Consider the following 57,671-nt stretch of genomic DNA (forward strand, 5'->3'; position numbering starts at 1 on the left):
CTGTGCAGCCTTATTGAATGTTGAGCGCTGTGCTGAAAGGCTTCGAATGACGACGACAAAGAAAACCGGCGAACGACTAATCAAGAAATATCCGAATCGCCGGCTATATGACACTGAGACCAGCACTTACATCACGCTGACTGACGTCAAGCAACTCGTGCTCGAGCAGGAGAATTTCCGCGTCGTCGATGCCAAGTCGACCGAAGACCTCACGCGCAGCATCCTGCTCCAGATCATTCTCGAGGAAGAGAGCGGTGGCGTGCCGATGTTCTCGAGCTCGATGCTTTCGCAGATCATCCGCTTCTATGGTCATGCGATGCAGGGGATGATGGGCACCTACCTCGAGAAGAATATCCAGGCGTTTATCGATATTCAGAACAAGCTGACCGAGCAGTCGCAGGGTTTGTACGACACCGCGGGTCATGGCGACATGTGGTCGCAGTTTATGAACATGCAGGCGCCGATGATGCAGGGGATGATGACCAGTTACATCGAGCAGTCGAAGAACATGTTCGTGCAGATGCAGGACCAGATGCAGACGCAGGCCAAGTCGATGTTCACCAACTTCCCGTTCCCGGGCGCCCCGGGTGCCCCGGGCGTTGCGCCGCGCGGCACGACGGCTCCTGCCGAACCTCCTCCGCCCGACGTGGAAGAAGGTGAGGACGAGGAAAAAGAAGGCGGCAAGGGAAAGTAAAAGCGAAGCGAAGGTGAAGGGCAGGCTGCAGTCCGAAGCGAGGCAAAAGTATAAAAAAAATCGCAGCTTCGGCAGGGCGCATCGCTCGATGTGCCTGTCGCGCGGCACTCGGCGTGGCGTCCGACACGAGACTTCCTGGCTTACCCGGAACGGCGCGGTTCGGTCTGTCAGCCGACTACTTTGAAAGGACGACACTTTGTCGTCCTTTCTTCATTTTGCAGACCCGAATGTGCTCACCGAGCAACACCATTCTGGGATAAGCCCTCCCGAATCACGGTAAGGAACGATCAACGACGGTGCCAGAGCACGTTCTGCACCGGGTTGACACGCGCCAGTCATCGAACCCATATGCCGTGCGTCGCGCAACCGGCGTGAAATGGTTTTCTTACGTTTTCATTTCACGAGGAAATCAGGACTTACCCGGATCCATCCGGTCCAGGGTGGCCTCCTACGATTCGCTTCGCGGGAGGCGTCGAGCGTCCGGTGGGTTGCACGGGGCAGGCGCGAGATGCCATCCGGCTGGCGATTTGACACCTCCCGCAGTGCGCAGCGCTATTGATTTTCGATTTGACCCGGACCGTTTTCGGCCGGGCGGATCCGATGGCGCCAGGGGTCGACGGACATGCCGCGAAACATGAGGCACGTCCGCAAGCGCACGGGCTAGTTCGACCATGCGATTCGACAAACACAAAAAACTGGGAGGTTGTTCCATGAAGAAGTCGTTTCTGGCGTTCGCCGCCGGCTGCGTTGCGGCCGGCTCCGCGTCGGCGCAGAACAGCGTCACGCTCTACGGGGTGCTCGACGAGGGCGTGACCTATGTCAACAACGTGGTGGGCTCCGATCACCAAGGTCATTCACTCGTGGCCTTGCAAAGCGGGGTGCTCCAGGGCAGCCGCTGGGGCCTCAAGGGCGCTGAAGATCTTGGCGGCGGACTCAAGGCCATCTTTCAACTCGAAAGCGGCTTCAACATCAACAACGGGAGCAGCGGCCAGGGTGGCCGGCTGTTCGGGCGCCAGTCCTTCGTCGGTCTCTCGAGCGACCATTGGGGAACGCTGACACTCGGCCGTCAGTACGATTCGGTCGTGGACTATGTCCAGCCGGTCACCATGAACGGCAACTGGGGCGCGATGTTCTCGCATGCGGGCGACATCGACAACAGCGACAACGGCTTTCGCATCAACAATGCGGTCAAGTACGCGAGCCCGAACCTGTCGGGTCTGGAATTCGGCGGCCTGTACGCATTGGGCGGCGAATCCGGCAACAGCACCCTTTCGCTGGGCGCGAGCTATGCACGCGGTCCGCTGTACCTGGGCGCCGGCTATCTCTATGCGAAGAATCCCGTGCAGCAGTTCGACGACGGCAACTGGACGGACTTCGGCAACGATCCGTTCTTCGGTCTGCTTGGTGAGCCTTCGGACATGCAGGTCATCGGTGGCGGCGGCACGTACGCATTCGGTCCCGCCTTGCTCGGTGCCAACTACACGAATTCGCGCTACCGCGATTCGATTGGTGGCGCGACCGCGCGCTTCGACAACTATGAACTCTGGGGCCAGTACCAGCTGACGCCCGCCGCGGTGCTCGTCGCCGGCTATACGTTCACTCGTGTGCATCAGGACGCGGTGTATGGCGATAGCGTGCCCAAGTACGGCCAGATCAACCTGATGGCCGACTATGCGCTATCCAAGCGGACCGATGTCTATGTCCAGGGGATCTGGCAGCGTGCCTACAGCTCGGATCCGTCGACCGGTCAGCCTATGCCCGCATCGATCTACACGGGTTCCCCGGGTAATATATCGTCGACCAACAACCAGGTCTCGGCTCGCTTGGGGATTCGCACGAAATTCTGATGCCGGTACCGGGCCGCGGCCCGGTTCCGGTTCAGCTCAGAGTTGGACTCAGTTCCGCTTCAGCTTCGGCTCTTGCGGAGCTGTTCTTCGAATGCGAGGTCGAGCTTGCTTGCCTTGCTGGGCTTGGGTGGGCCCAAGCCGTCGACGAACGCGACAAAAGCGTCGAGCGGCAACGGTCCACAAAGCTTGGCCGGGCTCCTGGCGCCAGGCTGTCCGGCGATCTGCTGCGCACCGGTATCGACATTCGCCGCACCGACACGGGTGTCGGCACGTGTATCGGCACCCTTGTCGGCACCGCGGTCGATCAGATAGAACAACCCCCCTGACAGGCTGACGGCCGCGTAGCCAGGGTTGCCGCTGCGGGTCTTGAGGCGCTCGACGGCGTAGGTGGCACGGGTGGAACGCATCAGGGTTCGGTCCTTGAATCGGCATCGCGTGCAAAAAATTCGCGTGGGCTCTTGCCGAACGCGCGGCGAAACATCGCCGTGAACGCGCTCTGGCTGGTATAGCCGAGCTCGTGGGCGACTTGTGATAGTGACATACCTTCGCTGAGAAGCGGTATCGCATGCGCGAGCACCGCCTGCTGACGCCATTCTGAAAAACTGCTGCCGAGTTCGCTGCGAAACAGGCGCGAGATGGTGCGCACGCTCGCGCCGACATCGAGTGCAAGCTGTTCGAGCGAATCGCCAGCTGCCGGGTTTGCGATGATCGCCGCACAAAGTGCGCGCAGGCGCTTGTCGGTGGGCAACGGCACGCCAAGGGGCAAGGGCTTGGATCGCAGGAGTTCGTCGATGATCAATTGGCCCAGGCACTGTTCGCGTTGCGTCGGCAGCGCCGCGTCGTCGTCGATCGCCACGATCAACTCGCGCAGCAAGGGCGACACTTCGAGTACCCGGCACGCATCGAGCGCCGCGGGCGCAACCGACTCGTGGACGTAGAGCGTACGCAGATAGGCGGGCTCGACGATCTGGGCATCGTGGACCACATTGGCGGGAATCCAGATCGCCCGTGAAGGTGGGACGATCCATGTCGTGTCGTCGACTGCAATTCGGATGGTGCCGCGCGAAGTGTAGGCGACTTGTGCCCAAGGGTGGAGATGAAGGCCGAAGCGCACGCGCGTGTCGACCGAACGGCTGCGCACCCGCACCGGATGCGCGGCAGTTGGCGCATAGCGGGGCGGGATGTCGAACAGGGGGGCGAAGGAGGCGTCGCTCATGCTCGCACTTTATCGGCTGCGGCCGAGAATGCCAATCAGGCTGGCCGAATCGGGCCGCCAGCCCGGACGGGCAAGGTCAAGACCTCGGGCTCCCGGGCGCCGGACGCCTGCGACAGCTCGCGTAGACGACAGGATTTCAATCGGCTTACACGACAATTGTGACGTGTCATGTCGGTCAAAAAAGCGCGTTGCGGCGAGACGACGGATGTAGTGAAACTAAAATAATTGCTGCAATGCACTAGACAGGAAAGGGAAAACCCTTATAATTGTGGATAAGGGAAAACCCCTACTTACTGGAGCAGCCAAATGCAAATTTTCGTCATCTACCAAACGATCGTTTCGTACATCAAGTCGGTCCGTGATTCGTTCGAATCGCCGCATCTGCCGATGGACTCGGACTACTCGTACGAAGCCCGTCAGCGCGAAGCAGAACGTCGCCGCAGCTCGCAAGCGATTCGTATCCTGGGTCTGTAATGTACGGTTGTACACGATGAAGGGCAGTGTTGCGGAATGCCGCGCTGTCCTTATCGTGAGCAGTAAAGGAGTGATAGGAGATTGCCTTCCAGGCTCGGCCATTCCGGGCATCCGGTAATTTCCGAGATCGGGATGTTTCCGAATGCGCCAGCGAAAGTTCCGCTCACGTGCTACGGACATACCTGGTTGCAGTCCCCCGCCCAGCACCTATGCTGCAAGCAGACGCGTCGTTTTCGCGGAGCTTCAGTCAAGGGGGGCGACATGTTTCGGCATATCCTGATTCCGACCGACGGCTCGGCGCTGTCTCAAATGGCAATCGATGGCGGCATCGAACTTGCGCGTGCACTGTCCGCGCATGTGACCGCTTATGCGTGCCTGCCACCTTATCCCTATACCCCGTTCTCCGAAGTCGTTATCGAGCCGCCTGCTGAATATCAGCAACGTGCCGAGCAGGAAGCTCGCGACCATCTGCACACCGTGGAAGACGCGTGCGCGGCCGCGGGTGTGCCTTGCACCGCGATTGTCTCCGTTCATCCCGCGCCTTATCAGGGCATTATCGAGACTGCCGAGAAATATGGGTGTGACTTGATCTTCATGGCCTCTCACGGTCGCCGGGGTCTTGGCAGCCTGCTGATCGGCAGCGAGACGCAAAGGGTGCTCACGCACACGCAGATTCCCGTGATCGTCTACCGGGAGGCGCGGGCTATCGCAAGCCGCAAGCTCAAGCGGCTCAAGGCGGAGACCTGACGAGAAGAACAAGCACAAGCACAAGCACAAGCATAAGCATGAGCGAAGGAAGCCATGCCCGGGATAACGGGCATGGCTTCCTTCGTATCAAGTCGGCCTTTTTGTCAGCCGGCCTTGGTCGCGCGAGCCTCGATGAGAGGGTCGTCCATCAAGCCGCTTTCTCGATCTTCTTGTCGAAGAACTGTTCGTCCTCGGTCGACCCGTGCAGTGCCGTGGTCGATGCGTCTCGTTCGACTACCTGCGTGACGGCATCGAAATACCCCGTACCGACCTCGCGCTGGTGCTTGACCGCGGTAAAGCCCTTTTCGGCCGCGTCGAACTCGGCCTGCTGGAGTTCGACGAACGCGCTCATCTGCTGACGCGCATAGCCGTGTGCGAGATTGAACATCGAGTAGTTCAGGCTATGAAAGCCGGCGAGCGTGATGAACTGGAACTTGTAGCCCATCGCTCCGAGTTCGTTCTGGAATTTCGCGATGGTTGCGTCGTCGAGGTTCTTCTTCCAGTTGAACGACGGCGAGCAGTTGTACGCGAGCATCTTGCCCGGGAACTCGCGATGGATCGCCTCGGCAAACTTCTTCGCGTATTCGAGATCGGGCTTGCCGGTTTCACACCAGATGAGGTCAGCGTAGGGGGCATAGCCCAAGCCCCGCGAGATGGCTTGCTGGATTCCGGGGCGCGTCCGGTAGAAGCCTTCGATGGTGCGTTCCCCCGTCAGGAACGGTTTGTCGTTGTCGTCGACATCCGAAGTGATTAGGTCGGCCGCTTCCGCATCGGTTCGTGCGACGAGCAGTGTCGGCGTGCCCGATACATCGGCGGCAAGCCGCGCCGCGACGAGCTTGGCCACCTGTTCGCGGGTCGGCACCAGCACCTTGCCGCCCATATGGCCGCATTTCTTGACCGACGCCAGCTGGTCTTCGAAGTGCACGCCCGCGGCACCCGCTTCGATCATCGCCTTCATCAACTCGAATGCATTGAGCACGCCGCCGAAACCGGCTTCGGCATCGGCGACGATCGGCGCGAAATAGTCCAGGTAGCCTTCGTCGCCGGGGTTTTTGCCTTCCTGCCACTGGATCTGGTCGGCACGCGTGAACGTGTTGTTGATCTTTTTGACGACGAGCGGCACCGAGTTCGCGGGATACAGTGACTGATCCGGATACATTTCGCCCGCGAGATTCGCGTCTCCCGCGACCTGCCAGCCGGACAGGTAGACGGCCTTCAGGCCCGCCTTGACCTGCTGCATGGCCTGGTTGCCGGTCAGCGCGCCGAGCGCATTGACGAAGGGCTCTTCGTTGAGGAGCGCCCAGAGCTTTTCGGCGCCGCGTTTCGCGAGCGTATGGTCGACCTGCACCGAACCGCGCAGGCGAACCACGTCTTCAGCACTGTAGCCTCGCTTGATTCCTTTCCAGCGTGCATCGTCGGTCCATTGACGTTGTAATTGCTGAGCTTCCTGTTGACGAGTCATCTCTCTTCTCCTTGGTGGTTTCAGCTTGCATTGGCCGGTTGTCGCAATCTGCAGGTCGCGAACTCTTGTATAAGAGTCTAGGGGCGTCAGGAGAAATGAATAGATGCTTTCTTTAAGGATGATTAAATAAAATAATTTATATTTATCAAAGAGGTATACACATTATTTCATAATGTGGCGTGACCTTCTTCATCGCGCAACCCCTCACGTTGTGCCACGCAGCAGAGGTTTTGCGGGCCGGGATCTCTTTCCGCATTACGAAACATTCAAGATCGGATTAAAGCGCTGGAAAGTCGTGTGCGCGGAGAGAAACTGTGTGCGCCGCTGTGGCAGATGACGGAGTCTGGACGGAGCCTCTTGCGCACAGTATCCTGATGATTCCGACCACAGGACTGCCCTATGCGTTTATTGCTCGCGCTCATTCTTCCCTGGCTTCAATTTTTCACGATCGGCCGCCCGATCTCGGGGATCGTTTGCCTGATCCTTCAACTGACCGTGATCGGCTGGATTCCCGCCGCGATCTGGTCGGTCTATGCGCTGAGCGAATATTCGACCGACAGAAAGATCGAGCGCGCGCTTGGACCGCGCCGATAGCATCGCCAGCGTAGGTCGCAGCACAAAAAAATGGCGCCCCTCAATGAGGGGCGCCATTTTCATATTCATCGCCCGGAGCGGGAGTCCGAATCAGCGTTCGGATGTCTCGAACCGGGCTAAGCCTTCACACAGGGTGCTGGCTTAACTGTGACGCGAGAAACCGCCACGGCCACCGTTACCGGTGCCGCCGCCACCAGAACGGCGCGGGCCGCCGGCCGAACTACGCGGCTTGCCGAAACCCGAACCGTTACGATTGCCTGCCGGACGGCCGCCCGGACGTGCGCCGCCATTGGTCGGCGGTGCGCGGCGCGGTTCGAAACCGGCCACGACATTCACAGGCAGGGGCTGGCGCGTGAAGCGCTCGATGCGCTTGACGGCCTGGAATTCGGCATGATGGACCAGGCTCACCGCGGTACCCGTGCGGCCGGCGCGGCCGGTACGGCCGATACGGTGAACGTAGTCTTCGGCGAACTTCGGCAGATCGTAGTTGAACACGTGCGTGATGCCCGGCACGTCGATGCCGCGCGCAGCCACGTCGGTGGCGACGAGCACGCGGACCTTGCGTTCACGCAGTGCACGCAGCGTGCGGTTGCGCGCGCCCTGGGGCAGGTCACCATGCAGCGCGGCCGAGGCAAAACCGGCATCGGACAGACGGCCGGCGAGTTGGTCGGCTTCGCTCTTGGTCGCCGTGAACACGATGGCTTGATCGAGTTCGCGATCGGACAGCAGATGCTCGAGCAGGCGATCCTTGTGTGCACGGTCGTCGACCCAATGAATCGATTGCGTGATGTTTGCCGGTGCGCCGATCGTACGCGTGATTTCGATACGTTCGGGATTGCGTAGCAGACGTTCGGTCAGCGAACCAATCTTGCCGTCGAGCGTGGCCGAGAACAGCATCGTCTGACGTTCGGGCGGGGTCAGAGCGACGATCGATTCGATATCGTCGACAAAGCCCATGTCGAGCATGCGGTCCGCCTCGTCGAGCACGAGGATCTGCAGTTGCGACAGATCGATCTTGCCGCGTTCGAGGTGGTCGAGCAGACGACCCGGCGTCGCAACGAGGATTTCAGGATTCTTCGACAGCAGTTCGAGCTGCTGACGATAGGGCACGCCGCCGAGAATGCTGACGCAGCGCAGGCGGCGCAGATGCTTGCCGTAGGTCGCGGCAGCCGTGGTGACCTGCAGCGCGAGTTCGCGCGTCGGAGTCAGCACGAGCATGTTCGGGCGAGCCGGCTGAGGTGCCGGGCGGCGCGGACGGCCGTCGGCGGTGGTGCCGGCATTCGCTGCGGGAGCACCATTCGTGCGCTTGCCGCCGTCGCGCTGGAATGCGGCAAAACGTTCGATCGCGGGCAGCATGAACGCGGCGGTCTTGCCGGAGCCGGTCGGGCTCGAGACCAGCAGGTCACGGCCAGCCAGTCCGGCGGGAATCGCACGAGCCTGGACGCCGGTCGGTGCCGTGTAGCCGGTCGCGGTCAGCGCCGAGACGATTTCGGCCGACAGGCCAAGATCGGCAAAGGTCGGGCCCGACGGGGCCGCGGCGGCGACAATGATCTCAGCGCCGGCGTTTTCAGCTTTGCCAAGAGCCAGTGCGGCAACAGCGTCGAGCGGGGATTGATTCGAATTCATTCAAGCAGCTTCCAAGGTAGATCAGCGGCTAGCGCAAAAAGGGCGTCGGCGCCAATCAATACCCCGCTCGCTGGATCTGACGAACAGATCGCAAGCAAACGAGCACGCCCGCGACACGGCAGGACAGCGGCCGGGCGGAGACGATCTAGAAGCTGTAACGGATGCAAAACGGCGCGGAAACCCGCTAATACCGTTGCCAGCGCAAACGTCCGTCAGGACGATTCGGTTTGCACATCAGGTGCAGACCACGCCGGAGCAGGAAGGGACAGTTTCTAAGGATTGGAGCAAAACGCGATGTCGCGGGCAACACGGGTAGAAACCCTGTGTCGAACGCAGGGCGCATTGTAGCTTGGTTTGCTGCGACGCGCCACGGTGGCCCATGGTTTTTTTAACGAGATATGACACTTCGCTTTTTATTCGGCGCCTGCCTTCAGTGATTCGACGAGTTCCACATATTGGGCTTTTGCTGTGTCCGCAGGCGTGCCCTTGAGCGCGGCCCAGGCCTCGTGTTTGTAGCGGCCGACCCGATCGAACGCACCAGGCCTCTCGTCACTCGCATCGCCTTGGGTGGCCTGCTTGAACAGGGCGTACAGACGTAGCAGCGTCAGGTTGCCCGGGCGACTGCCCAGAAGGGTGACGTCGTGTTGCGCTTGTTCGAACTGTTGGTGCAGATCGCTCATTGCAGAGATCCGGGAAAGATGAGGAAGACGGCGCCTGAACACGGTGGCCGTAGACGGCAAGGGTGCCTTGCAACGCTTGCGCTGATAGTATCAAGACGACCGGCGGGCAGGCTGGAGCGGACCCTCCAAATGCGCCGCGACCGGTGCCGCCCGGTAATGTGCGTTCGCGCATTACAATACCCGCCATGAACCGGACTGCCTTGCTCGCTCTCGACACCTCGACTGAATTCTGCTCTGTGGCGCTTGGCGTCGCGCAGGAGGACGCGGTCGCGTTTTCCGCTCTACATGTCCGGCACGAGAAGACAGGCTCCGTCTCCAGTTCGCGGCTGCTGCCCGCCGTATTGGAGGTGCTGGCTGAAGCGGGGCTGCGCCTCGATGCGTGCAGTGCGATTGCATTCGGCGCGGGTCCGGGCTCGTTCACGGGCTTGCGAACCGCGACGGGGGCCGCCCAGGGCCTCGCGTTCGGCGGCGGCCTGCCGGTCGTGCCGGTCAGTACGCTGATGGCCTGTGCCGAAGCAGCCCGCGGCGCGGACGCCGGCGCGGACCGGGTCCTTGTCGCGATGGATGCGCGGATGGATGAAGCCTACTGGGCGCTCTACGAATGGTCGGCATGGGTGGGAGAGTGGGCCGTGATCAGCGCACCGGCGCTCGCGCGGCCCGAGGCGATCGCGGTGCCGGCGCAGCCGTTCACGCTGGCCGGCAACGCCCACGCGGCGTTCGGCGAACGTCTGCACGCCGCGGCTTGTGCACGCGTGATCGATGCACAGGCGCTGCCGCATGCCGGACCGGTCGCCGCGCTCGGGCTGCGTGCCTGGCGGCGTGGCGAGGCGGTTGCGCCGGCGCTCGCCGCGCCCGACTATATTCGTGACAAAGTTGCGCAGACCACCGCCGAACGTGAGGCGGCCCGAGCGGAGCCGACGTGAGCGCCGACCTGAGCTATCGATACATCTCGCGGATGTCCCCGGCCGACCTTGCCGAAGTCACGGCGGTCGAGTCGGTGGCCTATGATTTTCCATGGACGCGTGGCAATTTTGAAGATGCGCTGCGCAACGGCTATATCGGCTTGTGCATGCGCGATGTTCGCGGCGAGCTCATCGGCTATTGCGTGCTGATGCCGGTGGTCGACGAAATGCATCTGCTCAATCTCTGCGTCGCTCCGGCGGCGCAGGGCAAGGGTGCCGGCCTTGCGTTGCTGGTCGAGGCCGTCCGGGTCACGCGTAATGAAAAACTGTTCAGCGTGCTGCTCGAAGTGCGTCCGTCGAACCAGCGTGCCGTCAATCTCTACGAACGTTTCGGCTTCGACGCGATCGGACGCCGCCGCAATTACTACCCAGCCGCCCAACGCAAGCGCGAAGATGCGATCGTGATGCGGCTGACCCTTTCGCAGGAGGCGAGCGATGTCGCAGCATGATCCCTTGCTCGCCGAGCTCGGCCTTGCTCCGCTGTGGGTGCGTCGCGAGCGCGCGGTGAGTCCGGTCGCAGCCGCTCCGGCCGACGTGTCCCGGGACGCAGGATCTCAGGTAGCGGCGGCGGTGGCGCAGCCATCAAAGGGGAGCGTCGTCGAGGTCCGCCGCGACAGGCCGTCCGAGGCCGAGTCGTCCGACGTCGAACCGTTTGCCATGCAGTCGGACGCTACGCAGTTGGACGTCAAGCCGTCCGATGTCATACGATCCGGCGCCACGCCGTCCGATCTCATGCGACCCGGCGCTATGCCGTCCGACGCCATGCCATCCGACGCGATCCCCTTCGATGCATTCGACGTGCCGGACGACTTCGCCGGCTATGAATCGGCGGCATTCGAGCGCGTCGACTTCGTTGCGCCGACCGATTTCGACCTACCGACCCAACCATCCGTTGCGACGCTCGATTTCAGCGCGCTGCGCGAGCGCGTGGCCTCATGTACCGCATGCGGGCTCTGCGAAAAACGCACGCAGACGGTATTCGGCGTCGGTGACGAGCAGGCCGACTGGATGATCATTGGCGAAGCGCCGGGCGAGAATGAAGACCGCCTCGGCGAACCCTTCGTCGGACAGGCCGGCAAGCTGCTCGACAATATGCTGCGCGCCGTCATGCTGAACCGGACGCAGAACGTCTACATCGCCAATGTGATCAAGTGCCGGCCGCCCGGCAACCGGAACCCGCAACCCGACGAAATCGCGCGTTGCGAGCCGTATCTGAAGCGGCAGGTGGCCCTGGTCCGCCCGAAGCTGATCCTTGCGCTCGGCCGGTTTGCCGCGCAGGCCCTGCTCAAGAGCGACGCGTCGATTTCCTCCCTGCGCGGCCGCGTTCATCAGTACGAGGGTGTACCGGTGATCGTGAGCTATCACCCTGCCTACCTTCTGCGCAGCCTGCCCGAAAAGAGCAAGGCCTGGGCCGACCTTTGTCTCGCCCAGGCGACCTTCCTCAAAGCGGCGAGTTGAACCGCGCCGCGGCGTTCGCGGCGGCGATGGCGACGCTGCGCGATGCGGCCGTACGGGATCTTGCATGGCTGCTGCTTGCCCCGCGGCTGCTATCGGAATCCTCGTTCGGTTCGCTGCTCGCGAACGGCCCTGTCGAGGACGATCTGCTCGACTGGCTCTACACGCTCGATGCCGACCCGGCACCCTTGCGTCTCTCACTTGCCGGGCTGCGGACCCAGCGTGTCGGCCACTATGCCGAAAGGCTCGTGCACTTCGTCCTGAGTCATTCACCGCACTTCAGGCTGATCGCGGCGAACCTGCCTCTGCGATTGCAGAAGCAGACGGTCGGCGAATGCGACTTCCTGCTCGAGAATCTCGAGGGTCATCGGCTCCATTGGGAACTCGCGGTCAAATGCTATCTGTACGTCGAGCCGACACACGCCAGTGCGAAGCATGACGATCCGCTTGCGAGCTTCGTCGGTCCGGCGCTGGGGGACCGGCTCGACATCAAGCTGCGCCGCATGCTCGAACACCAGTTGCCTTTGTCGGGACGGGTCGACTATACGGCTTTGCTGCCGCCGGGCCCCTGGCGTGCGCAGATGTGGGTCAGCGGCTGGCTGTTCGATCGTTTCGATCAATGGCATGCGGGAAGGGCATTGAACATCGATCCCAGGCTCGCGCCGGACTTGCTCAGCGGATTCTGGGTGCCGAGGCGTGCATGGTCCGACGTCAGCGCGGCGCTCGGCGCGGATGGATGGACGCGCTTACCGCGGCTGCGCTGGATCGCACCGCTTGCCGAACCCGATCAGAGCTTCTGCGACGTCGAAACGATGAGCAGGCGAATCGAAACCGCGTTCGCGCAGTCGCCTGTCGTCGACGCCGAGCGTCAGAAGGCGCGCGATGATCCGTTTGCGATTGCCGCGTGGAAGAAGGAAGCGGACGGCCGCTGGCATGAGATCGCGCGCGGCTTCATCGTTGCCGATGACTGGGAAGAGCGCGCCATCGCGTTTGCCGCTTACCACCACCGGTGAAAGTGATGGACCGGTCCGATTCCCGAGCCGACGCTGAGCCGGTCGGCATTTTCGAGGGCGCCACTTAGATAGGCCTTGGCCTCGGTGACCGCCTCGACGAGACTGCCTGCACGCGGCAGGAGCGCCGCGATCGCCGCTGACAAGGTGCAGCCGGTTCCGTGCGTATGGCGCGTCGCGATGCGCCGCCCCGTGATCCGCTGCCGCCCGCTCTCGTCGAACAGCCAGTCCGGACTTTCGTCACCGCTCAAATGGCCGCCTTTGAGCAGCACGGCTAGCGTGCCTAGCGCGCGCAGGGCTTCGGCCTGGCGTTGCATGCCGTCTTCGTCGGCCGCCTCGGCTTCGCCAAGCAGCGCGGCGGCCTCGGGCAGGTTCGGCGTGATCAGGGTCGCGAGCGGCAAGAGCTCGTCGCGCAACGCGCTGATCGCGTCGGGCAGCAGCAATGCGTGGCCACTCTTGGAGATCATGACGGTGTCGAGCACGATGTGCGCCGGCCGGTAGCGCCGCAGGGCCGCAGCCACCGCGCGGACGATATCCGCATTCGCAAGCATCCCGAGCTTGACCGCGTCGATGCGCAGGTCGCCGAACACCGCATCGAGCTGCGCGGTGATGAATTCGGCGGGCGGCGCATGGACGGCCGTGACGCCGTGGGTGTTTTGCGCGGTCAGCGCGGTGATCGCCGACGCGCCGAAGACGCCGAGCGCGGAGAAGGTTTTGAGATCGGCCTGGATGCCGGCACCGCCGCCGGAATCGGAGCCGGCAATCGTGAGGACATTCGGAATCGTAGCGGTGGTAATCATTCGGATCGGTGAGGCCAGTGCGGATGGTCTATCGAAACTCGTCGCCAAGCAGCGACAGAGGGTCGCCCATGCGCTGGTTGCGGCGATGCAGCCGCATGATCAGCGTCATCGAGAGCACCACGAACAGGCTGAACAGCACGATCACATAGGTCACGGGAACATTGAGCCAGACCAGCACCGCGTAGAGGCACAACATCACGAGGATCGACAGGTTTTCGTTGAAATTCTGCACCGCGATCGAATGGCCCGCCGAGAGCAGCAGATGGCCGCGGTGCTGGAGCAGGGCGTTCATCGGCACGACAAAGAAGCCTGAGAGGGCACCGATGAAGGTCAGGAACACATAGGCGATCAGCATATAGATCGGGATGCGCAGATGGCCGAAGTGAATGACCCAGTCCGGCGGAAACAGATCGCGTGTGTAGAAGGCCATCAGCATGACCGACCCACCCATCACGACGCCCGCGGGCAGCACGGTCAGAGAACGCTTCAGCGGCACCTTCGCGGCGGCGACCATCGCACCGATCGCCACGCCGATCGCGACAAAGGCCTGCAGCACGGTGCCCTCGGAAAGGGTCAGTCCGAGCGAGCTTTCGGCCCATTTGAGTACGATGAACTGAAGTGTCGCGCCCGCACCCCAAAGCAGCGTCGTCACGGCGAGGGAGATCTGGCCGAGGCGGTCGCGCCAGAGCGCGTTGAAGCAGTCGGCAAAATCGGAGATCAGTCGCAGCGGGCCATGCTGCTGGCGCGGGTAGCGCGCACCGGTATCGGGAATGCCGAGGTTGAACAGGGCCGCCGTCACATAGATCAGGGTGATCACGAGTACCGACGCGTGCGCGGCCGTGACACCCGCCGGCAAATAGGGCAGAAGGAGGCGCTGCGCGACGTGGGGACTGATGAGCGCACCGCCGAGCACAGTGCCGAGAATAATCGAGCCGACGGTCGTGCCCTCGATCCAGCTGTTCGCCGCGACGAGGCGCTCGGGCGGCAGCAATTCGGTCAGTATCCCGTATTTGGCCGGCGAGTAGGCTGCCGCGCCGAATCCGACGATGGCGTACGCGATCAGGGGGTGTGCACCCGCGAACATGGTGATGCAGCCGATGACCTTGATCGTGTTCGTCAGGAACATGACGCGCCCTTTGGGGCGCGAGTCCGCGAACGCGCCGACGAAGGCGGCGAGCACGACGTACGACAGGACGAAAAACAGTTTGAGCAACGGCGTCATCCACTGCGGAGACTGTAAGTCAGTCAGTAGCGCAATCGCAGCGATGAGCAACGCATTGTCGGCGAGCGAGGAGAAAAACTGCGCCGCCATAATGGTGTAAAAGCCTTTTTTCATCCTGATGCGTGTGCGTTCCCCGGGGCCGGCGCTGCATCGCCGCCGGCAAGCGGCATATCCTGTCTGGAAGGGTTGTGTGCCCGGCTTTATAACATGAAAATAGAGAAGTTCCGACTAGCGTAAGTCTTTATCCATAAGCCGTTCATGCCGCGTCCAATCTCAGCCACTGTTCATACCGCCGCGCTGGCGAATAATCTTGCTGTCGTGCGCCGCGCCGCGCCGCGCTCGAAAGTCTGGGCCATCGTCAAGGCCAATGCCTATGGGCATGGACTTGCGCGCGCCTTTCCCGGTCTGCGGGCGACCGACGGCTTCGGTCTGCTCGACCTCGACGAGGCCGTGCGATTGCGCGAACTGGGCTGGGCCGGGCCGATCCTCTTACTTGAGGGTTTCTTCAAACCGGTCGATCTCGAAATTGTCGACCGGTATAGCCTGAGCGTCACCGTCCACTGCGACGACCAGTTGCGCATGATCGAAACCGCGCGCCTCTCGCGTCCGCTGAACGTTCAGCTGAAAATGAACACGGGCATGAACCGGCTCGGTTACACACCCGAACGGTACCGTACGGCATGGGAACGTGCACGGCATACGCCCGCGATCGGACAGATCGTCCTGATGACGCACTTCTCGGATGCGGACGGCGCGCGCGGCGTCCAACATCAGCTCGCGGCGTTCGAGCGCGGTGCGGACGGCATCGCCGGCGCGCGCACCCTTGCGAACTCGGCCGCGACGCTCTGGCACCCCGCGACTCACTTTGACTGGGTACGGCCGGGCGTGATGCTGTACGGCGGTTCGCCGTCGGGCGTCGCCGCGGATATCGCCACGAGCGGTCTCGAGCCCTCGATGACGCTTGCCAGCGAAATCATTGGGGTCCAGAACCTCGCGGCAGGCGATACTGTCGGTTACGGCTCGCGATTCACGGCCGAGCGGCCGGTCAGACTTGGCATCGTTGCCTGCGGCTATGCCGACGGCTATCCGCGCCATGCACCGACGGGTACGCCGATCGCGGTCAACGGAATTCGCACACGGACTGTCGGACGCGTATCGATGGACATGATCGCGGTCGACCTGAGCACGGTCCCCGATGCGGGTGTCGGCGCAGACGTCGAGCTTTGGGGTCCCAACGTTTCGATTGACGAAGTCGCCCAGGCGAGCGATACGATCGGTTATGAACTGATGTGCGCGGTCGCGCCGCGCGTACCGATCCGCGCGGACTGACGCGAATTGATCTAAAAGGCCGAAGAAGTCGATGGTTAAAAGCAAGACGGTCTATGTCTGCAGCGCCTGTGGCGCGCAGTCGTCCAAATGGCAGGGGCAGTGCACGGCCTGCAATGCATGGAACACGCTGGTCGAGACGGTCGCCGATGCGCCGGGAAACGGCCATCGCTTCCAGTCGCTTGCGCAGCGGTCTCCCGTACGCAAGCTCGCGCATATCGACGCGGCCGATGTGCCGCGCTTCACGACGGGCATCGGTGAGTTCGATCGCGTATTGGGCGGCGGGCTCGTGCAGGGTGGCGTCGTGCTGATCGGGGGTGACCCCGGGATCGGCAAATCGACGCTGCTGCTCCAGTCGCTCGCGGCGATGGCGCGCGAGCGCAAGGCGCTCTATGTGAGCGGCGAAGAATCGGGCGCGCAGATCGCCTTGCGTGCGCAACGGCTCGGCCTGACCGAGCCCGGTTCCGGGGCTTCCGAACTCGGCCTGCTCGCGGAGATCCAGCTCGAGCGGATCCAGGCGACGATCGATGCCGAGCGGCCGGAGATCGCGGTGATCGACTCGATCCAGACCATCTATTCGGATGCGCTGACCTCGGCGCCCGGCTCGGTCGCGCAGGTCCGCGAATGTGCGGCGCAACTGACGCGAGTTGCCAAGCAGCTCGGCGTGACGATCATCATGGTCGGCCATGTCACGAAGGAGGGCGCGCTGGCGGGTCCGCGCGTGCTCGAGCACATCGTGGATACCGTGTTGTACTTCGAGGGCGATACGCACTCGTCGTACCGCCTCGTACGCGCGATCAAGAACCGCTTTGGCGCGGTCAACGAGCTCGGCGTGTTTGCCATGACCGATAAGGGGCTGCGCGGGGTCGCCAATCCTTCGGCCTTGTTCCTTTCGCAGCATGAGCAACAGGTCGCGGGCTCATGCGTGCTCGTCACCCAGGAGGGCACTCGGCCACTGCTCGTCGAGGTACAGGCTCTGGTCGACACCGCGCAGGTGCCGAATCCGCGCCGTCTGGCCGTGGGGCTCGAGCAGAACCGGCTGGCAATGTTGCTGGCGGTGCTGCATCGGCATGCGGGAATCGGCTGCTTCGATCAGGACGTGTTCCTGAACGCGGTCGGTGGCGTCAAGATCGCGGAGCCCGCGGCCGACGTCGCGGTATTGCTCGCGATCCATTCTTCAATGCGCAACAAGCCGCTGCCCAAGGGCCTCGTCGTGTTCGGCGAGGTCGGCCTGGCCGGCGAGATTCGTCCATCGCCGCGCGGCCAGGATCGGCTCAAGGAAGCCGCCAAACTCGGCTTCAGCGTCGCGCTGATCCCGAAGGCGAACGCACCGAAGCAGCCGATCGACGGCCTTCAGGTCATCGCCGTCGACCGCATCGAGCAGGCCATCGACCGCATCAGAGGGTTGGAGTGACGCCTGAGCGTGCCGCCGCCTCCAGCTCCTCCAGTGCTTCCTGCGCCTCGAGCCAGTCCGACTCGACCTGGGCGAGCTTGACCGCCACCTCACCCTGCCTGCGCAGCGCCTCGGTCAGGGCGCTTTTCTTCGCTGGCTCGTAGCTCGCGGGGTCAGCGATCAGGATGTCGAGCTTCGCTTTCTCGGTGTTGAGCTTTTCGAGTTCGCCTTCGAGTTTGTTGATCTTGTTCTGCAGAGGCCGGCGCTGTTGCGCGAGCTTCTGGCGCGCTTCAGCTTCGACGCGCTTCTGCTCCTTGCGTTCCGATGGATTTTGCGCGCCCGCAGCCGTTGCCGCGGTCTGGGCGCGTTTCTCGGCGGCGTGCTGGAGCAGCCAGTCGCGATAGTCGTCGAGGTCGCCGTCAAAAGGCTGGAGCCGATGATTGGCGACGAGCAGGAATTGGTCCGTCGTCGCGCGCAGCAGATGCCGGTCATGCGACACGACGATCAGCGTGCCCTCGAATTGCGCAAGGGCCATGGTCAGGGCGTGACGCGTTTCGAGGTCGAGGTGGTTGGTCGGTTCATCGAGCAGCAGCAGGTTCGGCTTCTGCCAGATGATCAGCGCAAGCGCGAGGCGCGCCTTCTCGCCGCCCGAGAACGGCGCGATCGAGGAACTGGCCATGTCGCCGCGGAAGTTGAAGCCGCCGAGAAAGTCCCTGAGTTCCTGCTCCCGCGTATCGGGTGCAAGACGGGCCATATGGGCAAGCGGCGAGTCGTCGTGGCGCAGCGTCTCGACCTGATGCTGGGCGAAATATCCGATCTGCAGGCCCTTGCCCGGACGAACCGAGCCGGCTAGCGCCGGCAGCACGCCCGCAAGCGTCTTGATCAGCGTCGATTTGCCCTGGCCATTCGCGCCCAGCAGGCCGATGCGCTGGCCGTTCTGCACCGACAGCGTCACGCCGTCGACGATGACGATACCGCCCGAACCCGAACCCGAACCCGAACCCGAATCTGCGTCCACCCCGTCGACCCGATACCCGCAACGCACGTCTTCGAGCGTCAGCATCGGATTGGGTGCCGAGTCCGGCTCCCGGAACGAAAACGTGAATGGCGAGGAGATATGCGCAGGGGCGATCAGCTCCATGCGTTCGAGCGCCTTGACCCGGCTCTGTGCCTGACGCGCCTTGGTCGCCTGCGCCTTGAAGCGATCGACGAAGCTCTGCAGATGCGCGATGGTCCGCTGCTGCTTCTGAAATGCGCTCTGCTGAAGCGTCAGTTGTTGCGCACGCAGGATCTCGAACTGCGTGTAGTTGCCGCCATAGCGCTTGACCCGAAGGTTCTCGATATGAAGCGTCACATTGCAGATCGCATCGAGGAACTCGCGATCGTGCGAGATCACGACGAGCGTACCCGGGTAGCGCCGCAGCCAGTCTTCGAGCCAGACGATCGCGTCGAGGTCCAGGTGGTTGGTCGGTTCGTCGAGCAGCAGCAGATCGGACGGGCACATGAGCGCCTGCGCGAGGTTCAGCCGCATGCGCCAGCCGCCCGAAAACGAGGCGACGCTCGACCGTGTCTGCTCGAGCGTGAAACCCAGGCCGAGCAGCAGCGCTTCGGCGCGCGCGGGCGCCGTATAGCCGTCCGCATCGGCGAATGCCGCATGCGCTTCGCCTTCGGCATGCCCGTCGTGGGCCGCCGACGCCGCGGTGATGCGCGCCTCGGCCGAACGCAGGACCACGTCGCCGTCGAGCGTATAGTCAAGGGCAGTGCGCTCGACGGCGGGCGTTTCCTGCGCGACGTGGGCGATGCGCCAGGTCGGCGGGAACTGGAGGTCGCCCGCATCGGGATGCAGGTGATCGCGCAGCATCGCGAACAACGTGGACTTGCCGGCCCCGTTCGCGCCGACCAGGCCGGCTTTTTCACCGGGGTTCAGCGTGAACGTGGTGTTGTCGAACAGCGGCTTGGTACCACGTGCGAGAGAAACCTGATTGAAGCGAATCACGTCGTCGACCAGAATGCGAAAACCGCTATTGTAGTGTTCCGCATCACCCATTACCGATAAGGAATAGTCGATGGACACGATCTACTCGTTTTCCGCGCCCGCGCTCGATGGTTCGCTGGTCAGTTTCGAGCGTTATCGAGGCAAGGTCCTGCTGATCGTCAATACCGCGAGCGAATGCGGTTTCACACCTCAATACGAAGGGCTGCAGAATCTCCACGAAAAATATCGCGAGCGCGGGCTCGCGGTGCTCGGCTTTCCATGCAACCAGTTCGGCAAACAGGAGCCGGGCGATGCCGCGCAGATCGGTGCGTTCTGCGAGAAGAATTACGGCGTCTCGTTTCAGATGTTCGACAAGATCGATGTGAACGGCGATGATGCCCATCCGCTCTACAAGTACCTGAAGGACGAAGCCCCGGGCTTGCTCGGCCTCGAGGGGATCAAGTGGAACTTCACGAAATTCCTCGTCGATCGCAACGGCGAAGTGACACAGCGCTACGCGCCGCTGACCAAGCCGGACGCGATGGAACGGGATATTGAGCAGTTGCTGTCCTGAAGGCGTGCATGGCGGCCCACTGGCTGCCATGCGCAAGGAAGCCGGCAGGCCCGGCGCGCTTTTCGGCGAGGGGCGAATCGCGAGTGGCGCATCAAGTTGCGCGAGCTTCGCCGAAGCCTCCTGCCGAGCCTTCGCGCTCGCGCGGCCCGCTCGTCAGAGCACGGGCGAAAACAGCCTGGCCATCGTCATCAGCATGCGGTGCCACAAGGGCGCCCCGCTGTATTCAGTGCGATCGATTTCGCGTGAGTGAGCGAAGTCTTCCGCGAGCATTGCGGCAACTCTATTCGCAAATTCGTGGTCGACCGTCAGCACAATGATCTCGAAATTGAGGCGGAACGACCGGTTGTCGAGATTGGCCGTGCCGATCGATGCCGTGTGCTCGTCGATCAGCATGACCTTCTGATGCAGGAAGCCCGGCTCGTAGCGATAGATCCGGATGCCCGCGCAAATCGCGTCGTGCGCATAGAGCGTCGAAGCCGCGAAGACGACGAAGTGATCGCGGCGCGCCGGAATCATGATCCGCACGTCGACGCCGCGCATCACCGCAAGCCGCAAGGCGGCGAACACGGCCTCGTCCGGCACGAAATAAGGCGTCGTGATCCACACCCGGCGCCGGGCCGCGTTGATCGCCTCGACAAAGAACAGCGAGGCGGTTTCCTGGAGGTCCGCAGGGCCGGTCGCCAGGACCTGGCAACGCATCGTGTGGCCGGGCAGGGTCTCGTGCGGCCCCTCTTCTCCATCGCCGGGCACCTGCTGGAGCACCGGCGGAGGCAGGGGAGCGAGTTTCACCACGGCTTCGGCCTGATCCGTCTCCGGCGTGGCCTCGGCAGACGCGTCGTCGGCCGCCAGGGCGACGAGTTCCGCGACGCGCTCGTCGAGTTCCGTCGATCCGGCGATCAGCGATGCGGCCTTGAATTCGGGCAGGCGCTGCGTGACCCAGTACCAGTCTTCGAGAAACACGAACTGCACATGGGCCACAACGGGACCGCGCAGTTCGACATGCGTGTCGCGCCACGGCGAAAGCCGCTGTTTTTCCCCGAGATACTCGACACCGACATTGTGGCCGCCGAGAAAGGCGCGCCTGCCGTCGACCACCACGATCTTGCGGTGGTTACGGAAATTGAGCTGGAAACGATTGCTGAATTTGCGTGTGGCAAAGGCGTGGATCTCGACGTTGCCGGCACGCAGTGTATCGACATAGGCGCGCGGCAGATCGGTGGAGCCGATGCCGTCGTAGAGAAAATAGACCTTGACGCCCGCGGCCGCGCGCGCGAGCAGTTTGTCGCGCAAGGTACGGCCGAGATGATCGTCGCGCACGATGAAGAACTGGATGGCAATGTAGTGCTCCGCGTGATCGATCGCATCGAAGATCGCGTCGAACGTCGCAGTGCCATTGACGAGCAGGCGCAATTTATTGCCCGGCACGAACGGCATGTCGGCGAGGAAGCCCAGGGCGCGCACCGTGTTCGCGCCGAGCAGTTTCGCCGCATGGCCGCCGTCGCCCCCGCGGCCAGCAAGATACGCATCGCGTGTCGCCGTGCGCATGCGCTGGTTGCCGAGCCGGCGCGCATCGACATAGCCCGAGAAGCGGCTGCTGCCGAGAAACAGATAGGGGATCAAGGTGAAGTAGGGCATCGCGACCAGCGCGACGGCCCAAGCGACCGCGCCCTGCGAGGTGCGGGTGTTCGCGACGGCGTGAAACGCGGCCAGTACACCGAGCACATGGGCAAGCAGGATCAGCGAGCCGATGTGCAGGGCGTCTGGGGTTATCCAGGAGGCGATCATCGGGTCAGGCGTATATCGGACATGACGAGCCTCGGTGGCCTTGTCCCTCAGTCCGGCAGGTCGGCGGCGCGGATCAGGAAGACGGCGTCGTCGCCCGCGCTCGTGGTCAACCAGCTCAATTCGAGGCCGCCGAACGCCGCCTCGACATGTTCGCGCTCGTTGCCGATCTCGACGACCAGCACGCCCTCGGGCGTCAGCCAGCGTTTCGCGCCGGAGATGATGCGCTGGACGATGGTCATGCCATTGGGGCCGCCGGCCAGCGCGATCGACGGCTCATGCAAGTATTCGGGCGGCAGGGCGTCCATCGACGCCTGGTTCACATAGGGCGGGTTGCTCAGGATCACATCGTAGCGCCGTTCGGGCAGCGGCTCGTAAAGATCGCCTTCGAACAATGCAATTCGGTCGTCGAGCTGGTAGTCCGTGACGTTGCGCTGGGCGACTTCGAGCGCCGGATGCGAAATATCGACGGCATCGATATCCGCGTTTTCAAACGCGGCCGCGGCGAGAATCGCGAGGCAGCCCGAGCCGGTGCACAGTTCGAGCACGGCGCCCACCTGCTCGGGATCGTCGACCCAGGGCGTGAGCCGGTCCTGCAGCAACTCGCCGATCAACGAGCGCGGCACGATCACGCGTTCGTCGACATAGAAGCGAAAGCCGTGCATCCACGCTTCCTGCGTGAGATAAGCCGCGGGTACGCGGTCGGTGGCGCGGCGCTCGATGATCTGCATGACCGCGGCAATCTCGTCTTCGGCCAAGCGGGCGTCGAAAAAGGGCTCGAGCGTATCGAGCGGCAGATCCAGGGTGTGCAGGATCAGATAGGCCGCTTCATCGTACGCATTGGTCGTGCCGTGGCCGAATGAGATGCCGGCCTTGTTGAAGCGCGAGGTCGCGTAGCGGAGCAGGTCGCGCACAGTGGTGAATGGATGGGACGGATTCGGCATGGTCGGTTTCAGGCTCTGCGATCTGCATCGCGGGACAACGGTGAACGGAACTCAGGCGACCAACTTCTCGAGCACGCGGCGATAGACGTTCTTCAACGGCTCGACGAATGCCAGCTCGATATGTTCGTCGATCTTGTGAATAGTCGCATTCGGCGGACCGAACTCGATGACCTCGGGACAGATCTTCGCAATGAAACGGCCATCGGAGGTGCCCCCGGTCGTCGACAGTGCGGGCTCGATCCCGAGCTCGTCGTGGATTGCCCCACTCAGCGCCGCCGAAAGATCGCCGCGGGGCGTCAGGAAGGGCTCGCCGCCGAGCGTCCAGGCGATCGTGTAGTCGAGCCCGTGTGCATTGAGAATCGCATGCACGCGCTGCTTGAGATTCTCTTCGGTGCTGGCCGTCGAAAAACGGAAGTTGAAATCGATCGTCACCGTGCCCGGAATCACATTTGTCGCTCCGGTGCCCCCGTGGATGTTCGACATCTGCCAGCTGGTCGGCGGAAAATATTCGTTGCCCTGGTCCCATTCGACCCGCGCGAGATCCGAGAGCGCGGGTGCGGCCAGGTGGATCGGATTCTTCGCCAGATGCGGATAGGCGATATGCCCCTGCACGCCCTTGACGACCAGCTTGCCCGAGAGCGAGCCGCGGCGGCCGTTCTTGACCATGTCGCCGAGGGTGTCGACCGAGGTAGGCTCGCCGACCACGCAGTAGTCGAGCCGTTCGCCGCGCGCCTGCAGTGCCTCGACGACCTTGACCGTGCCGTCGGTCGCCGGGCCTTCTTCGTCGCTCGTGAGCAGCAGGGCGATCGAGCCTGCATGGTCCGGATGGGCGGCAATGAATTCCTCGCTCGCGACGACGAAACCGGCCACCGAAGTCTTCATATCCGCCGCGCCGCGGCCAAAGAGCTTGCCGTCGCGCTGTGTCGGCACGAACGGCGCCGACTGCCAGGCTTCGACGGGGCCGGTCGGCACCACGTCGGTGTGGCCCGCGAACACGAGCAGCTTGCCCTCGCGCGCGGCCCGGCCGCGCTTGACAGCCCACAGATTGGTGACATCGCTGGAGACGATCGTCTCACAGTCGAAGCCCGCGGCCTCGAGCCGGCGCACGATGATCGCCTGGCAATCGAGATCGTCGGGCGTCACCGATGCGCGGGCGATCAGTTCTTCGGTAAGAGCGAGCGTGCGGGTCATGGGATATCAGGGAGTCAAAACAGGGTCGCGTACTCGTCCGCGACAAAACCGACGGCCTTCACCTTGCCGTCGACGACCAGCACGGGACGCTTGATGACCGACGGCTTGTCGATCATCAGTGCGATCGCACCGGCCGGTTCGGCGGCCGCTGCCTTGAGCGCGTCAGGCAGCGCGCGCCAGGTCGTGCCGCGGCGATTGAGCAGCGTCTCGAGCGGTACTTGCCCGAGCCACGCACGCACGGTCGCCGCATCGATGCCGACTTTTTTGTAGTCGTGAAACGCGAACACGACACCGTGCGACTCGAGCCACACGCGAGCCTTCTTGACGGTGTCGCAGTTCGGGATGCCGTGCACGACGATCCGGTGCGCGCCCACGTTCAGTCGCCCCGCAGCAATTCGTTGAGACCGGTCTTCGAGCGCGTCTGCGCGTCGACCTTCTTGACGATGATCGCCGCGTACAGGCTGTAGCTGCCGTCCTTGCTCGGCAGGCTGCCCGCGACCACGACCGAGCCGGGCGGCACGCGGCCGTAGTGGACTTCGCCTGTTTCACGATCGTAGATCTTGGTGCTTTGTCCGAGGAAGACGCCCATCGAGATCACCGAGTTCTCGCCGACGATGACCCCTTCGACGACTTCCGAACGTGCGCCGATAAAGCAGTTGTCTTCGATGATCACGGGGTTGGCCTGCAGCGGCTCGAGCACGCCGCCGATGCCGACACCGCCCGAGAGGTGCACGTTCTTGCCGATCTGCGCGCAGGAACCCACTGTCGCCCAGGTATCGACCATCGTGCCTTCATCGACATAGGCGCCGATGTTCGTGAACGAGGGCATCAGCACGACGTTGCGGCCGATGAACGAGCCGCGCCGCGCGATCGCGGGGGGCACCACGCGGAAACCACCGGCCGCGAAGTCGGCCTCGGTGTACGAGGCGAACTTGCTCGGCACCTTGTCGTAGAACTGCGAATAGCCGCCGGCCGGCATCACGGCGTTGTCCTCGAGACGGAACGACAGCAGCACGGCCTTCTTGATCCACTGGTTGACGACCCAGTCGCCGTCCTTCTTCTCGGCGACGCGCAGCGTGCCCTTGTCGAGTTCGGCGAGCACGTGCTCCACCGCGTCGCGGATTTCCTGCGGGGCGTGCTTGGGCGCGAGCTCGGCGCGGTTTTCCCACGCGTTGTCAATGAGGGTTTGCAGTTGTTGGTGCGACATGGATAAGCCTGATTATGTTGGAAAGAGTGTTCAGCAGATTCGGTGTCCGGCCGCCAGGGGGCGCAGGCGCTCCCGAACACGGAGGGCGGGGCAGGATGCGCGCCCGCGCATCATGCGGCCCGCGTCTGGGCCAGCCCTTCGCAGAACGCGACGATGCGCTGCGCGCCCTCGACGCATTCGGCGACGCTCGCGACCAGTGCGATACGCACGAAGCCGCTGCCGGGGTTGGTGCCGTGGGCATCGCGAGCGAGATAGGAGCCCGGCAGCACCGTCACATTATATTCAGCGTACAAACGGCTCGCGAAGCCTTCATCGCCGAGCCCCGAACGCCTGACGTCGACCCACAGGTAGAACGCGGCGTCGGGCAGCCGCACATCGAGCACGCTCGCGAGCATCGGCGTGACCGTGCGGAATTTTTCCGCATACATCGTGCGGTTCTCGATCACATGGGCCTCGTCGCCCCAGGCGGCAATGCTCGCCGACTGGGTGACCGGGCTCAGTGCGCAGCCGTGGTAGGTCCGGTAGAGCAGGAAGCGTTTCATCAGGGCGGCGTCGCCGGCGACGAACCCCGAACGCATGCCTGGTACGTTCGAGCGCTTGGACAGGCTCGACAGCACGATCAGGCGCGTCCAGTCCCGACCGAGCCGGCGCGCCGCTTCGAGCGCGCCGAGCGGTGGCGCGCCTTCGTCGAAATAGATCTCCGAATAGCACTCGTCGGAGGCGATCACGAAGCCATGCCGATCCGACAGGGCAAAGAGTTCGCGCCAGTCGTCGAGCGTGAGCACCGCTCCGGTCGGATTGCCCGGCGAGCAGACATAGAGCAGTTGCGTGCGTGCCCAGACCTCGTCGGGCACGGCCGCATAGTCGCAGGCGAAATTGCGGGCGGGATCGCTGTTGGCGAACCAGGGCGTCGCGCCGGCGAGCAGCGCGGCGCCTTCATAGATCTGATAGAACGGATTCGGGCAGAGCACGACCGCGTCGGGCCTGCTGCCGTCGACGACGGTCTGTGCAAGCGCGAACAGGGCTTCGCGCGATCCGGCGACCGGCAGGATCTCGGTGACGGGATCGACTTCGACGTCGTAGCGTTTCCTGAGCCACGCGGCGATCGCCTTGCGCAGCGCTTCGCTGCCAGCCGTCGCCGGATAGGAGGCGAGTCCGTCGAGCGATGCGACGATCGCCTCCTTGATCAACGCGGGCGTCGGGTGCCGGGGTTCTCCGATGCCGAAGCTGATCGCCTTGTGCGCGGCGCTCGGCGTGACATGAGCAAATAGCGCGCGAAGTTTTTCGAACGGGTAGGGATGGAGCTTCTCGAGCAGCGGATTCACGGGCAGTGTCGGATCGGTGTCAGGATGTGTGCGGCGCCGCTTAGGTAACCAGGTTTCAATCACGTGCGCAGCGCATGTGTCGCCGCTTGTATGGCCACGTCTGTCGCCATACCCGCGAGCATGCGGATCAGCGCGCAAGTGGGCCAGCGATTATACCTGCGCGCGCCGCGCCAGTCGAAGCGGCAGCGCTTTGTGGCGCAGTGGCCGCGGGCCGCGCGCAACGCTCGCCCGGCTTTACCAAAACCACGGCCGATGCCGCGATGCCCGATGGTATGATTGCCACGCAGACTCGACTTAACCCCACCCCGATCCGGGGACGGTGGCTTGCCGCGTTCCGCGTTTTCTGGCACGCGCAGGCCAGTTCTTTTCACTTTTCAATCAGCGATTGCGCCGTGCGTCTCACCTCGATCAAACTCGCTGGCTTCAAATCATTTGTCGATCCGACGCAGTTTCAGGTCCCTGGCCAGCTGGTCGGCGTGGTGGGTCCGAATGGTTGCGGCAAATCGAACATCATCGACGCGGTGCGATGGGTGCTCGGCGAATCGCGAGCATCCGAACTGCGCGGCGAATCGATGCAGGACGTGATCTTCAACGGCTCGACCAACCGCAAGCCGGGCAGCCGCGCGAGCGTCGAACTGGTGTTCGACAACGGCGACGGCCGCGCGTCGGGCCAGTGGAGCACCTATGCCGAAATCGCCGTCAAGCGCGTGCTGACGCGCGACGGCACCTCGAGCTACTTCATCAACAATATGGCGGCACGACGCCGCGACATCCAGGACATCTTCCTGGGTACCGGCCTGGGTCCGCGCGCTTACGCGATCATCGGGCAAGGCATGATCTCGCGGATCATCGAGGCCAAGCCCGAAGACCTGCGCGTGTTCCTCGAAGAGGCCGCGGGCGTCTCGAAGTACAAGGAACGGCGCCGCGAGACCGAGAACCGCCTCAATGACACGCGCGAAAACCTTACGCGCGTCGAGGATATCGTCCGCGAACTCGGCAGCAATCTCGAGAAGCTCGAAGGGCAGGCGGTCGTCGCGCAGAAGTTCAAGGAACTGCAGGCCGACGGTGAAGAGAAACAGCGCCTGTTGTGGCTGCTGCGCCGTAACGACGCACTCGATGAGCAGGCACGCCAGCTGCGCGCGATCGAAACCGCGCAGATCGACCTCGAGGCGCAGACCGCGAAGTTGCGCGAGATCGAGGCGAGCCTCGAGACCCAGCGTGTCGCGCACTATGCGGCGTCCGATGCGATGCAGGGCGCGCAGGGCGGTCTGTATGAGGCGAACGCCGAAGTCAGCCGGCTCGAAGCCGAGATCAAGTTCATCATCGAATCGCGCAATCGTGCGCAGGCCCAGATCGCCGCCTTGACCGCCCAGCGCCAGCAATGGCACGGCCAGGCCGAAGTCGCACGCGGCGATCTCGAACAGGCCGAGGAAACGCTCGCGATTGCGCAAGAGAAGAACGCCGTCGCGCACGAGACCGCGCATGCGCAGGTCGATGCGCTACCCGCGCTCGAGGCTCGCTGGCGCGATGTCCAGTCCGATCTCAACGAGCAGCGCGCGGGCATCGCCGAGGCCGAGCAGGTCATCAAGCTCGAGGCCGCGCACCAGCGCAACGCCGACCAGCATCTGCAGCAGTTGCAGGTGCGCGAAGAAAGGCTGCGCACCGAGTCGAAGGGGCTCGATGCCCCCGACGATGCGCAACTCGAAGAGCTGCGCATGCAGCTTGCCGAGCACGAAGAGATCCTCAGCGATGCGCAGGCGCGCCTCGCCGATGCGCAGGAAGCCCTGCCGCGCCTCGATGCCGAGCGCCGCGCCGCGCACGAGCGTGTGCTGGCCGAGTCCGCGCGGATCCATCAGCTCGAGGCCCGCCTCGCTGCGCTCAAGGCCTTGCAGGAAAACGTGCAAACCGATGGCAAGATCCAGCCGTGGCTCGACAAGCACGAGCTCGCCGGTCTGCCGCGGCTTTGGAAGAAGCTTCATATCGAACCGGGCTGGGAAACCGCGCTCGAGGCGGTGTTGCGCGAGCGCCTCGCGGCACTCGAGATCTCGAATCTCGACTGGGTCAAGTCGTTCGCGATCGATGCGCCGCCGGCCAAGCTCGCCTTCTTCTCACCGCCGGCCGCCGGCCGGCCGCAGGCACAGCCAGCTGGGCTGCGCCCCTTGCTGCCGCTGCTGCGCATCGACGATCCAGGCCTGCGCGCCGTGCTGACCGAATGGCTCGGCGCGGTGTTCATTGCCGACGACCTTGCGCAGGCGCTCGCGAGCCGTCAGCAACTGCCCGACAACGGGATATTCGTCGTCAAGGCGGGGCACCAGGTCACGCGCGTTGGCGTGCAGCTTTACGCGGCCGACTCCGAGCAGGCGGGCATGCTTGCGCGCCAGCAGGAAATCGAGAACCTGACGCGTGAAGTCCGCGCACAAGCGTTGCTGGCCGAAGAAGCGAAGGGCACTGAGATTCGCGCCGAGGCCGCGCATTCGCACGCAAGCCAGGCACTGGCCGAATTGCGCGGCGCAGCCGAGCGCGCGACGCAGCGCGTGCATGCGCTGCAGCTGGACGTGCTGAAGCTGAACCAGGCGCATGAACGCTATATCGCGCGGAGCACGCAGATCGGCGAAGAGCTGTCCGAGATCACCGCACAGATCGACGACCAGCGCGCGCTGCGCGCCGAGTCCGAAGCGAATTTCGAACAGGCCGACAGCCGGCTTGCCGAATTGCAGGCACGCTTTGAAGACCAGCAGCTTGCGTTCGAATCGCTCGACGAGGAACTGTCGCAGGCCCGGCACCAGGCACGCGAACTCGAACGCGCGGCGCAGCAGGCGCAGTACGAGGAGCGCAATGTGCTGGCGCGAATCGAGGAACTGAAGCGCACGATCCAGGTGGCGCATGACCAGCGCGAGCGCCTCGAGGTCACGCTCGAGGACGCGCGTGCGGAACTCGAGTCGATCAACGAGCAGACGGCCCATACCGGCCTGCAGGACGCGCTCGAGCTTCGGGCGGCGCGCGAGGCCGCGCTGTCGGCCGCGCGGATCGAACTCGATACGCTGACGGCTCAGCTGCGCCAGTCGGATGAAGCTCGCCTGGGCGTCGAACGTTCGCTGCAGCCTTTGCGCGACCGGATCACCGAACTCCAGCTCAAGGAGCAGGCCGCGCGGCTCAACCGCGAGCAGTTCGACGAACAGCTTCAACTGGCGGAAGTCGACGAAGCCGCGCTTGCCACAAAGCTCACGCCCGATCTCAAGCCCGCCTACCTGCAGGGCGAAGTCACGCGGCTCAACAATGCGATCGCCGCACTCGGGCCTGTCAACATGGCCGCGCTCGACGAACTGACGGCCGCGCGTGAACGCAAGGCCTTCCTCGACGCGCAGACCGCCGATCTGACGAGCGCAATCAATACGCTCGAAGACGCGATCCACAAGATCGACGAGGAAACCCGCGAGCTGCTCCAGGGCACGTTCAATGAAGTGAACCATCATTTCGGCGAACTGTTCCCGAAGCTGTTCGGCGGCGGTCAGGCGAAGCTGATCATGACCGGCGACGAAGTGCTCGATGCGGGGGTGCAGGTCCTGGCACAGCCGCCGGGCAAGAAGAACACCACGATTCACCTGCTCTCGGGCGGCGAGAAGGCCTTGACCGCGACCGCGCTGGTGTTCGCGATGTTCCAGCTGAATCCCGCGCCGTTCTGCCTGCTCGACGAAGTCGACGCACCGCTCGACGATGCGAATACGGAGCGGTTCGCGAATCTCGTGCGTTCGATGTCGGACAAGACGCAGTTCCTGTTCATCTCGCACAACAAGATCGCGATGGAAATGGCGCAACAGTTGATCGGCGTGACGATGCAGGAACAGGGCGTCTCACGGATCGTCGCAGTGGATATGGAATCGGCCGCGGGCTTTGTCCAGCAGGCGGCCTGAATACAGACAAACCAGGCAGTAAGGCATCGCAGCGGTGCCTGTGCAACAGAAATGACGATGGAGTGTGCATGAACGAGCTGCAACTCGGATTGATCGGCGCGGGCGCCGTGATCGTGATCGGTGTAGTGCTCTACAACGCATGGCAAGGTGCGCGTGTGCGCCGCCGCATGCCGCGTTCGATGCCGATGCCGCCCGAGGTCGCCGACCCTGTGCGAGCGCCTGATGTATCCGATGAAAGTCCGTTTATCGAGCCGAACTACGGAAGCACGCCGCCGAAGATGCCGGCCGCGTCGAGTGTGGCGGCTTCGGGCGCACCGGGTGCCTATGGTGCACAGACCTACCGTGAGCCTGCCGCGGGGGCTGCGCCGATCGACGAACGCCGCGAGCCGACGCTCGGCGGCGGCGATACGTTCAGCGAGATGGACCCCGCGGCGGTGAGCGGCGCGGACATTCCGGGCGCCGCGGCGATGGCCGATCTCGCGCGCGAAGCGGATGAGGCGCATGAAGCCGAAGTGTCGGCCGGTGACGCGGGCTCCCCCGCTACGCGTGCAACAGGGCTCGGCCGGGGTGCGGCGGCAGGTGCGGATACGGGTCAGCTCAATTCGATGTCGGCGGGTGCGCCCGACAGCGACGCGAAGGCCGGGGTACCAGGCGGTTCCTCGCGAGACGGGACGGCCTCCTCGACGACGCCGGTTCAGCCGCCTGTTCAACCCGCTGTTCAACCCAATACGCAGACCATTTCGGCCGCCCCCCCCACCTGGGTCGATCATCGGATCGACTGTGTCGTGCTGCTGCGCGTACCCGCTCCCGTGACCGGGGACAAGATCTTGCCGCTCGCGCAGCGCATCCGCCGCGCGGGCAGCAAGCCGGTGTTCATCGAAGGCCTGCGCGAGAGCGACGGCGGTTGGGAAGCCCTCCAGCCGGGCGCCCGCTACAGCGACCTGCGCGCGGCGGTCCAGCTCGCGAACCGCTCGGGCGCGCTCAACGAACTGGAGTTCTCGGAGTTCGTCACGGGCGTGCAGGCGCTCGCCGACGGTTTGGACGCCGAACCGGAATTTCCGGACATGATGGAAACCGTCGCGATGGCGCGCGAGCTCGACGCGTTCGCCGCGCAATGCGATGCCCAGCTCTCGATCAACATCCTGTCGGACGGCGCACCCTGGTCGGCCAACTATGTTCAGGCGGTCGCCTCGCAGGACGGCCTGCTGTTGTCGCGCGACGGGACACGCTTCGTCAAGCTCGACGCCAAGCAGAATCCCGTCTTCATGCTGCAGTTCGGCGAGACGAACTTCCTGCGCGACGACCTGACCTTCAAGGGCGGCCAGATGATCACGCTGCTGCTCGATGTGCCGGTGGCCGACGAAGACATTCTGCCGTTCCGGCTGATGTGCGACTACGCCGCATCGCTGTCGCACCGGATCGGCGCGCGTGTCGTCGACGACCAGCGTCGGCCGCTGCCCGAAACGGCGCTGGCGGCGATCGAGAACCAGTTGCTGACGCTCTACGCCAAGCTCGAGCATGCGGGCATCACGGCGGGTTCGCCGGCGGCGCGCCGTCTCTTCAGCAGCTAGGCCACACCGATCGGTGTGACCCGGCTGGCCGCTGCCTGCTGGCGGATCGGCCCACTGCAAATAGCTGCCGACACGGTAGGATGCTTGTCACGCGCAGGCCCGCCGTGTCCGCGTTCGAACGTCCTATCCATTGACCGATGACCGATTCCCCACCGATCCCGCCGGCAGACCGGCCCGCCGAGCGCGTGTTGTGGCTGCGTGCCGAAATCGAGCGCAATAACTACGCGTATTACGTGCTCGATGCGCCGGAGCTTCCGGACGCCGAATTCGACAAGCTCTACCGCGAACTCGAAACGATCGAAGCCGCACACCCCGAACTCGTGACCCCGGATTCGCCGACCCAGCGCGTCGGCGGCCAGGCCGCGACGGGCTTCGAGCAGGTCGCCCATACCGTGCCGATGCTGTCGCTGAACAATGGATTTCGTGACGAGGACATCGTCGCGTTCGACAAGCGCTGTGCCGACGCGCTCGCGCACCCCGAACAGGCGGTCGAGTACGCGGCCGAACTCAAGTTCGACGGGCTCGCGATTTCGCTGCGGTATGTCGACGGCGTGTTCGTGCAGGCCGCGACGCGCGGCGACGGTTCGACTGGCGAGGACGTCACGGCGAACGTTCGGACGATCCGCTCGCTGCCGCTGAGGCTCAAGGGCAAGAACCTGCCCAGAGTGCTCGACGTGCGCGGCGAAGTGCTGATGTTCAAGCGCGATTTCGCGAAACTCAACGAACGCCAGCGCGAGGCGGGCCAGAAGGAGTTTGCGAACCCGCGCAATGCGGCTGCGGGCAGCCTGAGGCAGCTTGATTCGAAGATCACCGCGGCGCGGCCGCTCTCGTTCTTCGCCTATGGCATCGGCGTGCTCGAAGGCGTGCCGATGCCCGAGACACATAGCGGCTTGCTCGACCGGTACGGCGCGTTGGGTTTGCCAGTCTGCGCCGAGCGGGCGGTGGTCGGCGGCGCCGAAGGCCTGCTGGTGTTTTTCAAGTCGGTCGGCGAGAAGCGCGAAGGGCTACCGTACGATATCGACGGTGTGGTCTACAAGGTCAACCGGCGCGACGAGCAGGACAAGCTTGGCTTCGTTTCGCGTGCGCCCCGGTTTGCACTGGCCCATAAATTCCCGGCTCAGGAAGCGCTGACCCGCCTGCTTGCCATCGATGTCCAGGTCGGTCGCACCGGCGCGATCACGCCGGTTGCGCGGCTCGAACCCGTCTTCGTCGGCGGGGCGACCGTCACCAATGCGACGCTGCACAATGAAGACGAAGTCCGCCGCAAGGACATCAAGATTGGCGACACCGTGATCATCCGGCGCGCAGGCGATGTGATTCCGGAAGTCGTCAGCGCCTTGCTCGATCGCCGTCCCGACGATGCGCGCGATTTCGTGATGCCCTTGGTTTGTCCCGTGTGCGGCTCGGCAATCGAGCGTCTGCCCGACGAGGCGATCGCCCGCTGCACGGGCGGCCTGATCTGTCCTGCGCAGGTCAAGCAGGCGATCTGGCATTTCGCACAGCGGCGCGCGATCGATATCGACGGGCTCGGCGAGAAGATCATCGATCAGCTGGTCGACCAGAAGCTCGTGCGTACCGCCGCCGACCTGTTCAACCTGGGCTTCGCGACGCTGGCCGAGCTCGACCGTTTTGCCGAGAAGTCCGCCCAGAACCTGCTCGACTCGCTCGAGAGCGCGAAGAAGACGACCCTCGCGCGATTCATCTATGCCCTTGGTATCCGGCATGTCGGCGAGACGACCGCGAAGGATCTTGCGAAGTATTTCGGTTCACTCGATCCCGTGATGGACGCGACGACCGAGCAATTGCTCGAAGTACCCGACGTGGGGCCGGTGGTTGCCGAGGCGGTTCACAATTTTTTTGCTGAACCTCACAACCGCACGGTAATCGAACAGCTTCGAGCACCGGGCAAGCTGAGGTGGCCCGAGGGGCCGCCCGCGCCACGTGCGCCGGTCGGCGTGCTCGCGGGCAAGACGGTCGTGCTCACCGGAACCTTGCCGACGTTGTCGCGCGACGAGGCGAAGGAAATGCTCGAGGCGGCCGGTGCGAAAGTCGCGGGTTCCGTGTCCAAGAAGACAGACTATGTAGTGGCCGGCGAGGAAGCTGGCAGCAAGCTCGTGAAGGCCGAAGAACTCGGCATCGCGATACTCGATGAGGATGGCATGCGCAAGCTTCTGGAGGGGCACTCGACATGATTCGCGAGATTTTAAGAATGGGCGATCCGCGCTTGTTGCGCATTGCCGCCCCGGTCGAACATTTCGACACGCACGAGCTTCATGAACTCGTGGCCGACATGTTCGATACGATGCGCGCGGCGAATGGCGCGGGACTTGCAGCGCCGCAGATCGGCGTCGACTTGCAGGTGGTGATCTTCGGGTTCGGCCATAACGCCCGTTACCCGGATGCGCCGACCGTGCCCGAGACGGTGCTGATCAATCCGGTGATCTCACCGGTCTCGCAGGATATGGAAGAGGGCTGGGAAGGTTGCCTGTCGGTGCCCGGCATGCGCGGGGTGGTCAACCGGTATTCGATGTTGCGCTACGAGGGTTTCGACCAGTTCGGGCGGCCGATCGACCGCGTCGCCGAGGGCTTCCATGCGCGGGTGGTCCAGCATGAGTGCGACCATCTGATCGGCAAGCTTTATCCCATGCGCGTCACGGACTTCTCGAAGTTCGGGTTCACCAGTGTGTTGTTCCCCGACCTCGATCCGGTGGACGACGATTGAAGGGGTAGCGCCTGCTTGGTGCCTACAAGCCCCGGCACGGGTCCTTGCATCGATCCGGATCGGCGCATGCGGCCTGGGCTGGGATCTCGTGCCGCTCAGTGCCGAGGGCATGTGATGCCCCACGTATATGACTATCCGATGGGAAGTATCGGCAACCAGGCAGGAGCCGATACTCTCGTGCCGCTCGGTGCCGAGGGCATGTGATGCCCCACGTATATGACTATCGATGGAGAGTATCGGCAACCATGCAGGAGCCGATACTCGTGAGGTATTCCTTCAGTCGAGCTTGACGAATGTTTCGCCGACCCGCAGATAGCGCCACTTGCCCTGTGGCAGCGCGCCGAGCATTACGGTGCCGATGCGGATCCGCTTGAGACCGACGACTTCGAGGCCGACGAGTTCGCACATGCGGCGGATCTGACGTTTCTTTCCCTCGCGCAAGACGAAGCGCAATTGCTCGGGGTTCTGCCATTCGACGACGGCCGGCCGCAGCGGCTGGTCGTCGAGCGACAGGCCGTGGCACAGCAGTTTTATGCGTTCGGCCGGAAACTGCGACTGCACGTTTTCCGTGATGCCGTTGTAATTCACGCGAACCAGATATTCCTTGTCCACTTCCGAATCCTCGCCGATCAACTGGCGCGCGACGCGGCCATCCTGCGTCATCACGAGCAGGCCGGTCGAGTCGATATCGAGACGGCCGGCGGGCGCGAGCGAGCGCAGATGGACGTGCTGGAATGCGATGCCCGAGTCGTCGTCTTCCCAATGATTGTCAGGGGTGACGAGCACGACGGCGGGCTGGTAGTCGTCTTCGGGCTGACCCGATACATAGCCGACCGGCTTGTTGATCAGGATGGTCACCTGCTGCGCCTGATGGGCGCGGGCGATTGGCAGGATCTCGATCTTCTGGTCGGGGCGGACCTTGGTGCCGAGCGTGTCGATCGTTACGCTGTCGACGCGTACCCAACCCTTTTCGATCCATTCATCTGCTTCGCGGCGGGAGCAGAGTCCGAGTTCGGACATACGCTTCGAGAGGCGCAGCATACCCGTCTCATCGGCGTTTTCGTCGCGCGGCGCGGCATGGGCACGGGGCGCCTGCTCGGTGGGGGCAGCGGTACGTTCGCGAGGCTCGCGTTTGCGCGGCGTTTCGCTGCGCGACTGGGGCACGTGCGAGCGCTGCGGGGCGCCGGAAGTGTTGGTCACCGTGCGTCGAGGTGCCGCATCGCCTGCGGGACGCCGCGCATCGCCACCCGGACGCGGCCCGCGCGGGGAATCGAAATTGCCACGAGGTGCACGAGGGACATCACCATCGGCACGCGGCTTACGCGGACCATCGAAGTGGGAGCGAGGCGCACGTGGCGCGTCACCATCGGGGCGCGGCTTGCGCGGGCCATCGAAGTTGGTACGGGGTGCACGCGGGGCGTCACCATCGGCGCGCGGCTTGCGCGGGCCATCGAAGTTGGTACGGGGTGTGCGCGGCGCGTCACCATCGGGGCGCGGCTTGCGCGGGCCATCGAAGTTGGAACGGGGTGCACGCGGCGCGTCACCATCGGGGCGCGGCTTGCGCGGACCATCGAAGTTGGAACGGGGTACACGTGGCGCGTCACCATCGGGGCGCGGCTTGCGCGGACCATCGAAGTTGGAACGGGGTGCACGTGGCGCGTCACCATCGGGGCGCGGCTTGCGCGGACCATCGAAGTTGGAACGGGGTGCACGTGGCGCGTCACCATCGGCGCGCGGCTTGCGCGGTGCGTCGAAGTTAGCGCGAGGTGCACGTGGCGCATCGCCATCGGCCCTCGGTTTGCGTGGGCCGCCCGCGCCAGCGTCCGCACGCTTGGCGCGCGGCGCATCGCTTGTCGCCGGTCCGTCCGGCAGGGGCTTGCGCGGTGCACCCGGGCGAACCGGTGCGCGGCGCGCATCGGTGGTCCGCGGATGTTTCGCGGTCAGTTTTTCACGCATGAGCAGTCTTCAAGATCGGCCCGCGCATTGCGCGCGGCGCCATAGATAGGGTATTACACGGCCCGGGTCCCCATAAAGACCCGGCCTCGGCAATCTCGTCAAACCGCGATGGCCTTGAGCATCTCCGTCTCGAGCCTGATTTGCAGCTTGTTATCGTTGAGCGCGCTGCTATGTAGCAGGAACACGTCCTCGACGCGCTCGCCCAGTGTATTGATGCGTGCGGCGTGCAGCCCGATCCGGTGCTCGGCGAGCACGCGCGCGATCGAGTAGAGCAGGCCGGGCCGGTCGTTCGCCGAGACCGACAGAATGTAGTACTGCCCGCGATCGTCGGCCCGCAGGTCGACCCGAGGTGTGGCGGGAAACGACCGCGAGAGCCGCGAGAGCCGCCCCTTCGACGGCTCGGGCAGGGTCGTCGCGGCTTGGGCGAGCGCTTCGCTGATTTGCCGTTCGACAAGATTCGCGATATCGCGCGCATGCATCTCGGGATCGCTGTGCTCGACGAGGAAGTTGTCGAGCGCGAAGCCGTGGCGTGTCGTGTTGATCTGCGCATCGAGCACTGAGAGCCCGCTACGGTCGAAATAGCTGCAGATCGCCGCGAACAGATCGGGCCGGTCCTTCACATAGACGAGCACCTGCAGACTGTTGCTGATCGCCCCGGGCCGCGCGCGGACGACCGGCGTCGGCGCATTGACATGATGCACCAGTTCACGCGTCTGCCATGCGATATCGGCCGCATCCTGGCGCAGGAAGTAGGCCACGTCGAGCTGGTTCCACAGCTCGCGATGTGCGCCTTCGGGCACGGCCTCGAGCCGCAGTAGCGAAAGCGCCTCCTCCTTGCGCGACTGGAGCGCCGCATGGGGGTCGTGCTGCGCGCCGCCGAGCACGTCGAGGGTGATCCGGTACAAGTCTTCGAGCAGCTTGCCCTTCCACGCATTCCAGACCTTCGGACTCGTACCGCGGATGTCGGCTACCGTCAGCAGGTAGAGCGCGGTCAGCCGGCGCTCATTGCGCACGAGGTCCGCGAAGCGCTTGATGATTTCCGGGTCGCTCATGTCCTGCTTCTGCGCGACCTGGCTCATCGTCAGGTGATGCTGGACCAGCCAGACGATCAGCGCGGTATCTTCCTCGTCGATGCCGTGATCGCGGCAAAATCGCCGCGCATCCGCCATGCCGAGCGTCGAGTGGTCACCGCCACGACCCTTGGCGATATCGTGGAACAGCGCCGCGACATAGAGAACCCAGGGACGCTCGAAATTCGTGATCAGCTGACTGCAAAACGGATACTCATGCGCATGCTCGGTTACCGCGAAGCGGCGCATATTGCGCAGCACCATCAAGATGTGCTGGTCGACCGTATAGACGTGATAAAGGTCGTGCTGCATCTGGCCGACGATGCGCCTGAAATTCAGCAGGTATCGGCCGAGCACGCTCGTCTGGTTCAGCAGCCGCAGCGCATGGGTGACCCCGGCTGGCTGCTTGAGAATTTGCAGGAACAGCTTGCGGTTGACCGGGTCGCGGCGCCAATGGACGTCCATCTTGTCGCGCGCGTTGTAGAGCGCGCGCAGCGTGCGGGCCGACAGGCCCTTGATGCCAGGCAACTGTTCGTAAAGCAGGAACGGTTCGAGGATGGTATTCGGCTCGCGAATGAAGACATCGTCATTGACGATCTCGATCATCCCCTGCTTTTCAACGAAGTGCTCGGAGAACACGCGCGTGATTCCGCTTGTCGACGGAAACAGCTGGGCTTCGATGTTCTGCAGCAGGATCGTCGACAGCTGAGTCACGGCCTTGGCCGCCCAGTAGTAGTGACGCATCATCTGCTCGCTGACGCGCTTGGCAGGCTTGACCCTGAAGCCGAGCTGTTCGGCGAGCGCAGTCTGCAGGTCGAATACGAGAATGTCCTGGCGCCGCCCCGCGAGAATATGGAGGTTGGTGCGCAGGCGCTTGAGGAAGGTCTCGTTGCGGCTCAGCTCGCGTGCTTCGCGCTCGGTGATCAGCCCGCGGCTCTCGAGTTCACTCCAGCTGCCACCGAAACCGGCGGCGCGCGTGATCCAGATGATCAACTGGAGGTCGCGCAGGCCGCCCGGGCTTTCTTTGCAGTTCGGCTCGAGGCTGTAAGGCGAATCCTGGTACTTCGCATGGCGCTGCCGCATTTCGAGCAGCTTGGCCGTGAAGAAGGCGCGCGGGTCGAGCGCTTCGCGAAAGCGTGCCGAAAAACGGTCGTATAGCCCGGCGTCACCCGCGACGCGGCGCGATTCGAGCAGGGAAGTGTGCACGGTGACGTCGTTGGCCGCTTCGTCGAGGCATTGCTCGACGGTGCGCACGCTGCTGCCGATGTCGAGGCCGAGATCCCAGGCCATGCCGATGAAACGTTCGATGCGGAGTTCTTCCTCGCGATCGGGTGCGTCCTGCAGCAGCACGAGGATGTCGATGTCCGAGAACGGCGCAAGCTCGCCGCGGCCATATCCGCCGACGGCGACCAGCGCGGCCGTGCTCGGCAGCGCGCAGCCTTGCCATGCGCAAGCGAGCGTGCGGTCGACCTCCCGGGCCAGGCCGTGCGTGAGCGCATCGAGATGGCCCTTGGCTGCGAACGCTTCGATGAGCCGGGCTTTCGCCGTCTTCAGCTCGGCGCGCATCGCCGCGGTGTCGGGCGCGGCATGCAGCGGCGATGAGTTTGGTGCGAGCGAGGCGTTCACGCTGTGGCGGCCGCGAGAACGTGTTCGGGCCGGGCCTGTACGCCCGCCGACAGCGTCAGGACATCGTAGCCCGTCTCCGTGACGAGCACGGTGTGCTCCCATTGGGCCGAGAGGCTGCGGTCGCGTGTCTTGACCGTCCAATGGTCAGGCATGGTCCGGATGTCGCGCTTGCCGGCATTGATCATCGGCTCGATCGTGAAGATCATGCCGGCCTCGAGTACCATGCCGGTGCCCGCTCTGCCGTAGTGAAGCACTTGCGGCTCTTCGTGAAACACCGTGCCGATGCCATGACCGCAGTATTCGCGCACCACCGAAAAGTTCTGCGCTTCGGCATGCTTCTGGATCGCATGGCCGATGTCGCCGAGGTGGGCGCCGGCGCGGACCTGGGCGATGCCGACCCACATGCATTCGAAGGTGGTCTGGACCAGGCGCTTCGCGAGGATCGAGCCTTCGCCGGCGATGAACATGCGGCTCGTGTCGCCGTAGTAGCCGTCCTTGATGACGGTGATGTCGAGATTGACGATATCGCCGTTCTTGAGCACCTTGTCGCCCGGAATCCCGTGGCAGATCACGTCGTTGACCGAGGTGCAGATCGCCTTCGGGAACGGCGGATAGCCCGGCGGCTGGTAGTTCAGCGGCGCGGGCACGGTCTGCTGGACATGGGTCATGTATTCGTGGCACAGGCGATCGAGCTCGCCGGTGGTGACGCCAGGCTTGACGAAGGGCGTGATGTAGTCGAGGACTTCTGCGCCGAGGCGGCAGGCGACACGCATCTTCTCGATATCGGCGGCGGTTTTGGGAGTGGCGGTCATGGCAGCCCGGGCAGTCCGGCGGAATTCGTGATGGAGTCGATTATCGCACCATGCATCACGATTTTTCACCCCTATCCGGCTTGAGAGGCGGAACGCGCCGATGCTATACTCTCGGGCTAGCTTCGTAAGGAAAACATTCTCTGCTCGTTTTTCGCTGTATTCGTCTTGTGGATTCGCCGCGGTTGCTATTCGAACTTCCCGAATCTTCAGCTTCGGTCGCTGGAAAAGACCGGTGACAGGCAGCCATCAAGCGGACAGGCAGGCGAGCGGAAGTGGTAAGAATTACAAAGCTGGACTTTGTTTTAAAAATCCGAGCCGGTGCACCCAGGGTGTCCGTCGCGGCCTGTCTCCTCCCGAATCGCTGCGCGAATCAGCGCGGGAAGGTGGAGCAAGGGTCCGCGGATGTCGCAGCCGGCTTCTGACCCAAACCCTTTCGGAGAATTCGAATGGCAGCAGTAACGATGCGTGAAATGCTGGAAGCCGGTGTCCACTTTGGTCACCAGACCCGCTTCTGGAACCCGAAGATGGCCCCGTTCATTTTCGGTCACCGCAACAAGATTCACATTATCAACCTCGAAAAGACGCTGCCGATGTACAACGACGCACTGAAGTATGTGCGTCAACTGGCAGCGAACCGCGGCACGATTCTGATGGTCGGCACGAAGCGTCAGTCGCGCGATACGATCGCCGCTGAAGCAGGCCGTGCCGGCATGCCTTACGTGAACACGCGTTGGCTCGGCGGCATGCTGACGAACTTCAAGACGCTGAAGTCGTCGATCAAGAAGCTCAAGGACATGCAGGTTGCGCTCGAAGCCGGCGAAACCGAACGCATGAGCAAGAAAGAAGCGCTGATGTTCGATCGCGAGATGACCAAGCTCGAGAAGTCGATCGGCGGCGTGAAGGACATGGGCGGGATTCCGGATGCGATCTTCGTGATCGACGTCGGCTACCACAAGATCGCCCTCACAGAAGCGAACAAGCTCGGCGTGCCGGTCATCGCCGTGGTCGATACGAACCACTCGCCCGAAGGCGTGGACTACGTGATCCCGGGTAACGACGACGCGAGCAAGGCTGTCATGCTGTACGCACGCGGCATCGCCGACGCGATCCTTGAAGGCCGTGCGAACGCCGTCAAGGATGTCGTCGAAACCGCCCGCGGCAATGGCGAAGACGGCGACGAGTTCGTCGAAGTCAACGAAGGCTGAATCTAGCGGGCAAGCCGGCGCACAAGACCGGTCTGAGAAACGAGGGGGCTGTTGGCCCCCTTTTTTTAGACTGTGACGGATGGTGCGACTGGCATCCGGTTGCAGATTCCAGCAACGGTTATGGCAGGTAGCAACTGCAAGGCAAGTCCGCGGTGCACTAGCGGATACAGGCAGCACCGAATATGTCCTGACCGGCCGAGGCCGGGCGGGAACGTGAAATCCAGCTATTAGGAGCAATCGATGGCGGCAATTACCGCAGCCCTGGTGGGCGAACTGCGCGCGAAGACCGACGCGCCGATGATGGAATGCAAGAAGGCGCTGACCGAGGCCGAAGGCGATCTGGCCCGCGCTGAAGAGATCCTGCGTGTGAAGCTCGGTAACAAGGCCAGCAAGGCAGCCTCGCGTGTGACGGCCGAAGGCATCGTCGCCCAGTATGTGGACGGCAAGGTCGGCGTGCTCGTCGAGCTGAACTGCGAAACCGACTTCGTTGCGAAGAACGACGACTTCCTCGCGTTCGCGAACGGCGTCGCTGAAGTGATCGCCAAGAAGAACCCGGCCGACGTCGCGGCACTCGGCGCGCTGCCGCTCGAAAGCGCGACGGTCGACGCCGTGCGCCTCGCGCTGGTCGGCAAGATCGGTGAAAACGTCTCGATCCGCCGCTTCGTGCGTTACGAAACGGCCGGCACTATCGCGACTTATCTGCATGGCACCCGCATCGGCGTGATGGTCGATTTCACGGGTGGCGACGTACAGACCGGCAAGGATGTCGCGATGCATATCGCGGCGATGAAGCCCGTCTCGGTGTCGAGCGCCGACGTGCCGGCCGACCTGATCCAGAAGGAACGCAGCATCGCCGAGCAGAAGGCCGCTGAGTCCGGCAAGCCTGCCGAGATCGTTGCAAAGATGGTCGAAGGCAGTGTGCAGAAGTACCTGAAGGAAGTGTCGCTGCTGAACCAGCCGTTCGTTCGCAACGACAAGGAAACGGTCGAGCAGGTTTTGAAGACTGCTGGCGCCAAGGTCAACGCGTTCACGCTGTTCGTGGTCGGCGAAGGCATCGAGAAGCGTCAGGACGATTTCGCGGCGGAAGTCGCCGCGCAGGTCGCCGCAGCAACGAAGGGCTGACGCCTCGCGGTCAGCCGGGCCGCCCGCCTCGCCGGGGTTGGGGTGGCCCGCCACGCCCGCCCCGTGTCAACCACGGGGTGGGCGAGTCCGCAAGTCGTGACCCTACCGGGTCGTACGCTTGCCCGGCATGACGATTCACTTCTACAGTTTTGTGTTGTTGAACGGCTTGCCTGACTGAGTTCAAGATCCCTCGACGCCCATCGGACATCCTCATGCCAACAGCCTACAAACGCATCCTCCTCAAACTCTCCGGCGAAGCATTGATGGGCGACGATGCATTCGGCATCAATCGCCAGACCATTGAACGCATGGTGGCCGACATGGCCGAGGTCGTGCGTCTGGGTACCCAACTGGCCGTCGTGATCGGCGGCGGCAACATCTTCCGTGGCATGGCCGGCGGGGCGGCCGGGATGGATCGCGCGACAGCCGACTACATGGGGATGCTGGCAACGATGATGAATGCGCTCGCGCTTCAGGATGCCATGCGCCATGCGGGCATCGAGGCGCGCGTTCAATCCGCGCTGCGCATGGACCAGATCGTCGAGCCCTATATCCGCCCGCGTGCGATTCGCCAGCTCGAAGAAGGGCGCGTCGTGATCTTCGCGGCCGGCACGGGCAACCCCTTCTTCACCACCGATACGGCGGCCGCCCTGCGTGGCGCCGAGGTGGGTGCCGAGGTCGTGCTCAAGGCGACCAAGGTCGACGGCGTCTATTCGGCCGACCCGAAGAAGGACCCGTCCGCGACGCGCTATTCAACGATCTCCTTCGACGAGGCGATCACCCGAAACCTGCAGGTGATGGACGCCACGGCGTTCGCACTGTGCCGCGACCAGAAACTGCCGATTCGCGTGTTCTCGATCAACAAACCGGGCGCCCTGAAGCGGATTGTCGCCGGGGAAGACGAAGGCACGCTGGTGCACGTGTAAGATCGCGGGTTAGCATCGATATTTGGTATGTGGAGATAACTATGAGTACCGCAGATATCAAGAAAAGCGCCGATCAGAAGATGCAGAAATCGATCGAAGCGTTCAGAAACGATCTGGCGAAGATCCGTACGGGCCGTGCCCACACGGGTCTGCTCGATCATATTCAGGTTGACTACTACGGCTCGAACGTGCCGATCTCGCAGGTCGCGAACCTGACGCTCATCGATTCGCGCACGATCGGCGTGCAGCCCTGGGAAAAGAAGATGGTGCAGGCCGTCGAAAAGGCGATCCGCGAGTCGGATCTCGGCCTGAACCCGGCGACCAACGGCGACGTGATCCGTGTGCCGATGCCCGCGCTGACCGAAGAACGCCGCCGCGAGCTCGTCAAGGTCGTGAAGACCGAGGCCGAAGACGCGAAGGTATCGGTGCGCAATCTGCGCCGTGATGCGAACGAGCAGCTCAAGAAGCTGGTCAAGGACAAGGAAGTCTCGGAGGACGACGAGCGCCGCGCGCAGGATGACGTGCAGAAGCTCACCGATAAGTTCGTCGCCGAAATCGACAAACTCGTCCAAACGAAGGAAGGCGAGATCATGACGGTATAGGCCGTCCTGAGTTGAGCCTGCGGTTCTCTCGGTCTATACGGGCGACTATGACCTACACCAGTTCCACTGTGCGCGTTCCTGACGCGGCGGCCGTGCCGCGGCATGTGGCCGTCATCATGGATGGCAACGGCCGCTGGGCCACGGCGCGGCGCCTGCCGCGCGTGGCCGGCCATACGAAGGGTGTCGAGGCAGTGCGCGAGATTGTCGAGGCGTGTGCGCGACGCGGCGTCGAATTCCTGACGCTGTTCGCGTTCAGCTCGGAAAACTGGCGTCGCCCTCACGAAGAGGTGTCGTTCCTGATGCGCCTGTTCGTGACGGCGCTCGAGCGCGAGGTCGGCAAGATGCACGCGAACGGCATCCGTATGCGCGTGGTCGGCGACCTCTCGATGTTCGAGCCTCGCGTGCGCGAACTCGTCCAGCGTGCCGAGACGAAGACGGCAAAAAACCAGCGCCTGACGCTGACCATCGCGGCCAACTACGGCGGCCGCTGGGACATCCTTCAGGCGATCTCGCGGCTCAATGCCGAGCGCGCCGCGGTGGGCGAGACCGACGAGCCGATCGACGAGGCCACGTTCTCGCGCCATCTTGCGATGGCCTACGCTCCCGAGCCCGACCTGTTCATCCGGACCGGTGGCGAGCAGCGCATCAGCAATTTCCTGCTGTGGCAGCTTGCCTATACTGAGCTCTATTTCACCGATTTGTTCTGGCCCGACTTCGACGCCGCCGCCCTTGATACGGCGATCGCTTCATACCAGACACGCGAACGGCGCTTTGGCCGCACGAGTGCCCAGGTCGATGAGAAGGCGTTACCCCGCAACGCCGCGGATACTCTTTCTTACTGAGCCCCACCAAGCCCGATGCTGAAAACGCGTGTGATCACCGCAGTGATCCTCCTGGCCGTGCTGGTGCCGGTTACCTTGTTTGCGCCCGTGGCCGGGTTCGCGGCAATGATGGCTTTCGCGGTCGTCTTCGGGGCATGGGAATGGGCGCGCCTGCTCGGCTTCACCTCGCTCGGCCCGCTGCTCTATGCGGTGTGCGTCGGCGCCGTGCTGATCGGGGTGACCGCGGCGCTTGGCCTGAATGTGCCGGGTCTCAACGCGGCCGCGGCGATCTTCTGGATCGTGGCTGCGCCGTTCGCGCTGATTCGCAAGCCGGTGCTGGGCGCGGGTGCATGGCGCATCTTCCTGCTGGCCGCGGGCGTGGTCGTGCTGTACGCGGCCTGGCATGCCGTGGTCCAGGCGCGCACAATCGGCGTAGTCTTTGTGTTGTCGCTGATGCTGATCGTCTGGCTGGCCGATATCGGCGCCTATTTCGCGGGCAAGGCGTTCGGCAGGCACAAGCTGGCGCCGGGGATCAGCCCGGGCAAGACCTGGGAAGGCGCGGTGGGCGGTCTCGTGCTGACGGTCGTGGTGGCGGCGTTGCTGCTTCACGCAAAGCAACTGCAGCCGAATTTCTTCACGGTCGATGCCGCCTTGTACGGCACCGCCAGGATGTTGGTGTGGGTCGCATGCCTGGTCGCATTCAGCGTCCTCGGCGACCTGTTCGAATCGTTACTCAAGCGGCAGGCGGGGGTCAAGGACTCCAGCAATCTGCTGCCGGGGCACGGTGGTGTACTGGACCGCATCGACGCGATGCTGCCCGTACTGCCGCTCGCAATGCTTCTGCTGACATGAGCGGCTGGGGATGGCAATGAAAAGTTTGACACTGCTGGGTTCCACGGGCTCGATCGGCGCCAGTACGCTGGACGTCGTCGCGCGCCATCCTGATCGGTTCTCGATCTTCGCGCTGACCGCGCACACCAACCACGAAAAGCTCGCTGAACAGTGCGTTCAGTTCAAGCCCGAGTGGGCCGTCGTCGGCACGCCTGAAGGCGCGCGCGCGCTGGAAGCGCGCCTGCGCGAGGCCGGCAGCGCGACGCGGGTCGGGCACGGCCCCGCGGCGCTTGTCGACGTTGCCGAACATACGGGTGCCGACACCGTGGTCGCCGCGATCGTCGGCGCTGCCGGGCTTGCCCCGACGCTGGCCGCCGCGCGTGCGGGCAAGACGATCCTGCTCGCGAACAAGGAAGCGCTGGTGATGTCGGGCGCGCTGTTTCTCGACGCGGTCTGTGAGCATCACGCCACGCTCCTGCCACTCGACTCCGAACACAATGCGATCTACCAGTGCCTGCCGCCGCACAAGGCGGGTTCGGGCGTGCACGGCGGGGTCGACAAGATCATCCTGACCGCCTCGGGCGGACCGTTCCGCACGCGCGACCCCGCCACGCTCGGTGACATCACGCCCGAGCAGGCCGTCAAGCATCCGAACTGGTCGATGGGCCGCAAGATTTCGGTCGACTCCGCGACGATGATGAACAAGGGCCTTGAAGTCATCGAGGCGCACTGGTTGTTCGGTTTGCCGGCCGAGCGCATCGAGGTGCTGATCCATCCGCAGAGCGTGATCCATTCGATGGTCGCCTACAAGGACGGCTCGGTGCTCGCACAACTAGGCAATCCCGACATGCGCACGCCGATTGCGCATGCGCTTGCTTATCCCGATCGTGTCGAGGCGGGCGTGCAGCCGCTCGACCTCGCGGCAATCGCCACGCTGACGTTCGAGAAGCCTGACGAGGCGCGTTTCCCGTGTCTCGGTCTCGCTTTTGCCGCATTGCGGCAAGGCGGTACGGCGAGTGCGGCCCTCAATGCGGCCAACGAGGTCGCGGTCGAGGCCTTCCTCGCGGGACGCACGCGCTACACCTCGATTGCCGACGTCGTCGCAGGCGTGCTCGATCGCATCGAACATCGCGCTGTGCGTTCGCTCGACGACGTGCTCGAGATCGACCGCGAAGCGCGCGCGCTTGCGCTCGAGCTGCTCGGCGCAGCGCAGCATAAGCCGCGTCGCGTTGCAGCGACGGTCCGCTGATGAGCTTTCTGATAGCGGTACTTTCCTTCGCGGTCGCGATCGGCGTGCTGGTCGTGGTCCACGAGTACGGCCACTATTCGGTCGCCCGGCTGTGCGGCGTGAAGGTGCTGCGCTTCTCGATCGGCTTCGGCCAGCCGCTGTTCAGCTGGCGCAGCAAGTCGGGCACGGAGTGGTCGGTCGCGCCGATTCCGCTCGGCGGCTATGTGAAGATGCTCGACGAACGAGAGTCCGAACGGACGATTGCCCCCGAGGACCTGCCGTTCGCGTTCAACCGCAAGTCGGTCGGCCGCCGCTTCGCGATCGTCCTCGCTGGGCCGCTTGCGAACTTCCTGTTGGCGATCGTGCTGTTTGGCGCGCTCTATGCGACTGGCGTCAAGGAGCCCGTCGCGCAGCTCGGCGCCCCCGCCGTGGGCACGGTCGCCGCGCGCGCGGGCTTCGTCGGCGGTGAGACCGTCGTGTCGCTGCGCGACCCGGACGACGGCAAGGAGCAAGCCGTGCGCTCGTGGGGCGACTTGCGCTGGAAACTCGTCGACGCTGCGCTCGCCCATCGCCATCTGGTGGTTCGTGCAACGAGTGGTAAGCAAACTTTCGAGATTCCGGTCGACCTCTCGCATGTCCAGGCGAGTGAGGTCGACGATAATCTGCTTGACCGGCTGGGCTTCATGCCGGGCGGGGTCAAGGCGATCGTCGAGACAGTCGAGCCCGGCACGCCGGCCGCCGCAGCGGGGCTGCGCGAGGGCGACAAGCTCGTCGGCATCGACGGGCACACTGTGACCGACGTGAACGATTTCATTACACAGGTCCAGTCGCGTCCGGGACAGACGCTCGCGCTGCAGATCGATCGCGCTGGCCAGTTGTTGACGGTGCCCGTGCTCGCGAAGCCGGCGAGCGTCGAGGTCGAAGGGGTGCAGAAAACGGTCGGGCGTATTGGTGCCGCGCTCGGGGGCCAGATGCCGACCGTCGAAGTTCGCTACGATCCCGTGGAAGCCTTGCGTCTCGGGGTGCGGCGCACGTGGGACATCTCGGCATTTTCGGTCCGCATGTTCGGCAAGATGATCGTCGGCGAGGCTTCGCTGAAGAATCTGTCGGGGCCGGTGACGATCGCCGACTATGCCGGCAGGAGTGCCAGCCTGGGTCTGGCGAGCTTTATTTCGTTTCTCGCATTGGTCAGCATCAGCCTTGGTGTGCTGAACCTGTTGCCAATTCCGATATTGGACGGGGGGCATCTGTTATATTATTCGGTCGAAGCCGTGACCGGCAAGGCAGTACCCGAACGCTGGCAGATGATTCTGCAGCGCGCGGGCATTGTCTGCATTCTCGTGTTATCGGCGATCGCGCTGTTCAACGATCTGGCACGTTTGATTCACTCCTGAAAGTGCACATCGCCCGGTTCCCGAATCCGCGCTGCGGCGTCCTTGCTGGAGGGACGCATTTGCCGCGTAACGCCGCGACACCACATAGCTAAAAATTCCTGGGGATACACGTTGTTCGAACCTCATCGCTTCGTTCGTAAGTCAGTCGTGGTCGCGGCCGTTGCCGCCTATAGCGTGGCGAGCCACGCTGTTACTTCGTTCGTCGTCAAGGACATCCGTATCGAGGGCCTGCAGCGCGTCGAGCCGGGCACGGTGTTCGCCTATCTGCCGATCAAGCAGGGCGACACGTTTACGGATGACAAGGGGACTGAAGCGATCCGCGCGCTCTATGCGACCGGCTTCTTCAACGACGTGAAAGTGGGCACGCAAGGCTCCGGCGTGGTCGTGGTCCAGGTGCTCGAGCGCCCGGCGATCGCGTCGATCGATTTCGCGGGCACCCACGAATTCGAGAAGGACGCACTGAGCAAGGCGCTCGCCTCGGTCGGGCTCTCGGATGGTCGTTTCTATGACAAAAGCCTCGTCGACAAGTCGGAACAGGAACTGAAGCGACAATACCTGACGCGGGGATACTATGCAGCCGAGGTGACGACCACCGTCACGCCGGTCGACCGCAACCGCGTCTCGATCCTGTTCTCGGTGATCGAAGGGCCGAGCGCGAAGATCCGCCAGGTCAACTTCATCGGCAACAAGGTCTTCTCGGCGAGTACGCTAGAAGACCAGATGCAGTTGTCGACCCCGAACTGGTTCTCCTGGTACACGAAGAACGACCTGTATTCGAAGGAAAAGCTCACGGGCGACCTCGAGAACATCCGGTCCTACTATCTTGACCGCGGCTACCTCGAATTCAATATCGAATCGACCCAGGTGTCGATCTCGCCGGACAAGAAGGACATGTACCTGACGGTGTCGGTGCATGAAGGCGATCCGTACACGATCACGGGTATTTCGGTATCGGGCGACACGCTGAACCGCACGGAAGAGCTCCAGAAACTCATCACGCTGAAGGTCGGCGACCGCTTCTCGGCGGCGAAGCTCACCGCGTCGACCAAGGCGATGGTCGATCGCCTCGGCGATTACGGCTATGCGTTTGCGAACGTCAATGCGCAGCCGCAGATCGACCAGAAGAACCATACGGTCAACCTGAACCTCAACGTTGCGCCGGGCCGCCGCGTGTATGTGCGCCATATCAACATCACGGGCAACAACAAGACGCGCGACGAAGTGATCCGTCGCGAAATGCGCCAGTTCGAAAGCTCGTGGTTCGACGGCGAGCGTCTCAAGGTTTCGAAGGACCGCCTGAACCGGCTCGGCTACTTCACGGATGTCCAGGTCAACACGTCGCCGGTCGAAGGCACACCCGATCAGGTCGATGTCGACGTCAAGGTGACCGAGAAGCCGACCGGCTCGATCCAGCTCGGCGCGGGCTTCTCGTCGACCGACAAGGTGATCCTGTCGGCAGGCGTGTCGCAGGACAATGTGTTCGGTTCGGGTACCAGCCTGTCGGTCAACGTGAATACGGCCAAGGCCTACCGGACCCTGACGGTGACGCAGGTCGACCCGTACTTCACGGTCGACGGCATCCAGCGGATCACCGACGCGTTCTACCGTACCTACCAGCCGCTGTACTATTCGACCAACAGTACGTTCACGATCATCAGCGCGGGGGGTGACCTCAAGTTCGGGATTCCGTTCTCCGAAGTCGACACCGTGTTCTTCGGCATCGGCTTCGAAAACGACCGGTTTCAGACGGACGCGTTCACGCCGGAGACCTACCTCAACTACATCTATGGTCCGCTGAGTAACCCCGCCGATCCCAATTCGCGTCGTACAGGGGGTGTCGGCACGTCGGTCAACAACGTCCCTGTGACGGCCGGTTGGTCACGCGACGCACGGGACAGCTCGCTGATCCCGAGCAAGGGCTATCTGTCGCGGATCAACGCCGAACTTGGCACGCCGCTGGGCAATACGACGTACTACAAGCTCGACCTCCAGCAGCAGTATTACTATTCGTTCGCGCGCGGTTTCATTCTCGGTTTGAATGGGCAGGTCGGCTACGGCAACGCGATCGGCAGCGGGCCGTTCCCGATTTTCAAGAACTACTACGCGGGTGGTATCGGCTCCGTCCGGGGCTACGAGCCGAGTTCGCCGGGTCCGCGCGATCCGACGACCGGCGACCCGATCGGCGGTTCGAAGATGGTGGTCGGCAATATCGAACTCACGCTACCGCTGCCAGGCAGCGGCTACGACCGTACGCTGCGCGTGTTCACGTTCCTCGATATGGGTAACGTGTGGGCCAGCGGCTCGGTGAGTGGCGATTCGGGTGGCAACGGGCTGCGTTATGGCTACGGTGTAGGCCTTGCGTGGATTTCGCCGATCGGCCCACTCAAGCTGAGCATGGGCTTCCCGGTAGTCAAGCATGTGGGCGACCAGTATCAAAAATTCCAGTTCCAGATCGGTACAGCGTTCTGAGCACCGGTTCAACGTCGCGAGGTCGATCTAGCACATGAAAGCGTTTAAACAGCATTGCCTGCGTTGGTTTGCGGTCGCGGCGCTGTGCGGCATCGGTGAGATGCATGCGCAGGCGCAGACGACGGCACCGCTGCCGGCCACGCGTATCGCCGTCGTCAACTCGGAGCGTATCCTGCGCGAGTCGGGGCCGGCAAAGGCTGCCCAGGCCAAGCTCGAGCAGGAGTTCTCGAAGCGGGACCACGATCTGCAGGACATGGCGGCCAAGCTCAAGACGATGTCCGACCAGCTGGACAAGAGCGGTCCAGCGATGTCGACCGCCGATCGTTCGCTCAAGCAAAGCCAGCTCGCGCAGCTTGATGCGGACTTCCAGCGCAAGCAGCGCGAATTTCGCGAAGACCTGAACCAACGGCGCAATGAAGAGCTTGCCGCCGTACTCGATCGCGCGAACAAGGTGATCAAGGCGATCGCCGAGCAGGAGCACTATGACCTGATCCTGCAGGAAGCGGTCTATGTGAGCCCGCGCATCGACATCACGGACCAAGTGATCAAGGTGCTCGGCGCCAGCGCATCCGCGCCGGCCGGCGCTTCGGGATCCCAGTAACAGGCTGATGCCGGAGGAAACCGGGCACGCGAAGGTTCGCGCGCCCGGTTTTCATCATTTTGGCATCGGCGTTTCACACGGTGACAGCATGTCATTCACACTCGAGCAACTGGCCGCGCGCTTTGGCGGCCGTATCGAAGGCGACCCCACGCGGCGAGTGAGCAGTTTTGCGCCGCTCGACCAGGCGGGCCCCGAACAGCTCGCCTTTCTCGCCAATCCCAAATATTTGCAGCAGGTCGAGTCGACACGCGCAGGCGCGGTGCTGATCACCGACGAAGCGGTCGCCGAACTCAAGGGCCGCGGCAATGTGCTTGCGCAGCATGCGTTTATCGTCACGCCGAACCCGTATGCGTATTTCGCGCGGGTCGCGCAGGTGTTCCTCGCGGCCCTCGAGCCGCCCGTCGAGAGCAATATTCACCCGACCGCAGTGATCGATTCGACCGCGCGGGTCGCGGCGTCCGCGATCATTGGTCCCTATGTGGTGATCGAGGCGGGAGCGGAGATCGGTGAGAACGTGCGGATCGACGCGCACGGTTTCGTCGGCCGTGGCACGAAGATCGGCGCCGGTGGCCGGCTGCACCCGCGTGTGACGATCTATCACGGCTGCACGATCGGCGAGCGCGTGATCGTGGCCTCTGGCGCGGTGATCGGCTCGGATGGTTTCGGCTTCGCGCCGGACTTTGTCGGCGAAGGTGAGCAACGCACCGGCGAATGGGTCAAGATTCCCCAGGTCGGCGGAGTGAGAATCGGCGCGGATGTGGAAATCGGCGCGAACACGGCGATCGACCGCGGCGCCATGGCCGATACGGTGATCGAACAGGGCGCCAAGCTGGACAATCTGGTCCAGGTCGCTCACAACGTGCGCATCGGGGCGTATACGGTAATTGCCGGATGTACGGGAATCGCGGGCAGTACGACAATCGGGCGCCATTGCATGATCGGCGGCGCGGTCGGGATGGCAGGTCATCTGAAGCTCGCCGACCATGTGACCGTGACCGGCAAGTCCGGTGTATCGAAGTCGCTCCTGAAACCCGGCATCTACACGAGCGCATTTCCGGCCGTCGAGCACGGCGACTGGAACCGCAGTGCCGCGTTGCTTCGCAATCTTCACAAGCTACGCGATCGTATCAAGGCGCTTGAAGCCAATCTCCAATCAAAGGATGTGCCTGAATGAGCGCATCAGACAATATGAGCCAAACGCCGATTACCCTGGATATTCACAAGATCCTCGACCTGCTGCCGCATCGCTACCCGATCCTGCTGGTGGACCGGGTGCTCGAGCTCGAGCCGCACAAGCGCATCAAGGCGCTCAAGAACGTTTCGATCAACGAGCCGTTCTTCCAGGGACATTTCCCGAAACGTCCGGTGATGCCCGGCGTGCTGATCCTCGAATCGCTCGCGCAGTCGGCCGCGCTGCTGACGTTCGCCGAGGAGCAGCACGACGAGAACACGCTCTACTACTTCGTCGGCATCGATGGCGCGCGCTTCAAGCGAGTGGTCGAGCCGGGCGACCAGATGATCCTGAATGTCACGTTCGAGCGCTATATGCGCGGGATCTGGAAATTCAAGGCGCGTGCCGAAGTCGAGGGTGTGGTCGCCGCGGAGGCGGACCTGATGTGCACCGTCAAACGCATGGGTGAGGACGCACAGAAATGAGCAAGATTCACCCCACCGCGGTCATCGAGCCCGGGGCGCAGATCCACGAGACGGCCGAGATCGCGCCGTATGCGCTCGTCGGTGCGCACGTGACGATCGGTGCGGGTACGACGATTGGTTCGCACACGGTCGTCGAAGGTCATACGACGATCGGCGAGGGCAATGTGATCGGCCATTTCGCCTCGATCGGCGGCCGCCCGCAGGACATGAAATACCGTGGCGAGCCGACGAAGCTCGTGATCGGCGATCGCAACACGATTCGCGAATTCACGACGATCCATACCGGCACGGTCCAGGACGCGGGCGTGACGACGATCGGCGACGACAACTGGATCATGGCGTATGTGCATATCGGCCACGATTGCTATCTCGGCAGCAATATCGTGATGTCGTCCAATGCGCAGCTCGCCGGCCATGTGCAGATCGGCGATCATGCGATCATCGGCGGCATGTCGGGTGTGCACCAGTTCGTGCGGATCGGTGCGAGTTCCTTCCTCGGTGGCGCATCGGCGCTCGTGCAGGATATTCCGCCGTTCGTGATCGCGGCGGGCAACAAGGCCGAGCCGCATGGCATCAATGTCGAAGGCCTGCGCCGCCGCGGCTTTTCGGCCGAAGCGATCTCGGCGCTGCGTACCGCTTACCGCGTGCTCTACAAGAACGGCCTGACGCTCGACGAAGCCAAGGTCCAGTTGCGCGAGCTCCAGCATCAGGGCGGCGACGGCGACAAGCATGTGAAGGCGCTGACGGACTTCGTCGACGCCTCGACACGCGGCATCATCCGCTGAGCCGGCCATGTCACTGCGCGTAGCCATGGTTGCCGGCGAAGCCTCCGGCGACTTGCTTGCGGGCGCGCTGCTCGGCGGCTTGCATCGGCAGCTGCCGAGCGGCACTGCGTATTTCGGCATCGGCGGTCCGCGCATGATCGCGACCGGCTTCGACGCCAAGTGGCCGATGGAGAAACTGTCGGTTCGCGGTTACGTCGAGGCGCTGCGCCATATTCCCGAAATCCTCGGCATCCGCAACGCGCTCAAGCGCGAATTGCTCGCCGATCCGCCTTCGGCCTTTGTCGGGGTCGATGCCCCCGATTTCAATTTCGGGCTCGAAGAGCCGCTGCGCAAGGCGGGTATCCCGTCTATCCATTTTGTGAGCCCGTCGATCTGGGCGTGGCGAGGGGGGCGCATCAAGAAGATCGCGCGCGCGGTCGACCATATGCTCTGCGTATTTCCGTTCGAGACCGAGATCTACGAGAAGGCCGGCGTGCCCGCGAGTTACGTCGGTCATCCGCTCGCCGACACCATTCCGATGGTCCCCGATCCGGCTGCCGCGCGCTCGCGTCTCGGCCTGCCGCGCGAAGGCAGGATCATCGGCGTGATGCCCGGCTCGCGCCGCTCGGAGATCGCATTGATCGGCCCCTTGTTCTTGGCGGCGATCGACTTGATCCACGAACGAGAACCCGATGTGCGCTTCGTGCTGCCGGCCGCCTCGCCAGTGGTGCGCGAACTGCTTCAGCCGATGCTTGCCGCCCACCCGCGCTTGCCGCTGACGATTGTCGACGGCGATTCGCACGGCGTGCTCGAAGCGTCAGATGCGATGCTGATCAAGAGCGGCACCTCGACGCTCGAAGCGGCCTTGTACAAGAAGCCAATGGTCATTTCGTACAAGGTGCCCTGGCTGACAGGTGAGATCATGCGCAGGCAGGGATATCTGCCGTGGGTCGGTTTGCCGAATATACTTGAACGGCGGTTCGTCGTACCCGAACTGCTCCAGGAAGACGCCACGCCGGTGGCACTCGCGGATGCCATGCTCGAACAATTGAACAATGAAGCGCATCGGGCCGAACTCGTCGAGATTTTCATACGAATGCATGAAACCCTGCGACGCAATACGGCGGAAAGCGCGGCCACAACGATCGCTGAAGTGATTGCCCAGCATCCGCAGCGAGGCAGACGCTGATGGCCACTCGTTCGCGCGCAGGCGCTGATTCTCCAGCCTCTTCTCAAGCCGCTGCTCAGGAGGCCCTCGACTTCGATGATCCGTCGGCCTTGCTGTGCGGTGTCGATGAGGCCGGTCGGGGCCCGCTCGCAGGGCCGGTCGTCGCCGCGGCGGTGATCTTCGATGCGTCGAAACCCGGCATTCGTGGCCTGGCCGATTCGAAGCTCCTGTCCCCGAAGCGGCGTGAAGAGCTGTTCGAGAAGATCGTCTCGCGTGCGCTGACCTTCTGTGTCGCCTCGGCCTCGGTCGAGGAGATCGACCGACTCAATATCCTCCATGCGACGATGCTTGCGATGCAGCGTGCAGTTGCGGGCCTCGGGATTGCACCCGGTCTCGTCAAGGTCGACGGCAATCGCTGCCCTGTGCTGCCGGTGCGCTCGGAAGCGGTGATTGGGGGAGATGCGACCGTACCGCTGATCTCGGCTGCGTCGATTCTGGCGAAAGTCACGCGTGATCGCATGCTCGTCGATCTGCATGGTGAGCATCCGCAGTATGGTTTTGATGCCCATGCGGGCTACGGCACGCCTCAACATCTTGCCGCGCTCGAGGCGCACGGCCCTTGCCTCCACCATCGCCGTTCGTTCGAGCCGGTGCGTCTCGCTTGCATGCGGTTCGGCATCACGATTGAAGATTTTCGCAATCGCCCGATGCTCGATGAGGTGTTGAACAAGGGTGGAGTCCTGTTGCGCGGCGGCATGTTCGCGGCGGACTCGCGATGAAGACCGTCACCTCGCGCGACAATCCGCTCGTCAAGCGTTTGCACGCACTGTCGGCATCGACCTCACAGCAGCGCAGGGCCGATTTCGTGCTTGCCGAAGGGATTCACCTGGCCGGCTCGTTTCTCGATGCGGGCGGTGTGCCTCGGCAATGTGTCATCAGCGAAAGCGCACTTGACGATGTCGAAACGCGACAGGTGCTCGAGCGGATCGCCTCCGAGCGCATCGTCATGCTGCCGGACGCCTTGTTCAAGCAGGTCTCGACGGTCGTCAGCGGCGTGGGCCTGCTGTTGCTGCTCGATCGCGAAACACCGCCCGTGCCGCCGACGATCGAACACGACTGCGTGATCCTCGATGGTCTGCAGGATGCCGGCAATGTCGGTTCGATCCTGCGCAGCGCTGCGGCGGCAGGGGTGCGCGATGTGTTTTGCGCGACCGGCACGGCCTACGCGTGGTCTTCCAAGGTATTGCGCTCGGGCATGGGTGCGCACTGGCATCTGCGAATCCATGAACATGTCGAAGCCGTGGACCTGCTTGCGCGGCTTCGCGTGCCTTTGGCATTGACCGACTCTCACGGCGCGCAGGCAATTGATGCGACTGATTTGAGCGGACCGCTTGCCTGGATATTCGGCAATGAGGGCGGCGGGGTATCGTCCGCGTGGCGCGAGGTCGACCATTTGCGCGTCACGATTCCTCAGCCCGGCGGCATGGAGTCGTTGAACGTCGCCGCCGCCGCGGCGATCTGCCTGTTCGAGCAGGGGCGGCAGCGCCGCGCGGCGCGCCGTTGACGGAGGCGGACGAGGCAAGGAATGCTGCGTTCGCCTGTCGCCTGTCGATACTACATTTTGTTTTCCGCGCCGGCCTATGCCGGCGACATCAATAAGCAGCCCGATCCAGCTTGATTTCCTGTAGCACCGTCGTCGCGATCTCCTCGATCGACTTGTGCGTCGACGACAGCCACTTGATCCCCTCGCGCCGCATCATCGCCTCGGCCTCGTTGACTTCGTAACGGCAATTCTCGGGCGCTGCATACTTGCTGCCCGGGCGCCGCTCGTTGCGAATCTCGGAGAGCCGTGTGGGGTCGATCGTCAGCCCAAACAGCTTGCTGCGATGCTGGAGCAGGGGGGTGGGCAGCTTGCCACGCTCGAAGTCCTCGGGGATCAGCGGGTAGTTTGCCGCTTTCACGCCGTACTGCATGGCCAGGTAGAGGCTCGTCGGCGTCTTGCCACTGCGCGAGACGCCGCACAGGATCACATCCGCCTCGTCCATGCTCGGATTGGACTGGCCGTCGTCGTGCGCGAGCGAGAAGTTGATCGCCTCGATCCGGTTCTTGTATTCCTCGGTATCGGCGTTGCCGTGTCCGCGGCCCAGCGCATGGTTCGATTTGCTATCGAGCTCGAGCTCGAGCGGCTCGATGAAACTCTGGAACATGTCCATCACGAGCGCCTGCGTGCCCTTGAGGATTTCGTTCGAGCCGGAGTCGACCAGCGTCGTGAACACGATCGGGCGCCGTTGTTCCTGCATCGCGGCCGCGTTGATTTTTTCGGCCGTCGAATAGGCCTTGTCATACGAGTCGACGAACGGTACCCGGACCAGCCGGAACTTGAGGTCGAACTGCGACAGAATGGAATGCGCAAACGTTTCGGCAGTGATGCCGGTCCCGTCCGAGACGATAAATACGGTCGGCGGCATGAAGATTCAGTAAGGATTGAAAGAAAAAATGAAAAGGGAGGTGAGGCACGCAGACTGCGTAGCCAGCACCCTATGAAGCCCCCATGCATGCACCACCTTGAGCAATGTGGTACGCGCAAGACAACTAACTGTGGGTAGAATAGCGGGAAACCTGTGGGATAAGCAATTGCGCGGGCAGTCTGGACGGCCCGCTGACGGTAGTTTGGCTGAATTTGACCGGTGTGCGAGGTACGGCCCGGTCT

Annotated in this window: 49 protein-coding genes and 2 pseudogenes; 32 read left to right on the forward strand and 19 right to left on the reverse strand. The window is 63.5% G+C overall.

All coding sequences use genetic code 11. The features are described 5' to 3' along the window. The first annotated feature begins 46 nt into the window (after positions 1-46). Both phaR and HV670_RS18450 read left to right on the forward strand, forming a co-directional pair. Complete coding sequence (phaR, locus tag HV670_RS18445) at positions 47-694, forward strand: polyhydroxyalkanoate synthesis repressor PhaR (RefSeq protein ID WP_175106256.1); 648 nt, start codon at positions 47-49, stop codon at positions 692-694. Between the two features lie 710 nt (positions 695-1,404). Next, positions 1,405-2,541, forward strand: a complete 1,137-nt coding sequence (locus tag HV670_RS18450) for a porin (protein ID WP_175106258.1) — start codon at positions 1,405-1,407, stop codon at positions 2,539-2,541. A 59-nt stretch (positions 2,542-2,600) separates the two neighbouring features. On the opposite strand, the gene HV670_RS18455 is transcribed toward HV670_RS18450, so the two are convergent. Together HV670_RS18455 and HV670_RS18460 are read right to left on the reverse strand one after the other, a co-directional pair. Continuing rightward, positions 2,601-2,948, reverse strand: a complete 348-nt coding sequence (locus tag HV670_RS18455) for a hypothetical protein (RefSeq protein ID WP_175106259.1) — start codon at positions 2,946-2,948, stop codon at positions 2,601-2,603. Further along, positions 2,948-3,757 (reverse strand): AraC family transcriptional regulator, encoded by an 810-nt coding sequence (locus HV670_RS18460; RefSeq protein ID WP_175106261.1) that lies wholly within the window; start codon positions 3,755-3,757, stop codon positions 2,948-2,950. Before HV670_RS18460 ends, HV670_RS18455 begins: the two co-directional genes overlap by 1 nt. Before the next feature lie 306 nt (positions 3,758-4,063). On the opposite strand from HV670_RS18460, the gene HV670_RS18465 reads away from it, so the two are divergent. Both HV670_RS18465 and HV670_RS18470 read left to right on the forward strand, forming a co-directional pair. Next, positions 4,064-4,231 carry a hypothetical protein gene (locus HV670_RS18465; protein WP_175106263.1) on the forward strand — a complete coding sequence of 56 codons (168 nt, stop codon included), beginning with the start codon at positions 4,064-4,066 and terminating at the stop codon, positions 4,229-4,231. A 261-nt stretch (positions 4,232-4,492) separates the two neighbouring features. Further along, complete coding sequence (locus tag HV670_RS18470; RefSeq protein ID WP_175106264.1) at positions 4,493-4,978, forward strand: universal stress protein; 486 nt, start codon at positions 4,493-4,495, stop codon at positions 4,976-4,978. A 148-nt stretch (positions 4,979-5,126) separates the two neighbouring features. Here HV670_RS18470 and aceA read toward each other — a convergent pair whose 3' ends face one another. After that, positions 5,127-6,440, reverse strand: a complete 1,314-nt coding sequence (gene aceA, locus HV670_RS18475; protein WP_175106266.1) for an isocitrate lyase — start codon at positions 6,438-6,440, stop codon at positions 5,127-5,129. 399 nt (positions 6,441-6,839) lie between these two features. Between aceA and HV670_RS18480 the strand changes: the two genes are divergently transcribed. Then, positions 6,840-7,034 (forward strand): YqaE/Pmp3 family membrane protein, encoded by a 195-nt coding sequence (locus tag HV670_RS18480; protein ID WP_175106267.1) that lies wholly within the window; start codon positions 6,840-6,842, stop codon positions 7,032-7,034. 141 nt (positions 7,035-7,175) lie between these two features. On the opposite strand, the gene HV670_RS18485 is transcribed toward HV670_RS18480, so the two are convergent. Together HV670_RS18485 and HV670_RS18490 are read right to left on the reverse strand one after the other, a co-directional pair. Further along, on the reverse strand, positions 7,176-8,660 hold the full coding sequence (locus tag HV670_RS18485) for a DEAD/DEAH box helicase (RefSeq protein WP_175106268.1): 1,485 nt from the start codon (positions 8,658-8,660) through the stop codon (positions 7,176-7,178). Between the two features lie 413 nt (positions 8,661-9,073). Further along, positions 9,074-9,340: an acyl-CoA-binding protein gene (locus tag HV670_RS18490; RefSeq protein WP_175106269.1), complete on the reverse strand. Its 267-nt coding sequence runs from the start codon at positions 9,338-9,340 to the stop codon at positions 9,074-9,076. Between the two features lie 185 nt (positions 9,341-9,525). On the opposite strand from HV670_RS18490, the gene tsaB reads away from it, so the two are divergent. The 4 genes from tsaB to HV670_RS18510 are packed head-to-tail and all read left to right on the forward strand — an operon-like array spanning position 9,526 to position 12,770. After that, positions 9,526-10,263, forward strand: a complete 738-nt coding sequence (gene tsaB, locus HV670_RS18495) for a tRNA (adenosine(37)-N6)-threonylcarbamoyltransferase complex dimerization subunit type 1 TsaB (RefSeq protein ID WP_175106271.1) — start codon at positions 9,526-9,528, stop codon at positions 10,261-10,263. A gap of 32 nt (positions 10,264-10,295) precedes the next feature. Further along, positions 10,296-10,751, forward strand: coding sequence for a ribosomal protein S18-alanine N-acetyltransferase (rimI, locus tag HV670_RS18500; RefSeq protein WP_175106355.1), 456 nt, complete (start codon positions 10,296-10,298; stop codon positions 10,749-10,751). After that, entirely contained in the window at positions 10,738-11,760 is a 1,023-nt protein-coding gene (locus HV670_RS18505; protein WP_175106273.1) for a uracil-DNA glycosylase, read from the forward strand. The genes rimI and HV670_RS18505 overlap by 14 nt, the downstream gene beginning before the upstream one ends. Next, positions 11,757-12,770 (forward strand): DUF1853 family protein, encoded by a 1,014-nt coding sequence (locus HV670_RS18510; protein WP_246257670.1) that lies wholly within the window; start codon positions 11,757-11,759, stop codon positions 12,768-12,770. Before HV670_RS18505 ends, HV670_RS18510 begins: the two co-directional genes overlap by 4 nt. Here the strand turns inward: HV670_RS18510 and thiD are convergent. Next, entirely contained in the window at positions 12,755-13,567 is an 813-nt protein-coding gene (gene thiD / locus HV670_RS18515) for a bifunctional hydroxymethylpyrimidine kinase/phosphomethylpyrimidine kinase (protein ID WP_175106275.1), read from the reverse strand. The two genes, HV670_RS18510 and thiD, sit on opposite strands and share 16 nt — an antisense overlap. Before the next feature lie 28 nt (positions 13,568-13,595). Then, positions 13,596-14,903: a lysophospholipid transporter LplT gene (gene lplT / locus HV670_RS18520; RefSeq protein WP_175106277.1), complete on the reverse strand. Its 1,308-nt coding sequence runs from the start codon at positions 14,901-14,903 to the stop codon at positions 13,596-13,598. Between the two features lie 144 nt (positions 14,904-15,047). Between lplT and alr the strand changes: the two genes are divergently transcribed. Both alr and radA read left to right on the forward strand, forming a co-directional pair. Beyond that, complete coding sequence (gene alr, locus HV670_RS18525; protein WP_175106278.1) at positions 15,048-16,118, forward strand: alanine racemase; 1,071 nt, start codon at positions 15,048-15,050, stop codon at positions 16,116-16,118. Positions 16,119-16,149: 31 nt separating this feature from the next. Then, positions 16,150-17,529, forward strand: coding sequence for a DNA repair protein RadA (radA, locus tag HV670_RS18530; RefSeq protein ID WP_175106280.1), 1,380 nt, complete (start codon positions 16,150-16,152; stop codon positions 17,527-17,529). On the opposite strand, the gene HV670_RS18535 is transcribed toward radA, so the two are convergent. Further along, positions 17,513-19,504: an ATP-binding cassette domain-containing protein gene (locus HV670_RS18535; RefSeq protein WP_175106359.1), complete on the reverse strand. Its 1,992-nt coding sequence runs from the start codon at positions 19,502-19,504 to the stop codon at positions 17,513-17,515. The genes radA and HV670_RS18535 overlap by 17 nt on opposite strands. A gap of 70 nt (positions 19,505-19,574) precedes the next feature. On the opposite strand from HV670_RS18535, the gene HV670_RS18540 reads away from it, so the two are divergent. Continuing rightward, a complete protein-coding gene (locus HV670_RS18540; RefSeq protein WP_175106282.1) occupies positions 19,575-20,057 on the forward strand; it encodes a glutathione peroxidase in 483 nt (160 codons plus the stop codon). 153 nt (positions 20,058-20,210) lie between these two features. On the opposite strand, the pseudogene HV670_RS32250 reads toward HV670_RS18540, so the two are convergent. The 7 genes and pseudogenes from HV670_RS32250 to dapC all read right to left on the reverse strand — a co-directional run. Next, positions 20,211-20,783 (reverse strand): annotated as a pseudogene (locus HV670_RS32250) (phospholipase D-like domain-containing protein); the annotation flags it as partial. Positions 20,784-20,974: 191 nt separating this feature from the next. Further along, positions 20,975-21,827, reverse strand: a pseudogene (locus HV670_RS32255) (phospholipase D-like domain-containing protein); the annotation flags it as partial. A 62-nt stretch (positions 21,828-21,889) separates the two neighbouring features. After that, the gene (gene prmB / locus HV670_RS18550) at positions 21,890-22,783 is read right to left on the reverse strand and encodes a 50S ribosomal protein L3 N(5)-glutamine methyltransferase (protein ID WP_175106284.1); all 894 of its coding nucleotides are present in this window, start codon (positions 22,781-22,783) and stop codon (positions 21,890-21,892) included. Positions 22,784-22,834: 51 nt separating this feature from the next. Next, positions 22,835-23,974 (reverse strand): succinyl-diaminopimelate desuccinylase, encoded by a 1,140-nt coding sequence (gene dapE, locus HV670_RS18555; protein WP_175106285.1) that lies wholly within the window; start codon positions 23,972-23,974, stop codon positions 22,835-22,837. A gap of 14 nt (positions 23,975-23,988) precedes the next feature. Beyond that, on the reverse strand, positions 23,989-24,348 hold the full coding sequence (locus HV670_RS18560; RefSeq protein WP_246257672.1) for an arsenate reductase: 360 nt from the start codon (positions 24,346-24,348) through the stop codon (positions 23,989-23,991). A gap of 2 nt (positions 24,349-24,350) precedes the next feature. After that, positions 24,351-25,181 (reverse strand): 2,3,4,5-tetrahydropyridine-2,6-dicarboxylate N-succinyltransferase, encoded by an 831-nt coding sequence (dapD, locus tag HV670_RS18565; protein ID WP_175106287.1) that lies wholly within the window; start codon positions 25,179-25,181, stop codon positions 24,351-24,353. A gap of 110 nt (positions 25,182-25,291) precedes the next feature. Beyond that, complete coding sequence (gene dapC, locus HV670_RS18570) at positions 25,292-26,506, reverse strand: succinyldiaminopimelate transaminase (RefSeq protein ID WP_175106289.1); 1,215 nt, start codon at positions 26,504-26,506, stop codon at positions 25,292-25,294. Positions 26,507-26,898: 392 nt separating this feature from the next. On the opposite strand from dapC, the gene smc reads away from it, so the two are divergent. The 4 genes from smc to def all read left to right on the forward strand — a co-directional run bounded on the left by smc (position 26,899) and on the right by def (position 34,710). Beyond that, positions 26,899-30,417 carry a chromosome segregation protein SMC gene (gene smc / locus HV670_RS18575; RefSeq protein ID WP_175106291.1) on the forward strand — a complete coding sequence of 1,173 codons (3,519 nt, stop codon included), beginning with the start codon at positions 26,899-26,901 and terminating at the stop codon, positions 30,415-30,417. A 68-nt stretch (positions 30,418-30,485) separates the two neighbouring features. Continuing rightward, positions 30,486-31,988 carry a cell division protein ZipA C-terminal FtsZ-binding domain-containing protein gene (locus HV670_RS18580; protein ID WP_175106292.1) on the forward strand — a complete coding sequence of 501 codons (1,503 nt, stop codon included), beginning with the start codon at positions 30,486-30,488 and terminating at the stop codon, positions 31,986-31,988. 137 nt (positions 31,989-32,125) lie between these two features. Next, on the forward strand, positions 32,126-34,180 hold the full coding sequence (ligA, locus tag HV670_RS18585) for an NAD-dependent DNA ligase LigA (protein WP_175106293.1): 2,055 nt from the start codon (positions 32,126-32,128) through the stop codon (positions 34,178-34,180). Then, entirely contained in the window at positions 34,177-34,710 is a 534-nt protein-coding gene (gene def / locus HV670_RS18590; protein ID WP_175106294.1) for a peptide deformylase, read from the forward strand. The genes ligA and def overlap by 4 nt, the downstream gene beginning before the upstream one ends. A 276-nt stretch (positions 34,711-34,986) precedes the next feature. Here def and HV670_RS18595 read toward each other — a convergent pair whose 3' ends face one another. The 3 genes from HV670_RS18595 to map all read right to left on the reverse strand — a co-directional run bounded on the left by HV670_RS18595 (position 34,987) and on the right by map (position 40,174). Further along, positions 34,987-36,666, reverse strand: a complete 1,680-nt coding sequence (locus tag HV670_RS18595; RefSeq protein ID WP_175106296.1) for a pseudouridine synthase — start codon at positions 36,664-36,666, stop codon at positions 34,987-34,989. Positions 36,667-36,764: 98 nt separating this feature from the next. Continuing rightward, a complete protein-coding gene (locus tag HV670_RS18600) occupies positions 36,765-39,329 on the reverse strand; it encodes a [protein-PII] uridylyltransferase (protein WP_281362423.1) in 2,565 nt (854 codons plus the stop codon). Positions 39,330-39,358: 29 nt separating this feature from the next. Next, positions 39,359-40,174 carry a type I methionyl aminopeptidase gene (gene map, locus HV670_RS18605; protein WP_175106300.1) on the reverse strand — a complete coding sequence of 272 codons (816 nt, stop codon included), beginning with the start codon at positions 40,172-40,174 and terminating at the stop codon, positions 39,359-39,361. Positions 40,175-40,620: 446 nt separating this feature from the next. Between map and rpsB the strand changes: the two genes are divergently transcribed. The 16 genes from rpsB to HV670_RS18685 all read left to right on the forward strand — a co-directional run bounded on the left by rpsB (position 40,621) and on the right by HV670_RS18685 (position 56,525). Further along, entirely contained in the window at positions 40,621-41,379 is a 759-nt protein-coding gene (gene rpsB / locus HV670_RS18610) for a 30S ribosomal protein S2 (RefSeq protein ID WP_175106301.1), read from the forward strand. A gap of 240 nt (positions 41,380-41,619) precedes the next feature. Beyond that, on the forward strand, positions 41,620-42,501 hold the full coding sequence (tsf, locus tag HV670_RS18615) for a translation elongation factor Ts (protein WP_175106302.1): 882 nt from the start codon (positions 41,620-41,622) through the stop codon (positions 42,499-42,501). 212 nt (positions 42,502-42,713) lie between these two features. Next, positions 42,714-43,427, forward strand: a complete 714-nt coding sequence (gene pyrH, locus HV670_RS18620; RefSeq protein WP_175106304.1) for a UMP kinase — start codon at positions 42,714-42,716, stop codon at positions 43,425-43,427. A gap of 41 nt (positions 43,428-43,468) precedes the next feature. After that, the gene (gene frr / locus HV670_RS18625) at positions 43,469-44,029 is read left to right on the forward strand and encodes a ribosome recycling factor (protein WP_175106306.1); all 561 of its coding nucleotides are present in this window, start codon (positions 43,469-43,471) and stop codon (positions 44,027-44,029) included. A 47-nt stretch (positions 44,030-44,076) separates the two neighbouring features. Further along, the gene (gene uppS / locus HV670_RS18630; RefSeq protein WP_175106307.1) at positions 44,077-44,871 is read left to right on the forward strand and encodes a polyprenyl diphosphate synthase; all 795 of its coding nucleotides are present in this window, start codon (positions 44,077-44,079) and stop codon (positions 44,869-44,871) included. A 15-nt stretch (positions 44,872-44,886) separates the two neighbouring features. Further along, positions 44,887-45,702, forward strand: coding sequence for a phosphatidate cytidylyltransferase (locus HV670_RS18635; protein WP_175106308.1), 816 nt, complete (start codon positions 44,887-44,889; stop codon positions 45,700-45,702). A gap of 16 nt (positions 45,703-45,718) precedes the next feature. Continuing rightward, positions 45,719-46,930, forward strand: coding sequence for a 1-deoxy-D-xylulose-5-phosphate reductoisomerase (ispC, locus tag HV670_RS18640; RefSeq protein WP_175106310.1), 1,212 nt, complete (start codon positions 45,719-45,721; stop codon positions 46,928-46,930). Beyond that, positions 46,930-48,303, forward strand: a complete 1,374-nt coding sequence (gene rseP, locus HV670_RS18645; protein WP_175106311.1) for an RIP metalloprotease RseP — start codon at positions 46,930-46,932, stop codon at positions 48,301-48,303. The genes ispC and rseP overlap by 1 nt, the downstream gene beginning before the upstream one ends. A 111-nt stretch (positions 48,304-48,414) precedes the next feature. Beyond that, positions 48,415-50,772, forward strand: a complete 2,358-nt coding sequence (bamA, locus tag HV670_RS18650) for an outer membrane protein assembly factor BamA (RefSeq protein WP_175106313.1) — start codon at positions 48,415-48,417, stop codon at positions 50,770-50,772. A 100-nt stretch (positions 50,773-50,872) separates the two neighbouring features. After that, a complete protein-coding gene (locus HV670_RS18655) occupies positions 50,873-51,373 on the forward strand; it encodes an OmpH/Skp family outer membrane protein (RefSeq protein ID WP_175106363.1) in 501 nt (166 codons plus the stop codon). Positions 51,374-51,461: 88 nt separating this feature from the next. After that, positions 51,462-52,547 (forward strand): UDP-3-O-(3-hydroxymyristoyl)glucosamine N-acyltransferase, encoded by a 1,086-nt coding sequence (gene lpxD, locus HV670_RS18660; protein ID WP_175106314.1) that lies wholly within the window; start codon positions 51,462-51,464, stop codon positions 52,545-52,547. 14 nt (positions 52,548-52,561) lie between these two features. After that, complete coding sequence (gene fabZ / locus HV670_RS18665; protein ID WP_175106364.1) at positions 52,562-53,029, forward strand: 3-hydroxyacyl-ACP dehydratase FabZ; 468 nt, start codon at positions 52,562-52,564, stop codon at positions 53,027-53,029. Continuing rightward, the gene (gene lpxA / locus HV670_RS18670; protein ID WP_175106315.1) at positions 53,026-53,814 is read left to right on the forward strand and encodes an acyl-ACP--UDP-N-acetylglucosamine O-acyltransferase; all 789 of its coding nucleotides are present in this window, start codon (positions 53,026-53,028) and stop codon (positions 53,812-53,814) included. The genes fabZ and lpxA overlap by 4 nt, the downstream gene beginning before the upstream one ends. Before the next feature lie 7 nt (positions 53,815-53,821). Beyond that, positions 53,822-54,982: a lipid-A-disaccharide synthase gene (gene lpxB / locus HV670_RS18675; RefSeq protein WP_175106316.1), complete on the forward strand. Its 1,161-nt coding sequence runs from the start codon at positions 53,822-53,824 to the stop codon at positions 54,980-54,982. Continuing rightward, entirely contained in the window at positions 54,982-55,740 is a 759-nt protein-coding gene (gene rnhB / locus HV670_RS18680; protein WP_175106318.1) for a ribonuclease HII, read from the forward strand. The genes lpxB and rnhB overlap by 1 nt, the downstream gene beginning before the upstream one ends. Beyond that, positions 55,737-56,525 carry a TrmH family RNA methyltransferase gene (locus HV670_RS18685; protein WP_175106320.1) on the forward strand — a complete coding sequence of 263 codons (789 nt, stop codon included), beginning with the start codon at positions 55,737-55,739 and terminating at the stop codon, positions 56,523-56,525. The genes rnhB and HV670_RS18685 overlap by 4 nt, the downstream gene beginning before the upstream one ends. Before the next feature lie 88 nt (positions 56,526-56,613). Here HV670_RS18685 and ppsR read toward each other — a convergent pair whose 3' ends face one another. Next, positions 56,614-57,429, reverse strand: a complete 816-nt coding sequence (gene ppsR, locus HV670_RS18690; protein WP_175106322.1) for a posphoenolpyruvate synthetase regulatory kinase/phosphorylase PpsR — start codon at positions 57,427-57,429, stop codon at positions 56,614-56,616. Positions 57,430-57,671: the final 242 nt, after the last annotated feature.

The sequence above is a fragment of the Pararobbsia alpina genome, assembly GCF_902859895.1.
Lineage (GTDB): Bacteria > Pseudomonadota > Gammaproteobacteria > Burkholderiales > Burkholderiaceae > Pararobbsia > Pararobbsia alpina.

What these genes read in the sequence shown, in the direction of transcription:
- phaR (WP_175106256.1), top strand. Translation starts at nt 47, where the DNA reads ATGACGACGACAAAGAAAACCGGCGAACGACTAATCAAGAAATATCCG.
- HV670_RS18450 (WP_175106258.1), top strand. Translation starts at nt 1,405, where the DNA reads ATGAAGAAGTCGTTTCTGGCGTTCGCCGCCGGCTGCGTTGCGGCCGGC.
- HV670_RS18455 (WP_175106259.1), bottom strand. Translation starts at nt 2,948, where the DNA reads ATGCGTTCCACCCGTGCCACCTACGCCGTCGAGCGCCTCAAGACCCGC.
- HV670_RS18460 (WP_175106261.1), bottom strand. Translation starts at nt 3,757, where the DNA reads ATGAGCGACGCCTCCTTCGCCCCCCTGTTCGACATCCCGCCCCGCTAT.
- HV670_RS18465 (WP_175106263.1), top strand. Translation starts at nt 4,064, where the DNA reads ATGCAAATTTTCGTCATCTACCAAACGATCGTTTCGTACATCAAGTCG.
- HV670_RS18470 (WP_175106264.1), top strand. Translation starts at nt 4,493, where the DNA reads ATGTTTCGGCATATCCTGATTCCGACCGACGGCTCGGCGCTGTCTCAA.
- aceA (WP_175106266.1), bottom strand. Translation starts at nt 6,440, where the DNA reads ATGACTCGTCAACAGGAAGCTCAGCAATTACAACGTCAATGGACCGAC.
- HV670_RS18480 (WP_175106267.1), top strand. Translation starts at nt 6,840, where the DNA reads ATGCGTTTATTGCTCGCGCTCATTCTTCCCTGGCTTCAATTTTTCACG.
- HV670_RS18485 (WP_175106268.1), bottom strand. Translation starts at nt 8,660, where the DNA reads ATGAATTCGAATCAATCCCCGCTCGACGCTGTTGCCGCACTGGCTCTT.
- HV670_RS18490 (WP_175106269.1), bottom strand. Translation starts at nt 9,340, where the DNA reads ATGAGCGATCTGCACCAACAGTTCGAACAAGCGCAACACGACGTCACC.
- tsaB (WP_175106271.1), top strand. Translation starts at nt 9,526, where the DNA reads ATGAACCGGACTGCCTTGCTCGCTCTCGACACCTCGACTGAATTCTGC.
- rimI (WP_175106355.1), top strand. Translation starts at nt 10,296, where the DNA reads ATGTCCCCGGCCGACCTTGCCGAAGTCACGGCGGTCGAGTCGGTGGCC.
- HV670_RS18505 (WP_175106273.1), top strand. Translation starts at nt 10,738, where the DNA reads ATGTCGCAGCATGATCCCTTGCTCGCCGAGCTCGGCCTTGCTCCGCTG.
- thiD (WP_175106275.1), bottom strand. Translation starts at nt 13,567, where the DNA reads ATGATTACCACCGCTACGATTCCGAATGTCCTCACGATTGCCGGCTCC.
- lplT (WP_175106277.1), bottom strand. Translation starts at nt 14,903, where the DNA reads ATGAAAAAAGGCTTTTACACCATTATGGCGGCGCAGTTTTTCTCCTCG.
- alr (WP_175106278.1), top strand. Translation starts at nt 15,048, where the DNA reads ATGCCGCGTCCAATCTCAGCCACTGTTCATACCGCCGCGCTGGCGAAT.
- radA (WP_175106280.1), top strand. Translation starts at nt 16,150, where the DNA reads ATGGTTAAAAGCAAGACGGTCTATGTCTGCAGCGCCTGTGGCGCGCAG.
- HV670_RS18540 (WP_175106282.1), top strand. Translation starts at nt 19,575, where the DNA reads ATGGACACGATCTACTCGTTTTCCGCGCCCGCGCTCGATGGTTCGCTG.
- prmB (WP_175106284.1), bottom strand. Translation starts at nt 22,783, where the DNA reads ATGCCGAATCCGTCCCATCCATTCACCACTGTGCGCGACCTGCTCCGC.
- dapE (WP_175106285.1), bottom strand. Translation starts at nt 23,974, where the DNA reads ATGACCCGCACGCTCGCTCTTACCGAAGAACTGATCGCCCGCGCATCG.
- dapD (WP_175106287.1), bottom strand. Translation starts at nt 25,181, where the DNA reads ATGTCGCACCAACAACTGCAAACCCTCATTGACAACGCGTGGGAAAAC.
- HV670_RS18580 (WP_175106292.1), top strand. Translation starts at nt 30,486, where the DNA reads ATGAACGAGCTGCAACTCGGATTGATCGGCGCGGGCGCCGTGATCGTG.
- ligA (WP_175106293.1), top strand. Translation starts at nt 32,126, where the DNA reads ATGACCGATTCCCCACCGATCCCGCCGGCAGACCGGCCCGCCGAGCGC.
- def (WP_175106294.1), top strand. Translation starts at nt 34,177, where the DNA reads ATGATTCGCGAGATTTTAAGAATGGGCGATCCGCGCTTGTTGCGCATT.
- HV670_RS18595 (WP_175106296.1), bottom strand. Translation starts at nt 36,666, where the DNA reads ATGCGTGAAAAACTGACCGCGAAACATCCGCGGACCACCGATGCGCGC.
- map (WP_175106300.1), bottom strand. Translation starts at nt 40,174, where the DNA reads ATGACCGCCACTCCCAAAACCGCCGCCGATATCGAGAAGATGCGTGTC.
- rpsB (WP_175106301.1), top strand. Translation starts at nt 40,621, where the DNA reads ATGGCAGCAGTAACGATGCGTGAAATGCTGGAAGCCGGTGTCCACTTT.
- tsf (WP_175106302.1), top strand. Translation starts at nt 41,620, where the DNA reads ATGGCGGCAATTACCGCAGCCCTGGTGGGCGAACTGCGCGCGAAGACC.
- pyrH (WP_175106304.1), top strand. Translation starts at nt 42,714, where the DNA reads ATGCCAACAGCCTACAAACGCATCCTCCTCAAACTCTCCGGCGAAGCA.
- frr (WP_175106306.1), top strand. Translation starts at nt 43,469, where the DNA reads ATGAGTACCGCAGATATCAAGAAAAGCGCCGATCAGAAGATGCAGAAA.
- uppS (WP_175106307.1), top strand. Translation starts at nt 44,077, where the DNA reads ATGACCTACACCAGTTCCACTGTGCGCGTTCCTGACGCGGCGGCCGTG.
- HV670_RS18635 (WP_175106308.1), top strand. Translation starts at nt 44,887, where the DNA reads ATGCTGAAAACGCGTGTGATCACCGCAGTGATCCTCCTGGCCGTGCTG.
- ispC (WP_175106310.1), top strand. Translation starts at nt 45,719, where the DNA reads ATGAAAAGTTTGACACTGCTGGGTTCCACGGGCTCGATCGGCGCCAGT.
- rseP (WP_175106311.1), top strand. Translation starts at nt 46,930, where the DNA reads ATGAGCTTTCTGATAGCGGTACTTTCCTTCGCGGTCGCGATCGGCGTG.
- HV670_RS18655 (WP_175106363.1), top strand. Translation starts at nt 50,873, where the DNA reads ATGCATGCGCAGGCGCAGACGACGGCACCGCTGCCGGCCACGCGTATC.
- lpxD (WP_175106314.1), top strand. Translation starts at nt 51,462, where the DNA reads ATGTCATTCACACTCGAGCAACTGGCCGCGCGCTTTGGCGGCCGTATC.
- fabZ (WP_175106364.1), top strand. Translation starts at nt 52,562, where the DNA reads ATGAGCCAAACGCCGATTACCCTGGATATTCACAAGATCCTCGACCTG.
- lpxA (WP_175106315.1), top strand. Translation starts at nt 53,026, where the DNA reads ATGAGCAAGATTCACCCCACCGCGGTCATCGAGCCCGGGGCGCAGATC.
- lpxB (WP_175106316.1), top strand. Translation starts at nt 53,822, where the DNA reads ATGTCACTGCGCGTAGCCATGGTTGCCGGCGAAGCCTCCGGCGACTTG.
- rnhB (WP_175106318.1), top strand. Translation starts at nt 54,982, where the DNA reads ATGGCCACTCGTTCGCGCGCAGGCGCTGATTCTCCAGCCTCTTCTCAA.
- HV670_RS18685 (WP_175106320.1), top strand. Translation starts at nt 55,737, where the DNA reads ATGAAGACCGTCACCTCGCGCGACAATCCGCTCGTCAAGCGTTTGCAC.
- ppsR (WP_175106322.1), bottom strand. Translation starts at nt 57,429, where the DNA reads ATGCCGCCGACCGTATTTATCGTCTCGGACGGGACCGGCATCACTGCC.